Annotated in this window: 51 protein-coding genes (1 of these 51 running past the window's edge); 33 read left to right on the forward strand and 18 right to left on the reverse strand. The window is 32.9% G+C overall.

Annotated elements, in window-relative coordinates; genetic code table 11:
* The 3 genes from B0A81_RS16705 to B0A81_RS16715 form a co-directional block, all read left to right on the forward strand.
* Positions 1 to 2,228 (forward strand): gliding motility-associated C-terminal domain-containing protein (locus tag B0A81_RS16705; RefSeq protein ID WP_123922203.1); only part of this gene is annotated, 2,228 nt, incomplete at its 5' end.
* Positions 2,229 to 2,280: 52 nt separating this feature from the next.
* Positions 2,281 to 3,186 (forward strand): PorP/SprF family type IX secretion system membrane protein, encoded by a 906-nt coding sequence (locus B0A81_RS16710; protein ID WP_089059082.1) that lies wholly within the window; start codon positions 2,281 to 2,283, stop codon positions 3,184 to 3,186.
* 13 nt (positions 3,187 to 3,199) lie between these two features.
* Complete coding sequence (locus B0A81_RS16715; protein ID WP_089059083.1) at positions 3,200 to 5,137, forward strand: OmpA family protein; 1,938 nt, start codon at positions 3,200 to 3,202, stop codon at positions 5,135 to 5,137.
* Positions 5,138 to 5,176: 39 nt separating this feature from the next.
* Here the strand turns inward: B0A81_RS16715 and B0A81_RS16720 are convergent, their stop codons facing one another.
* Entirely contained in the window at positions 5,177 to 5,515 is a 339-nt protein-coding gene (locus tag B0A81_RS16720) for a hypothetical protein (RefSeq protein WP_089059084.1), read from the reverse strand.
* Positions 5,516 to 5,633: 118 nt separating this feature from the next.
* Here B0A81_RS16720 and B0A81_RS16725 point away from each other — a divergent pair, with 118 nt between their 5' ends.
* From B0A81_RS16725 to B0A81_RS16805, 17 genes are all read left to right on the forward strand, one after another.
* Positions 5,634 to 5,849, forward strand: a complete 216-nt coding sequence (locus B0A81_RS16725; protein ID WP_089059085.1) for a helix-turn-helix domain-containing protein — start codon at positions 5,634 to 5,636, stop codon at positions 5,847 to 5,849.
* Positions 5,850 to 6,113: 264 nt separating this feature from the next.
* Entirely contained in the window at positions 6,114 to 6,539 is a 426-nt protein-coding gene (locus B0A81_RS16730; RefSeq protein ID WP_089059086.1) for a CBS domain-containing protein, read from the forward strand.
* Positions 6,540 to 6,698: 159 nt separating this feature from the next.
* A complete protein-coding gene (locus B0A81_RS16735; protein WP_089059087.1) occupies positions 6,699 to 8,990 on the forward strand; it encodes an NADP-dependent malic enzyme in 2,292 nt (763 codons plus the stop codon).
* Between the two features lie 78 nt (positions 8,991 to 9,068).
* Positions 9,069 to 9,650 carry a Holliday junction branch migration protein RuvA gene (gene ruvA, locus B0A81_RS16740; RefSeq protein WP_089059088.1) on the forward strand — a complete coding sequence of 194 codons (582 nt, stop codon included), beginning with the start codon at positions 9,069 to 9,071 and terminating at the stop codon, positions 9,648 to 9,650.
* Between the two features lie 24 nt (positions 9,651 to 9,674).
* A complete protein-coding gene (gene sov / locus B0A81_RS16745) occupies positions 9,675 to 16,877 on the forward strand; it encodes a T9SS outer membrane translocon Sov/SprA (RefSeq protein ID WP_089059089.1) in 7,203 nt (2,400 codons plus the stop codon).
* Between the two features lie 85 nt (positions 16,878 to 16,962).
* Positions 16,963 to 17,343 carry a glycine cleavage system protein GcvH gene (gene gcvH / locus B0A81_RS16750; RefSeq protein ID WP_089054433.1) on the forward strand — a complete coding sequence of 127 codons (381 nt, stop codon included), beginning with the start codon at positions 16,963 to 16,965 and terminating at the stop codon, positions 17,341 to 17,343.
* Positions 17,336 to 17,719, forward strand: coding sequence for a VanZ family protein (locus B0A81_RS16755; RefSeq protein WP_089059090.1), 384 nt, complete (start codon positions 17,336 to 17,338; stop codon positions 17,717 to 17,719). Before gcvH ends, B0A81_RS16755 begins: the two co-directional genes overlap by 8 nt.
* A gap of 115 nt (positions 17,720 to 17,834) precedes the next feature.
* Complete coding sequence (gene deoC / locus B0A81_RS16760; protein ID WP_089059091.1) at positions 17,835 to 18,578, forward strand: deoxyribose-phosphate aldolase; 744 nt, start codon at positions 17,835 to 17,837, stop codon at positions 18,576 to 18,578.
* A gap of 18 nt (positions 18,579 to 18,596) precedes the next feature.
* The gene (locus B0A81_RS16765) at positions 18,597 to 20,711 is read left to right on the forward strand and encodes a gliding motility protein RemB (protein WP_089059092.1); all 2,115 of its coding nucleotides are present in this window, start codon (positions 18,597 to 18,599) and stop codon (positions 20,709 to 20,711) included.
* Positions 20,712 to 20,868: 157 nt separating this feature from the next.
* On the forward strand, positions 20,869 to 21,771 hold the full coding sequence (gene cyoE, locus B0A81_RS16770) for a heme o synthase (protein ID WP_089059093.1): 903 nt from the start codon (positions 20,869 to 20,871) through the stop codon (positions 21,769 to 21,771).
* Between the two features lie 6 nt (positions 21,772 to 21,777).
* Positions 21,778 to 22,365 carry a cytochrome c oxidase subunit 3 gene (locus tag B0A81_RS16775; RefSeq protein WP_089059094.1) on the forward strand — a complete coding sequence of 196 codons (588 nt, stop codon included), beginning with the start codon at positions 21,778 to 21,780 and terminating at the stop codon, positions 22,363 to 22,365.
* A 42-nt stretch (positions 22,366 to 22,407) separates the two neighbouring features.
* Positions 22,408 to 23,394, forward strand: a complete 987-nt coding sequence (locus B0A81_RS16780) for a cytochrome c oxidase subunit 3 (RefSeq protein WP_089059095.1) — start codon at positions 22,408 to 22,410, stop codon at positions 23,392 to 23,394.
* Positions 23,395 to 23,412: 18 nt separating this feature from the next.
* Positions 23,413 to 23,763, forward strand: a complete 351-nt coding sequence (locus B0A81_RS16785; RefSeq protein WP_089054440.1) for a cytochrome C oxidase subunit IV family protein — start codon at positions 23,413 to 23,415, stop codon at positions 23,761 to 23,763.
* Positions 23,764 to 23,841: 78 nt separating this feature from the next.
* A complete protein-coding gene (locus B0A81_RS16790; RefSeq protein WP_089054441.1) occupies positions 23,842 to 24,498 on the forward strand; it encodes a hypothetical protein in 657 nt (218 codons plus the stop codon).
* 12 nt (positions 24,499 to 24,510) lie between these two features.
* Positions 24,511 to 25,200 (forward strand): SCO family protein, encoded by a 690-nt coding sequence (locus tag B0A81_RS16795; RefSeq protein WP_089059096.1) that lies wholly within the window; start codon positions 24,511 to 24,513, stop codon positions 25,198 to 25,200.
* A gap of 2 nt (positions 25,201 to 25,202) precedes the next feature.
* Entirely contained in the window at positions 25,203 to 25,745 is a 543-nt protein-coding gene (locus B0A81_RS16800; RefSeq protein WP_089054443.1) for a DUF420 domain-containing protein, read from the forward strand.
* Between the two features lie 34 nt (positions 25,746 to 25,779).
* Entirely contained in the window at positions 25,780 to 26,004 is a 225-nt protein-coding gene (locus B0A81_RS16805; RefSeq protein ID WP_233207133.1) for a hypothetical protein, read from the forward strand.
* 16 nt (positions 26,005 to 26,020) lie between these two features.
* Here the strand turns inward: B0A81_RS16805 and B0A81_RS16810 are convergent, their stop codons facing one another.
* A complete protein-coding gene (locus B0A81_RS16810; RefSeq protein WP_089059098.1) occupies positions 26,021 to 27,427 on the reverse strand; it encodes a DUF4403 family protein in 1,407 nt (468 codons plus the stop codon).
* A gap of 177 nt (positions 27,428 to 27,604) precedes the next feature.
* On the opposite strand from B0A81_RS16810, the gene B0A81_RS16815 reads away from it, so the two are divergent.
* From B0A81_RS16815 to tsaB, 7 genes are all read left to right on the forward strand, one after another.
* A complete protein-coding gene (locus B0A81_RS16815; protein WP_089059099.1) occupies positions 27,605 to 28,306 on the forward strand; it encodes an ABC transporter ATP-binding protein in 702 nt (233 codons plus the stop codon).
* Positions 28,299 to 29,543 (forward strand): ABC transporter permease, encoded by a 1,245-nt coding sequence (locus B0A81_RS16820; protein WP_089059100.1) that lies wholly within the window; start codon positions 28,299 to 28,301, stop codon positions 29,541 to 29,543. The genes B0A81_RS16815 and B0A81_RS16820 overlap by 8 nt, the downstream gene beginning before the upstream one ends.
* Positions 29,544 to 29,545: 2 nt before the next feature.
* Complete coding sequence (locus B0A81_RS16825; RefSeq protein WP_089059101.1) at positions 29,546 to 30,811, forward strand: ABC transporter permease; 1,266 nt, start codon at positions 29,546 to 29,548, stop codon at positions 30,809 to 30,811.
* 39 nt (positions 30,812 to 30,850) lie between these two features.
* Positions 30,851 to 31,966, forward strand: a complete 1,116-nt coding sequence (locus B0A81_RS16830; RefSeq protein WP_089059102.1) for an efflux RND transporter periplasmic adaptor subunit — start codon at positions 30,851 to 30,853, stop codon at positions 31,964 to 31,966.
* Positions 31,967 to 32,046: 80 nt separating this feature from the next.
* Positions 32,047 to 33,429: a TolC family protein gene (locus B0A81_RS16835; RefSeq protein ID WP_089059103.1), complete on the forward strand. Its 1,383-nt coding sequence runs from the start codon at positions 32,047 to 32,049 to the stop codon at positions 33,427 to 33,429.
* A gap of 6 nt (positions 33,430 to 33,435) precedes the next feature.
* Complete coding sequence (locus B0A81_RS16840; RefSeq protein ID WP_089059104.1) at positions 33,436 to 34,728, forward strand: efflux RND transporter periplasmic adaptor subunit; 1,293 nt, start codon at positions 33,436 to 33,438, stop codon at positions 34,726 to 34,728.
* Positions 34,729 to 34,762: 34 nt separating this feature from the next.
* Positions 34,763 to 35,434, forward strand: coding sequence for a tRNA (adenosine(37)-N6)-threonylcarbamoyltransferase complex dimerization subunit type 1 TsaB (gene tsaB, locus B0A81_RS16845; protein WP_089059105.1), 672 nt, complete (start codon positions 34,763 to 34,765; stop codon positions 35,432 to 35,434).
* 8 nt (positions 35,435 to 35,442) lie between these two features.
* Here the strand turns inward: tsaB and B0A81_RS16850 are convergent, their stop codons facing one another.
* The 3 genes from B0A81_RS16850 to B0A81_RS16860 all read right to left on the reverse strand — a co-directional run bounded on the left by B0A81_RS16850 (position 35,443) and on the right by B0A81_RS16860 (position 37,804).
* Positions 35,443 to 36,255 (reverse strand): mechanosensitive ion channel family protein, encoded by an 813-nt coding sequence (locus B0A81_RS16850; protein ID WP_089059106.1) that lies wholly within the window; start codon positions 36,253 to 36,255, stop codon positions 35,443 to 35,445.
* A gap of 92 nt (positions 36,256 to 36,347) precedes the next feature.
* Entirely contained in the window at positions 36,348 to 36,752 is a 405-nt protein-coding gene (locus tag B0A81_RS16855) for a hypothetical protein (protein WP_089059107.1), read from the reverse strand.
* A gap of 152 nt (positions 36,753 to 36,904) precedes the next feature.
* Positions 36,905 to 37,804, reverse strand: a complete 900-nt coding sequence (locus tag B0A81_RS16860; protein WP_089059108.1) for a NifU family protein — start codon at positions 37,802 to 37,804, stop codon at positions 36,905 to 36,907.
* 143 nt (positions 37,805 to 37,947) lie between these two features.
* Between B0A81_RS16860 and B0A81_RS16865 the strand changes: the two genes are divergently transcribed.
* Both B0A81_RS16865 and B0A81_RS16870 read left to right on the forward strand, forming a co-directional pair.
* The gene (locus B0A81_RS16865; protein WP_089059109.1) at positions 37,948 to 38,937 is read left to right on the forward strand and encodes a PorP/SprF family type IX secretion system membrane protein; all 990 of its coding nucleotides are present in this window, start codon (positions 37,948 to 37,950) and stop codon (positions 38,935 to 38,937) included.
* Between the two features lie 9 nt (positions 38,938 to 38,946).
* Positions 38,947 to 39,465, forward strand: a complete 519-nt coding sequence (locus B0A81_RS16870; protein ID WP_089059110.1) for a gamma carbonic anhydrase family protein — start codon at positions 38,947 to 38,949, stop codon at positions 39,463 to 39,465.
* A gap of 91 nt (positions 39,466 to 39,556) precedes the next feature.
* Here B0A81_RS16870 and B0A81_RS16875 read toward each other — a convergent pair whose 3' ends face one another.
* The 5 genes from B0A81_RS16875 to B0A81_RS16895 form a co-directional block, all read right to left on the reverse strand.
* Complete coding sequence (locus B0A81_RS16875; protein ID WP_089059111.1) at positions 39,557 to 40,273, reverse strand: LytR/AlgR family response regulator transcription factor; 717 nt, start codon at positions 40,271 to 40,273, stop codon at positions 39,557 to 39,559.
* 98 nt (positions 40,274 to 40,371) lie between these two features.
* Positions 40,372 to 41,082: a dioxygenase family protein gene (locus B0A81_RS16880; RefSeq protein WP_089059112.1), complete on the reverse strand. Its 711-nt coding sequence runs from the start codon at positions 41,080 to 41,082 to the stop codon at positions 40,372 to 40,374.
* An 11-nt stretch (positions 41,083 to 41,093) separates the two neighbouring features.
* The gene (locus B0A81_RS16885) at positions 41,094 to 42,203 is read right to left on the reverse strand and encodes a sensor histidine kinase (protein ID WP_089059113.1); all 1,110 of its coding nucleotides are present in this window, start codon (positions 42,201 to 42,203) and stop codon (positions 41,094 to 41,096) included.
* The gene (locus tag B0A81_RS16890) at positions 42,204 to 42,533 is read right to left on the reverse strand and encodes a DUF4907 domain-containing protein (protein WP_244281437.1); all 330 of its coding nucleotides are present in this window, start codon (positions 42,531 to 42,533) and stop codon (positions 42,204 to 42,206) included.
* Positions 42,523 to 43,530 carry a Kelch repeat-containing protein gene (locus B0A81_RS16895; RefSeq protein WP_089059115.1) on the reverse strand — a complete coding sequence of 336 codons (1,008 nt, stop codon included), beginning with the start codon at positions 43,528 to 43,530 and terminating at the stop codon, positions 42,523 to 42,525. Before B0A81_RS16895 ends, B0A81_RS16890 begins: the two co-directional genes overlap by 11 nt.
* Before the next feature lie 240 nt (positions 43,531 to 43,770).
* Between B0A81_RS16895 and B0A81_RS16900 the strand changes: the two genes are divergently transcribed.
* On the forward strand, positions 43,771 to 45,099 hold the full coding sequence (locus B0A81_RS16900; RefSeq protein ID WP_089059116.1) for a DUF4270 family protein: 1,329 nt from the start codon (positions 43,771 to 43,773) through the stop codon (positions 45,097 to 45,099).
* Complete coding sequence (locus B0A81_RS16905; RefSeq protein ID WP_089059117.1) at positions 45,100 to 46,338, forward strand: aromatic hydrocarbon degradation protein; 1,239 nt, start codon at positions 45,100 to 45,102, stop codon at positions 46,336 to 46,338.
* Between the two features lie 2 nt (positions 46,339 to 46,340).
* Here B0A81_RS16905 and murI read toward each other — a convergent pair whose 3' ends face one another.
* The 8 genes from murI to B0A81_RS16945 form a co-directional block, all read right to left on the reverse strand.
* Entirely contained in the window at positions 46,341 to 47,117 is a 777-nt protein-coding gene (gene murI / locus B0A81_RS16910; protein WP_089059118.1) for a glutamate racemase, read from the reverse strand.
* Positions 47,118 to 47,269: 152 nt separating this feature from the next.
* On the reverse strand, positions 47,270 to 47,773 hold the full coding sequence (locus B0A81_RS16915) for an OmpH family outer membrane protein (protein WP_199170255.1): 504 nt from the start codon (positions 47,771 to 47,773) through the stop codon (positions 47,270 to 47,272).
* 14 nt (positions 47,774 to 47,787) lie between these two features.
* A complete protein-coding gene (locus B0A81_RS16920; protein WP_089059119.1) occupies positions 47,788 to 48,807 on the reverse strand; it encodes an OmpH family outer membrane protein in 1,020 nt (339 codons plus the stop codon).
* 42 nt (positions 48,808 to 48,849) lie between these two features.
* On the reverse strand, positions 48,850 to 51,624 hold the full coding sequence (locus B0A81_RS16925) for a BamA/OMP85 family outer membrane protein (protein WP_165768083.1): 2,775 nt from the start codon (positions 51,622 to 51,624) through the stop codon (positions 48,850 to 48,852).
* On the reverse strand, positions 51,557 to 52,297 hold the full coding sequence (locus tag B0A81_RS16930) for an isoprenyl transferase (protein WP_089054504.1): 741 nt from the start codon (positions 52,295 to 52,297) through the stop codon (positions 51,557 to 51,559). The genes B0A81_RS16925 and B0A81_RS16930 overlap by 68 nt, the downstream gene beginning before the upstream one ends.
* Before the next feature lie 4 nt (positions 52,298 to 52,301).
* Complete coding sequence (gene porG / locus B0A81_RS16935; RefSeq protein WP_089059120.1) at positions 52,302 to 52,991, reverse strand: type IX secretion system protein PorG; 690 nt, start codon at positions 52,989 to 52,991, stop codon at positions 52,302 to 52,304.
* 173 nt (positions 52,992 to 53,164) lie between these two features.
* Positions 53,165 to 54,049, reverse strand: a complete 885-nt coding sequence (locus B0A81_RS16940; RefSeq protein WP_089059121.1) for an NAD kinase — start codon at positions 54,047 to 54,049, stop codon at positions 53,165 to 53,167.
* Positions 54,050 to 54,107: 58 nt separating this feature from the next.
* Entirely contained in the window at positions 54,108 to 54,767 is a 660-nt protein-coding gene (locus B0A81_RS16945) for a CBS domain-containing protein (RefSeq protein WP_089059122.1), read from the reverse strand.
* 116 nt (positions 54,768 to 54,883) lie between these two features.
* On the opposite strand from B0A81_RS16945, the gene B0A81_RS16950 reads away from it, so the two are divergent.
* Both B0A81_RS16950 and B0A81_RS16955 read left to right on the forward strand, forming a co-directional pair.
* Positions 54,884 to 55,597, forward strand: coding sequence for a pyridoxine 5'-phosphate synthase (locus B0A81_RS16950; RefSeq protein ID WP_089059123.1), 714 nt, complete (start codon positions 54,884 to 54,886; stop codon positions 55,595 to 55,597).
* 79 nt (positions 55,598 to 55,676) lie between these two features.
* Positions 55,677 to 57,671, forward strand: partial view of a TonB-dependent receptor plug domain-containing protein gene (locus B0A81_RS16955; RefSeq protein ID WP_089059124.1) — the 5' portion only. 282 nt of this gene lie beyond the right edge of the window; only the first 1,995 of its 2,277 coding nucleotides appear in the window; it begins with the start codon at positions 55,677 to 55,679; its stop codon lies off the right edge, out of view.

The raw sequence follows: 57,671 nt of genomic DNA on the forward strand, positions 1-57,671 counted from the left end.
ACGCTGCAGGCTGTACTTCAGGATATTCTGACAATATTGTTGTGTCGAATTTTATTTGTGCCGTTACAGAAACAACAGCTTCAATCAATGGATTTACAGGCGGAACAACTCCAGCCTTAACATCAAACGATAAATTAAACGGAGCTGCTGTTGTAATAGGTACAAACCCTGGAGAAGTAAAACTGACTCCAGTAGATGTTCCAACCGGATTAACGCTGAATGCAGACGGTACTGTAACAGTTGCGGCGAACACTCCTGCAAAAAATTATGATGTAATCTACAAAATCTGTGAAGTAAACAATCCGACAAACTGTGATGAAGTAACTTCAATTGTAGTGGTAGGACAGCCTGTAATTGATGCCGTTACAGAAACAACAGCTTCAATCAATGGATTTACAGGCGGAACAACTCCAGCCTTAACATCAAACGATAAATTAAACGGAGCTGCTGTTGTAATAGGTACAAACCCTGGAGAAGTAAAACTGACTCCAGTAGATGTTCCAACCGGATTAACGCTGAATGCAGACGGAACGGTAACAGTTGCACCGAACACTCCGGCAGGAAATTATAATTTGACCTACAAAATATGCGAAGTAACCAATCCAGACAATTGTGATGAAGTAACTTCAATTGTAGTAGTAGGCAAACCAGCAATTGACGCCATAACTGAGAGAACTATTGAGATTAATGGCAGCACGGGTGGAACAACTCCATCGTTAATATTAAATGATATACTAAACGGAGTTCCAGTTGTTATTAAAAATAGTAATGGCGGAGTAATCTTGACAAGTGTAAATGTTACTGCAGGATTGACATTAAATGCAGACGGAACTGTGAAAGTGAATGCAGGAACGCCAATAGGAATCTATGAGATTGAATATACAATTTGCGAATATTTAAATCCAACAAACTGCGCTACTATCAAAAGTTATATTCCGGTAGTTGGAGGAGTTTTAAAAGCAAATGATGATAATGGAGGAACCATCGATACTAATAAAGGAGAAAAACCAAACGTAAACATCTTTAAGAATGATATGCTTAATGGTTTAGCAGTAACTCCTTCAGCTGTTATTTTGACTACAGTAGTTTCAAATCCTAATTTAATTTTAAAAGCGGATGGATCGATAGAAGTAAAAGATGGAACTCCAGTTGGAGATTATGAATTAACTTACCAAATTTGTGAAGTCTTAAATCCAACTAATTGCAGTCAGGCAAAAGTGAAAGTTTCAGTTGAAAATAGCGTTGATCCAGATCCTCCAGTTTCAAAAATTGTACTTGGAAACGATCAAGGTATTGCAGATGGAATAAATGGCTCACTTGAATTTGTTAACGTTTTAGACAATGATTTCTTGAATGATAAGCTAATAAGTTCTTTAGATATTGTAATTACTAATATATCAAAAAGTCCATATTTTGAATTTAATTCGGATGGAACTGTAAATATGAAACCAAATACACCTGGTGGAAATTATACAATTGCGTACCAAGTTTGCGAAAAAGCAGATTCATCTAATTGCAGTACAGGAATGTTAAATGTTTTTGTTGAAGTTCCAGAAATTGCACTTGTTAAAACAGCTGTATTCAACGATGAAAATGGTAATGGAGTTGCTAATGCAGGAGAAACAATTACCTATAGATTTGTAGTAACAAATACAGGAAATGTTCCATTGAAAGGAGTTATGATTAATGATCCTTTAGTTGGTGTTAAAGTTTTTGGTCAAGCAATTGATTTAAATGTAAACGAATCTAATGACACCAATTTTACAGCGGAATACAAGATAACACAAGCCGACATAAATCGCGGAAGTGTAAGTAACCAAGCAACTGTAAAAGGTAGCAGTGCAAAAGGAGTTGTAGTTGAAGATGCTTCTGACGATGCAAGTCTTACAGGAGATAAACCAACTGTTTTAGGACTAACAGGATGTGTGATAAAAGTCTTTAATGCTTTCTCTCCAAATGGAGACGCTAAAAATTCAAGATTCTACATCCAAGGATTAGAGTGTTACCCTAATAATACAGTAGAGATCTACAACAGATGGGGAGTATTAGTTTTCGATATTGATCGTTACAATAATGAAGATCGAGTATTTACAGGATTTTCACAAGGACGTACAACGATTAAAGAATCTAATGGATTGCCAGTAGGAACTTATTTTTATATTATTAAATATAATGATAGCGATTCTACTCCTCATGAACTTTCAGGTTATTTATATCTTAATAAATAAAAAATACAAACGGCTTAGTCTTGAGCTAAGCCGTTTTTAAAACTCTTTTTAAATGAAAAAATTAAGCTTAATTTTTATATTTTTTTCTGCTGTAGGGTTTGCACAGCAAGATGCACAGTATACACAATACATGTATAACACCATTAATATAAATCCAGCATATGCCGGTTCACGCGGAGCAATGAGTGTCTTCGGCTTGTATCGTACACAATGGGTTGGACTTGATGGTGCACCAGAAACCAGCAGTTTTTCATTAAATACACCATTAAACAATAGCAATTTAGGAATAGGTGTTTCGCTTGTAAATGATAAAATTGGACCTACAAACGAGAATACTTTATCGGCAGATATGTCTTATACAGTACCAACATCAAATACCTTCAAACTTTCATTTGGAATTAAAGCTACAGCCAATTTATTCAACCTAGATATAAACAAACTTAATCCCGAAGATCAAGGAGATCCTCAGTTTCAAGATTTAAATAGTAAATTTTCGCCTAATATTGGAGCAGGAGTTTATTGGCACTCAGACAAAGCTTATGTTGGATTGTCGATTCCTAATTTCATAGAGACAAACAGATATAATGATAACGACGTAGCAATTTTCAAAGAAAAGATCAACTACTATTTCATGGCAGGTTATGTTTTCGATCTTAATTATTATGTCAAGTTTAAGCCGGCTGTCCTTACCAAGATGGTTGAAGGTGCTCCATTACAAATTGATTTATCAGGAAATTTTATGTTCAACGATAAATTCGTTGCCGGAATAGCTTATAGATGGAGTGCTTCCATTAGTGCAATGGCAGGTTTTCAGGTTACCGATGGAATGTATATAGGTTATGCTTATGATCGTGAAACCACTAAATTAAATAATTATAACTCAGGTTCTCACGAGATATTCCTGCGTTTCGAATTCTTTAATAATTACAGTCGTATAACCTCACCAAGATTCTTTTAAATCCCCTCCAAAGATGAGCATTAAACAAATAATTTGTATCCTTTTTTTAGGACTTACAGTTCTAAAAATAAGTGCGCAAAACTCAAACCAAAATAAAGCAGACAAAGATTATATCCAATATGCTTATGTAGACGCGATCGCGACTTATGAAAAAGTGGCCGAAAAAGGATATAAAGATGAAAAAATGTTTCAGAGACTTGGTAATTCCTATTATTTTAATGGTGAATTGACCAAAGCTGTTAAATGGTACGATGAACTTTTTGCTATGAATACAGAGCAAGAACCAGAATATTATTACCGTTACGCTCAAGCCTTAAAAGCAAAAGGAGATTACACAGCAGCGGATAAAATTCTTGAAGCATTTACTGAAAAAGTAAAAACAGATAAAAGAGGAATATTATTCGAAAACAACAAAAATTACCTCGAAAAAATAAAAAGTAATTCAGGACGATTTGAAATTGCCGATGCAGGAATCAATTCGACTCAAACCGATTACGGAACTTCTTTTTTAGGCAATAAAATTGTTTTTGCATCAGCAAGAGATACAGGCGGAGTTGTAAAAAAAACATTTAAATGGACCAATAAAACCTTTACCAATTTATATGAAGCTGAGTTGAAAGCCGATGGAACAATTGGAAAGCCTGAACGATTTGAAAAAAAGATAAACTCTAAGTTTAACGAATCGACACCTGTCTTTACAAAAGATGGTAAAACAATGTATTTTACAAGAAATAATTTTCTTGATGGTAAAAGAGGGAGAAACGGACAAAAAGTTACATTGTTAAAACTGTATAAAGCGGATTTTGTAAATGGGAAATGGCAGAATATTACCGAACTTCCATTTAATAGTGATCAATACAGCACGGCGCATCCAGCCTTAAGCAATGATGAAACCATATTGTATTTTGCATCAGATATGCCAGGTACATTAGGTCAGTCAGATTTGTATAAAGTAGCGATCAATAGTGACGGCAGTTTTGCAAAACCAGAAAATTTAGGTAAAACAATCAATACAGAAGGACGAGAAACTTTTCCATTTATCTCAGGAGATAATGAGTTGTATTTTGCCAGTGATGGTCAGCCCGGTTTAGGCGGACTTGATGTTTATGTTTCTAAAATTAATAACGATGGAACTTTTTCGGAAGCACAAAACATTGGCGCTCCAATAAACGGAAAGCAAGATGATTTTGCTTTTGTTATCGATAGTAAAAACAGAAACGGTTTTTTCTCTTCTAATCGAGAAGGCGGAATTGGAAATGATGATATTTACAGATTTACAGAAATTAAAAAAATACTTTGCCAGCAAATTTTAAAAGGCACAACAGCCGACTTAGAAACTGGTAAAACGATCGAAAATGCAAAAGTGACTTTACTTGATGCAAACTTTAATATAAAAGATCAAGTAGTTTCAGACGCAAATGGAATTTACAAATTTGCTGTAGATTGTGCTAAAAACTATTATGTAAAAGCAGAAAAACAAGATTACGAAACTAAAGAAGCCGCAGTTACTATAAAAGAGCAAACAGGTGAAACAAATCTTGATATAATGTTAGAAAAGCGAAACAAGCCTATTAATGTAGGAACTGATTTAGCTAAAACACTCGACATTCCAATTATCTATTTTGATTTAGACAAATCAGTTATTCGTAAAGATGCAGCATTCGAATTAGAAAAAATTCTTGTCGTAATGCAGCAATATCCTAAAATGAAAATAGACGTTCGATCTCATACAGATAGCCGTCAAACGGTAAAATATAATATGGCCTTATCAGATAAAAGAGCTAAATCGACTGTACAATGGCTTATAAAAAATGGTATTGCATCAGATCGATTAACCGGAAAAGGTTTTGGTGAAAGCCAATTAGTGAACAAATGTTCAGATGGTGTGCCATGTACCGAAAAAGAACATCAGCAAAACAGACGAAGTGAGTTTATAATCACAAGTATGTAATTTTATAAAAGACCTTTCTAAATTTTAGTAAGGTCTTTTTTATTGGCAGACATTATTAGGATGTTCAATGAACAGCTCACTAATTTCGCTTAAAAATTCAAACTCATGCAAAGGAAACATTTCCAATACCTGTTCTAAAATTAAAGACACATTTATTTGATCTCGGTTGGTCGTCGAAATTTTATGAGCATCATGATCCAGTGCCAAAACACACATTTTAATCATATTGGTTATAACACAGCCTAGTTCATAATAATTGGCAAATTTAATTTGAGCTACATTAGTTTCTGTTTTGTCCTCAGATGGTTTTAGAGTGCGAAAGTATGACGTAATTAATTTTTTAAGGCGTTCTAAATTCTTAATTTCTGTTGTCTCCATGATAGTATTTTGTTTTTTTTTAGATAAAAATCAAATGTACGAAAAACTTTAAATAACATACTATAGTATGTTAAAAAGAATAAATAGAAAACGCAAATTGTCTGAAATTAAAAGATAGGTGGATAAGTCAGAAGATTTAAAGCGTTTAGGAGTTCGGATTAGAGAACTGAGGATTGCTAGAGGATTGTCACAAGCTAAGTTGGGATTATTGATATTTAAAGATCAGCAATCGATACATAAAGTTGAAGCGGGTAAATTCAATCCTACATATCTTTATTTGCTTGCATTGTCAAAAGGTTTAGAAGTATCTATAAAAGAATTACTTGATTTTTAATAACTGAAACTAATTCGAAGTAAAAATAAAAGCCTTTTTCTAAATTTAGAAAAAGGCTTTTTTATATAAAGAAGTAAACGTTAAAAAAGCGGATTATTCCTAAAAAAGCATCAAAAAAAGAATCCTTTCTTAATGGATCATTTTAGAAATTTAAAATTTGATGTATAATGTTTAAAATGAATGTGTTGTGTTTTTAAAATGTAACGTTAGAAGTAAATAGTGTGCGATTTTTTTTTAACTTTATAAATCTAAAATTTTTCAGATATGACTGTAGATCAAATACTAAACGCAAAAGGTAAAAATGTTTATTCGGTACATTCAACAACAACAGTTTATGAAGCTTTGAAAGTAATGGGCGAAAAAAACATAGGAGCAATCCTTGTTATTGACGAAAATGACTTAAAAGGAATTTTATCTGAAAGGGATTATGCTCGAAAAATTGTTTTAAAAGATAAATCTTCCAAAGAAACCCTTGTACATGAAATCATGGAAAGCAATGTTTTTTCGGTAAAATTATCTAATAATATCGAGGATTGTATGGAGTTAATGAGTTCAAAAAGAATTAGACATCTCCCAGTTTTAGAAAACGAAATTGTAGTAGGAATAATTTCGATCAGCGATGTGGTAAAAGCTGTTATCGAAATTCAAAAAGATACCATCAATCACTTAAATTCCTATATCTCACAGTAAACTAATTTTATTTAATATACCTTCTTAGATAGTCCATTTTTCTATGGGCTATTTTTTTGTCTTTCTTATATTTAACAATTTAACAAAAGAAAGTGGTAAAAACATACCTTTTTAAGCTAAGACTTATATCTTTGTAAGCTAGAATAAAAGCTAAAAAAAATGAACAAAGAGAGTAAAAAGAGAGAGGCATTACTGTACCACGCAGAGCCAACTCCAGGAAAAATTCAGGTAGTTCCAACAAAAAAATATGCAACCCAAAGAGACTTATCACTGGCTTATTCGCCGGGAGTTGCTGAGCCATGTTTAGAAATTGAAAAAAACATTGAAGACGTTTATAAGTATACAGCAAAAGGAAATTTAGTTGCTGTAATTTCAAACGGGACAGCTGTTTTAGGACTTGGTGATATTGGTCCAGAGGCATCAAAGCCAGTAATGGAAGGAAAAGGGTTGTTGTTTAAAATATTCTCTGATATAGACGTTTTTGATATCGAAGTAGATACTAAAAATGTTGAAGAATTTATTCAAACAGTAAAAAATATTGCTCCAACCTTTGGAGGAATCAATCTTGAAGATATTAAAGCGCCGGAGTCTTTCGAAATTGAAAGAAGATTAATAGAAGAATTAGACATTCCGGTAATGCATGATGATCAGCACGGAACTGCAATTATTTCTTCTGCAGCTTTAATCAATGCTCTTGAAATAGCAGGAAAAAAAGCCGAAGATGTAAAAATGGTTGTTTCTGGTGCAGGATCTGCTGCAATTGCTTGTACTGACCTATATGTTTTATTAGGAGTAAAAGTCGAAAACATTTTAATGTACAATAGTAAAGGGCTTTTAACAAAAGATAATCCTGCACTTTCAGAGCTACAATTAAAATATGCAGTTAACGGTCCTAAAATTGAATTAGCTGAAGCTGTAAAAGGAGCAGACGTTTTCATTGGATTATCTTCAGGAGATATTCTATCGCCAGAAATGTTATTGACAATGAAAGAAAATCCGATTGTTTTTGCAATGGCAAATCCAAATCCGGAAATCGATTATAATTTAGCTGTTCAAACGCGAAAGGACGTTATTATGGCTACAGGACGTTCAGACTTTCCTAACCAAGTAAATAATGTTTTAGGTTTCCCATATATTTTTAGAGGAGCATTAGATGTTCGTGCTACTAAAATTAATGAAGAAATGAAAATGGCGGCTGTAAAAGCCTTAGCTATTTTAGCAAAAGAACCAGTTCCAGAACAAGTTAACGTAGCTTATGGAGCAACAAAACTTGGTTTTGGTCAAGAATACATCATCCCTAAACCTTTTGATCCTAGATTAATTACTATTGTAGCGCCTGCTGTTGCTAAGGCTGCAATGGAATCTGGAGTAGCAAAAAATCCTATTACAGATTGGGCAGCTTATGAAGATGTACTTCGTGAGCGTATGGGGAACGATAATAAAATGGTACGTTTGATTACCAATCGTGCTAAATTAAATCCTAAACGAATTGTTTTTGCAGAAGCAGATCATTTAAATGTTCTAAAAGCAGCTCAAATTGTTTACGAAGATGGTATTGGTTCACCAGTATTATTAGGAAATAGGGAAGTAATTTTAGAATTGAAAGCTGAATTAGGTTTTGATGCTGATCTTGAAATTATTGATCCTAAAACCAGTGAAGAAGAAGCAAGAAGAAATAGATTTGCAAATTCTTATTGGGAAACTAGAGAGCGAAGAGGTGTTTCATTGCTTGACGCTCAGAAATTTATGCGCGAAAGAAATTATTTTGCAGCAATGATGGTTAATGAAGGAGAAGCTGACGCAGTTGTTACAGGTTATTCAAGAAGTTATCCAAGTGTTGTAAAACCAATGCTTCAGTTGATAGAAAAAGCGCAAGGAGCATCACTAGTTGCCACTGCAAATATGATGCTTACATCTCGCGGACCAATGTTCTTGTCAGATACAGCAATAAATATCAATCCAAGTTCAGAAGATTTAGTGAACATTGCTATTATGACAGCAAAAACAGCAAAAATGTTTGGTGTTGAGCCTGTTATCGCAATGGTTTCTTATTCAAACTTTGGGTCATCTACAAGTCAAAGCGCTTCAAAAGTAAGAGAAGCAGTTGCTTATTTGCATAAAAATCATCCAGAAATGATTATTGATGGAGAAATTCAAGCAGATTTTGCTTTAAACCCAGATATGCTTAAAGAAAAATTTCCTTTCTCTAAGTTAGCAGGTAAAAAAGTTAATACACTTATTTTTCCTAATTTAGAGTCAGCAAATATTACATACAAATTGTTGAAAGAATTATATAAAGTTAATTCTATTGGGCCAATTATGATGGGAATGGGTAAACCAGTTCACATTTTTCAATTAGGAGCAAGTGTTGAAGAAATGGTCAACATGGCAGCAATTGCGGTAATTGACGCACAACAAAAAGAAAGTAAAAAAAACAAATTAGCAGAGTAGTACAATAAAGTAAGGATCAAATAATATTGTCTTAATTTTATTGCATTTTTGTTATATTTGATACTTATAAATAATACTATGATAGCACATTTGCAAGGGAAATTAGTTGAAAAAAATCCCACAGAAGTTGTAATTGATTGTGGTGGAGTGGGATACCATGTAAACATATCGTTACATACCTTTTCATTAATTCCTAATGCTGATTTTGTAAAATTGTATACGCATCTTCAAATCAAAGAAGATGCGCATACTTTATTTGGTTTTGTCGAAAAATCAGAGCGAGAAATATTTAGAATGCTTTTGTCTGTTTCAGGAATTGGAGCCAATATTGCAAGAACAATGTTGTCTTCTATTGAACCAAGACAAATTATTAATGCCATAGCATCAGGAGACGTTGGTGTTATTCAGTCTATAAAAGGAATTGGAAACAAAACTGCACAGCGCGTAATACTTGATTTAAAAGAAAAAGTGTTAAAGTTGTACGATTTAGATGAAGTTTCCGTTGTTCAAAACAATACAAATAGAGATGAAGCGTTATCTGCTTTGGAAGTTTTAGGATTTGTTAGAAAAACTTCAGAAAAAGTAGTCGAAAAGATTGTAAAAGAAGATCCGGAAGCTACCGTAGAAACGATTATTAAAAAAGCATTAAAAAGCTTATAAACCCAATCTTGATAAACGAATTGTATGCGTAAAATTTGTATTTTTTTGCTGGTTTTATTATGTGGTAACGTTTTGCGATCACAAGTAAATCCGGCGGCTCAAGATACAACCAAAACTCAGTTTTCTGTTGGAAAATTAGAGTTAGAAAATCCGCCTAGTATACTTTCAGCTTATCGATATGATCCAATTACAGATCGTTACATTTATACAAAATCAGTGGATGGTTTTTCCATTGATTATCCTCTTATTTTAACACCTAAAGAATACGAAGATTTAGTTTTAAAAGAATCTAGAAGAGATTATTTTAGAAAAAAATCCGATGCAATCGATGGGAAAAAGACAAATAGCGAAGCTGCCAAAAAAGATTTACTTCCTCGTTATTACATTAATTCAAGCCTTTTTGAAAGTGTATTCGGAAGTAACACTATCGATGTAAAACCTACCGGATCTGTCGAGATGGATTTGGGTATGCGTTACACAAAACAAGACAATCCTTCTTTCTCACCTCGTAATAGATCAAGTCTTACATTCGATTTTGATCAACGAATCAGTATGAGTTTAATGGGTAAAGTAGGAACAAGATTAGAAGTAAATGCAAATTACGATACACAGTCAACATTTGCTTTTCAGAACTTGTTTAAACTGGCATACACACCATCAGAAGATGATATCATCCAAAAAGTAGAAGTTGGTAACGTCAGCATGCCGCTTAATAGTACTTTAATTCGTGGAGCCCAAAGTTTGTTCGGGGTTAAAACACAGCTGCAGTTTGGAAAAACAACTATTACAGGTGTTTTTTCAGAGCAAAAATCACAAACAAAAAGCGTTGTTGCCGAAAACGGAGGAACAGTTCAAAACTTTGATTTGTATGCTTTAGATTACGATAACGATCGACATTTTTTCTTATCTCAATACTTTAGAAATAAATACGATGGATCTTTAAGGAATTATCCAATTATTGATAGTCGTGTACAGATAACGAGATTAGAAGTTTGGGTAACCAACAAGCAAAACCGTGTAAGCACAAACAATAATAACTTAAGAAATATCATAGCACTTCAAGATTTAGGTGAAGGTCAAATAAGTGGTATTCCAGATAATGAAGTTGTTGTAATAAGTTCTAGTACAGGATTCTTTAATAATCCTATAGATACACCAACAAATAACACCAATAATAAATATGATCCTGCAACCATTGGTCAAGCGGGAGCATATTTAAACTCTAACATTAGAGAAATAGTAACAGCAAAATCAGGATTTAATAATACCAATGTAAGTGAAGCCACTGATTATTCGGTATTAGAAAATGCTCGAAAATTAACAGCAGCAGAGTATACATTTAATCCTCAATTAGGATATTTATCGTTACAGCAGCGTTTAGCCAACGATGAAATTTTAGCAGTAGCTTTCGAATATACAGTTGGTGGAAAAGTGTACCAAGTTGGAGAATTTGGAAGTGATGGTATTGACGGAACAGTGGTTACAGGAAACAATAATGGTAATCAGGCAATTATTACACAAAGTTTAGTTTTAAAAATGCTGAAAAGTAATTTGACAAACGTTAAGAATCCAGTTTGGAACTTAATGATGAAAAACGTTTATCAAATTCCACAGGCATATCAAATTAAACAAGATGATTTTAGGTTGAATATCCTTTACACAGACCCATCGCCTATAAACTACATTACACCAGTTCAAGGAACTACTTTTCCTCCAAATCCAGCACCAGATAATAAAGTGGAGCAAACGCCATTATTAAATGTTTTCAACTTAGATCGCTTAAACTACAATAATGATCCGCAAACAGGTGGAGATGGATTTTTTGATTACATTCCAGGGATAACAGTCGATGTTCAGAATGGGCGAGTAATTTTTACAACAAAAGAGCCTTTTGGAGAACTTATCTTTAAGAAATTACAAAACAGCACAGGAGAAACATATAACGATCCAACAACTTATAATGCCAATCAGCAAAAGTATGTTTTTAGAAATATGTATAAAAACACTCAGGCAGGAGCATTGCAAGACAGTGATAAAAATAAATTCTTATTAAGAGGAAAATATAAATCATCAGGAAGCAACGGAATACCTATTGGAGCGTTTAATGTGCCTCAAGGATCTGTCGTTGTTACTGCAGCAGGACGAAGACTGGTTGAAGGGATCGATTATAGTGTCGATTACCAATTAGGAAGAGTGCAAATTTTGGATCCTTCACTTCAGGCATCAAACACACCAATAGAAGTTTCATTAGAAAATAATTCAATCTTCGGACAACAGACGAGAAGATTTATGGGATTCAATGTCGAGCATAAAATTTCAGATAAATTTGTAGTTGGAGGAACTTATTTAAAAATGACAGAAAGACCTTTTACTCAAAAATCAAGTTATGGTCAAGAGTCAGTAAATAATACCATTTTTGGTTTTAATGGAAATTACTCAACAGAAGTTCCGTTTTTGACAAGGTTAGCAAACAAGCTGCCTAATATTGATACCGATGTGCCGTCGAATTTGTCTATACGAGGAGAAGTTGCATTTTTAAGACCAGATGCTCCAAAAGCAAGTGATTTTGAAGGAGAAGCAACTATCTACATTGATGATTTTGAAGGTTCGCAGACTACAATCGATATGCGATCTGCTTATGCATGGAGTTTAGCATCAACACCATTTGTTAATTCTATAAACGATAATACATTTAATGCCAATTCTAATACTTTAGAATACGGTTATAAAAGAGCAAAATTATCTTGGTATACTATTGATCCAATTTTTTATTCCTCAAAACCATCTGGAATTTCAAATGATGATTTGTCTTTAAATACAACAAGAAGAATTTACAGCCGAGAATTATATCCAAATACCGATATTGCTCAAGGACAGATTCAGGTAGTTAACACACTTGATTTAACGTATTATCCATCAGATAGAGGACCTTATAATAATAATCCAAATTTTAGTTCAAGTAATCCATCATCAAATTTTGGAGGAATTATGCGAGCTTTAAACTCAACAAATTTTGAGCAAGGAAACGTTGAGTATATTCAGTTTTGGGTTCTAGATCCTTATGTTGGAAATGGAGAATCACCAGGAACTAATACAGGTAAAATATATTTCAACTTAGGAGAAATCTCTGAAGACGTTTTAAAAGACGGAAGAAAACAATATGAAAACGGATTAGGACCAGATCAGATAATGGTTAACCCTCAGCCGCTTTGGGGAGATGTTCCTGCGTCGCAATCTTTGATTTATGCTTTTGACACCAATCCAGATAACCGAAAAAATCAAGATGTTGGTTTAGATGGTCTGCCAAGTTCAAAAGAAGGTGCGATTTATACAAATTATGCAGGAGAAGCTGATCCAGCTGCAGATGATTATACCTATTACTTAAATACTGATGGCGGTGTTCTTGAACGTTACAAAAATTACAATGGAGTTGAAGGAAATTCAGCAGTAAGTATTAATGATCCAAATCGTGGTTCAACAACTCTTCCAGATGTTGAAGATATTAATCGTGATAATACCATGAGTACGATTAATGCTTATTATGAATATAGTATTGATGTTAAGCCAGGAATGCAGGTAGGACAAAATTATGTTACAGATATTAGAGAAGTAAGTAATGTCGAGCTGCCAAACGGAGGGACAACTACAGCAAGATGGATTCAATTTAAAATTCCAGTTTCACAGCCGCAAAACACAATTGGAAATATTACAGATTTTAGATCTATTCGTTTCATGCGTATGTTCATGACCGGATTTAATAATCAGACAACTGTTCGTTTTGGAGCCTTAGATTTAGTAAGAGGTGAATGGAGAAGATATACAGGAACCCTTGATGCAAATGATCCAAATCCAGACGACGATGGAGTAGAGTTTGATGTAGCGGCAGTAAATATTCAAGAAAACGGAACCAAGTGTCCAGTAAATTATGTAATTCCACCGGGAGTTCGAAGAGAGCAGTTGTATAATAACAATACTGTTATCAATCAAAACGAGCAATCTTTGGCGGTACGAATTGGCGGTGTAGGTTTACAGTATCAAGATTCAAGAGCGGTTTTTAAAAACGTAAGTGTTGATATGCGTCAATACAAAAAACTTAAAATGTTTTTACATGCCGAATCTCTGCCAAATGAAAATACACTTGAAGATGATGAAATGGTTGGTTTCATTCGTTTTGGAAATGACTTTACACAAAACTTCTATCAAGTAGAAATTCCATTAAAAGTTACCAGAACTGGAGGTTCTTGTACGATAAGTCCAGACTTGGTTTGGATGGAAGAGAATAACATAGATTTAGCTCTTGATTTATTGACCAGTATGAAGATTAAAGCCATGTCTATTGATATCAATTCTGATAAGCGTGATATTAACGGAATCTATTATCCTGATGATGATTTATCAAGCGGAGGAGATGGTGATGGTAGATTGAAATTAGGTATAAAAGGAAATCCTAATTTTGGTTTGGTTCGAAATTTAATGGTTGGAGTAAAAAGCAGGGCCGATCATAAAGATATTAAAGGAGAAGTTTGGTTTAATGAACTTCGACTAGCAGATTTAGAGAACAAAGGCGGAATGGCAGCTATATTAAATGTTGATACTAATATGGCCGATTTTGCAACTGTATCTGCAACCGGTAGAAAAAGTACAATAGGTTTTGGATCTTTAGAACAAGGAGCAAACGAACGCAGCCGTGAAGACATACAGCAATATAATATTGTAACAAATTTAAATTTAGGAAAATTATTGCCTCCAAAATGGGGAATCAATCTGCCGTTTAATTATGCAATCGGTGAAGAAGTGATTACGCCTGAATATGATCCTTTTAATCAGGATATTAAGTTGGATCAGTTAATAAGAGAAACAACTAATGAGGCTGAAAAAGACAATATTAGAACTCGTGCTGTAGATTATACAAAACGTAAAAGTATCAACTTTATTGGCGTTAGAAAAGATAGAGCTCCAGAGCAGAAACCTCATGTTTATGATGTAGAGAATTTTACATTTTCTCAATCATACAATCAGGTTGAACGACACGATTATGAAGTTGAAAGTTATGAAGACGAACAGTCTAATACGGCAGTAAATTATGCCTATACATTTCAACCCAAAGAAGTAGTTCCGTTTAAGACTACAAAGTTCATGAAGAAAAGCGATTATTGGAAAATGTTAAGCGACATCAATTTTAATTATCTGCCGTCAAACATATCTTTTAATACTAATATTCTAAGACAAAGCAACCGCCAGCAGTATAGATTAGTTGAAGTTGAAGGTATTGGACTTGATCCTTTATACAGAAGAAATTTTGCCTTTAATTATCAATATGGTTTTGGTTTTAACCTAACAAAATCATTAAAACTAAATTATTCAGCAGCATCAAACAATATCGTTCGAAACTTCTTAAACGATGATAATTCTCCAAAAGAAGATTTTAATATTTGGGATGATTATTGGGATATTGGTACGCCAAATCAACACGTTCAGCAGTTAATATTGAACTATGATATTCCAATCAATAAAATACCAATTTTTAGTTTTGTAAAAGCGAGTTATTCTTATACAGCAGATTACAGTTGGAATCGTGCTTCAACAGCATTTACGCAATACGAAGATTCTAGTGGTAATATATACGACTTAGGAAACACGATTCAAAACGCAAATTCTAATACACTTACTACAACCTTAAACATGAATATGTTGTATAAGTATTTAGGATTAACGCCAGGGGCAAAATCTCCTGCAAAACCTAAAACAGCAGTTCCGCCAAAACCAGGTGAGAAAATTGTGAATACAGCCAAACCAGTTGTAAGCAGTAATCCTTTTTATGATGGTTTAATTGGTGTGTTGACTAGTGTGAAAAATGTTCAAATTAATTACACCAAAAACAGCGGTACCGTTTTACCTGGATATACACCAAGTATTGGTTTCTTAGGAACATCTAAACCAAGTTTAGGATTTGTATTTGGAAGCCAAGATGATGTTCGTTATGAGGCCGCAAAAAATGGATGGCTTACAACTTATCAAGATTTCAATCAAAGCTTTACACAAGTTACAAATAAGCTTTTAAAAGTTACAGCCAATATTGATTTGCTTCCTGACTTAAAAATTGATTTGTCTATGGATCGTGCCTATTCTGAAAATTCATCAGAGCAATTTAGTGTTGATCCAGCGACAAGAGAATATATGCCGTTGTCGCCTTACACTTACGGAATGTTTTCTATTTCGACAGTTTTGATAAAAACAGCTTTTTCGACTAGTAATGAAACACAGTCAGCAGCATTTGATGATTTTAGAAACAATCGTTTGATAATTGCAAACCGTTTGGCAGAAGAACACTATGGTGCAGGAGTTGAAATTCCGAGATATGGAGACGCAAATAATCCAATTCCAGCAGAAACAGATCCTAACTATAAAATATATCTTTCTAATCAAGGGTATCCTATTGGGTATACAAAAAGTAATCAAGCCGTTCTGTTGCCATCATTCTTAGCAGCATATACAGGCGGAGACGCTTCTGGTTCATCTACAGATATTTTTAGAAGTTTTCCAATTCCAAACTGGAGTATTAAATATAATGGATTAATGCGCTATAAATATTTTAAAGATAAATTCAAGCGTTTCTCATTACAGCATAATTACAGAGCATCTTATACTGTGAATCAGTTTAGATCTAATTTTGATTATAATGATCCTGCTAAGATACAAGACGTTAATACTAATTTCTATAATCAAATTATTATGTCTAATGTTAACTTAGTAGAGCAATTTAGTCCATTAATTCGAATGGATTTTGAATTGAAGAGTTCTTTACGTGTGCTTTCTGAGATTAAAAAAGACAGAGCATTATCAATGAGTTTTGATAATAACTTATTGACAGAAGTTAGAGGTGTAGAATATATAGTTGGATTGGGGTATCGTTTTAAAGATGTTATTTTCTCGTCAAGATTAGCAGATTCTCCAACAGGAATTATTAAGAGTGATATAAATATTAAGGCCGATTTCTCATTTAGAAATAATGAAACATTAGTACGATATTTAGATTACGATAATAATCAACTTGCAGCAGGACAAAATATCTGGTCGTTAAAATTAACAGCAGATTATTCTTTTAGTAAAAACTTGACCGCAATATTTTATTACGATCATTCATTTTCAAAAGCTGTTATTTCAACATCATTTCCTTTAACAAATATTAGATCAGGGTTCACGCTTCGATATAATTTCGGAAATTAAATTTGAGTTTCTAAACAGGAATTTATTAGAAGATTATTACATTTGTTGCAGAATTATTAAATTATCAATTTTCAAACACACAATTATGAGCATACCAGCAAATTTAAAGTACACAAAAGATCACGAATGGGTTAGCATCGAAGGAGATGTTGCAACAGTAGGAATTACTCATTTCGCACAAAAAGAGTTAGGAGATATTGTGTATGTTGAAGTAGAAACTTTAGATCAAACACTTGATAAAGATGAGGTTTTTGGAACAGTTGAAGCTGTAAAAACAGTTTCAGATTTGTTTTTGCCTTTAACAGGAGAAATTATTGCTTTTAATGATAGTTTAGAAAGCGCTCCAGAAACAGTAAATTCTGATCCTTACGGAGCAGGATGGATGATTAAGATAAAAATTGCAGATGCTTCAGAAATAGAATCATTATTGTCTGATGAAGCATACAAACAATTAATAGGTGCCTAAACAAATCCTTTTAATCTGGGCGATTATTTGCTCGGGAATCATTGCGTACTTTTGTTTGATAGATTCGAGCAAAATACCAGTAGTCAATTTTCCGAGTATAGATAAAATCGTGCACTTTTGTTTTCATTTTGGTTTTACGATTTCGTGGATCTTTTTTTTCAAAAAGGAACTCAAAGGCAAAGAAGCAGATGATTACAAAGCCTATTTGATTTCGTTTATATTTTCCGTTTTTTTCGGAATTACAATCGAAATTTTGCAAAGTGTTCTAACAGTTACAAGAGCTTCGGATGTAACAGATATTTTAGCAAATGCATTAGGTGCAGTTGTGGCAGTTTTTTCAGCCATGATTTTCAAGAAACAGATTGACAAAATATAAGAATTTACTAACCCACTTCGGTGGGTTTTTTATTGCTCAAAAATCAAGCTTTATAAAAGAGTATTTTTTGTGAATTTAAGTGTACTTTTGCGCCATTCTATTTAGCTTTAAAATTATGAATATCAAGCAATACCTAGATTCAACTTATTTAAAAACAGCTTCTCAAGCCGGACTTACGGAAGAAGAGAATACTATTGTCGTAAAAAAAGCAATTGAAGAAGCAATTCAAGAGAAGTTTAAACTAATTATGATTCGGCCGGATTTTGTAGCTATGGCCAAAGAAATGATCGTAAAAGCAAATTCAGCTTTGCTTGTTGGTACCGTAATAGATTTTCCTGAAGGGAAATCAAGTTTAGAGGTTAAAATAAAAGAAGCCAATGAAGCAATTGAAAATGGAGCCGATGATTTAGATTTTGTCTGTAACTACGAAGCTTTTAAAAATGGTGATACTGATTTAGTAAAAAAAGAAGTTTTAATAGGAACTCAAATTGGGCTGGCAAACAATAAAACAGTAAAATGGATTATAGAAGTTGCAGCTTTAAATGAAAAAGAAATTATTCAGCTTTCTTCACTTATAAAAAATGTAGTTGTATCCAATTTTAATGAAGAAGATTATGCATCAGTTTTTGTAAAATCTTCGACAGGGTTTTATAAAACGGAAAACGATCTGCCAAACGGCGCAACAGTTCCTACCGTAATTATAATGTTAGAAAACGCATCTCCATTGTCTGTAAAAGCTGCAGGCGGCGTTCGTTCTTATGAAGAAGCATTAGAAATGATTCGTTTAGGAGTTAAACGCATCGGAACTTCAGCAGCAAAAGTAATTGCAGACGGAGAAAGCACTACAAATCAGTATTAATTATAAGCCTAAATTTACGTGAACAAGATTTTTTCACTTGTTGTTATCTTTTTATATCCTTATTTTCTCTTCTCTCAAGAAACAAAAATAAAAACAGGTTTTTCCACAGAACAATTTCCAGTTTTTCCAAATTGTGAAAATCTTCAGTCTAAGAATCTTGAAAACTGCTTCTATAAAGAAGTACAGGATTTTGTATTTCATAATTTTAAAGTTCCTGAAAATCTTCAACAAAATAATTATAAAGGAGAAGTTAAAGTGCTTTTTGAAGTTGATGCTAATGGCAATTTTAAAGTAATTTATGTAAATGCGGCAAACGACTTATTGTCTGATGAAGTTAAGCGCGTTTTTGGTAAATTTCCTAAAATAAAACCTTCTACTTATAGTGGGAATCCAACTTATTCTAAATATACGATCTCTATTGATATACCTTTAAAAAGCGCAGATCAAATAGCTCAAGAAGCTTTGGCTGCAGCCGAGATTTTAAGGCCGGTTGAAAAACCCATGACAGAATTAGATAGTATTGTCTATAAAAAGTACAATATGCCTGAGTTTGAAAGTCATTTGAATGTGCCTTTTTCACACAGTTATTACGCGCAGTTTGATGGTGCTTTGAATCAAGTTGGGACTAATAATCATACAGCTTCAAAACCTTATACGTATACCGAAGTATCTAAATATTATAATCTGAAAGCAGTAAATCAATCCCTTCAAAAAAACGTTTCAACGTGGTTAGGAAGAAAGTTTTGGAACGAAAATATGGTTCAAATTCAAGGAGAAGATTATTGGCTGGCACTAAATCCAATTGTTGATTTGCAGATGGGGAAAGCCTCAGATATTGATGCTTCATATACTTATGTGAATACTCGTGCACTGAATTTTAGAGGAGGATTGGGAAAGCAAATTAACTTTACTACAACAGTTTTTGAAAGTCAAGGCCGATTTGCAGGTTATTTTAATGATTATGCCGAATCGATAAAACCATCAGGAGGGAATCCTGCAATCATTCCGGGAGTTGGAATTGCTAAAAGATTTAAAACCGATGCTTACGATTTTCCTTTAGCAGAAGCTAATATAACTTTTACACCAAGTAAGGTTTTTGATTTTCAGTTAGGTTATGGAAGAAATTTTATTGGAGATGGATATCGTTCTCTACTTGAAAGTGATGGAGCCAGCCCATATCCGTATTTTAAAATCAATACCACTTTTTGGAAGATAAAATACACCAATACTTATATGTGGCTTAAAGATGTTCGTCCAGATGTGACAGTCGAGAAAACGTATGCATCAAAATTTATGGCAAATCATTATTTAAGCTGGAATGTTTCAAACAAATTAAATTTAGGCTTTTTTGAGTCTGTGGTTTGGACAGATTCTAATAATAGAGGATTTGATGTTAACTTCGTAAATCCAATTATTTTTTATCGTACCGTTGAATTTACATCTTCTTCAAGAAGCGGAAATGCACTTTTAGGCATAACTTCAAAGTACAAATGGAATAATCAGATCAATTTATACGGGCAGTTTTTAATAGATGAATTTTCGGTGTCAGATGTAAAAGCGGCTAATAAAAGCTGGAAGAATAAATTTGGATATCAGATTGGAGCGAAATATTATGATGCATTTAAAGTAAAAGATTTGCTTTTACAGTTAGAATATAATCATGTTCGACCTTACGTGTACTCACACAGCGCTGTAATTACAAACTACGGACACAATAATCAAAGTGTTGGACATCAATGGGGAGGTAATTTTGAAGAACTTGTGGCAATTGCACGTTATCATAAAGGACGTATTTTTGCAGATGCAAAAATCACAACCGGTACAAGAGGTTTAGATTTTGATACGGCACAAGACAGTTACAATTATGGCGGAAATATTTATAAAAGCTATGATGAAAAAAGACCATATAATACGGGCGTAAAAGTGGGACAGGGAAATAAAACAAGTGTTTTTATTACCGATATTCAAGGTGGTTATTTAATAAATCCAATTACTAATCTAAAGCTTTTTGGAAATTTTATTTATAGAAACTTTGATCCAACAAAAGAGACTGCGTCAACTTTTAAGCAAAGTACTACTTGGTTTACGATAGGATTACGCTCTGATATTTTTAATTGGTACTTCGATTATTAGAATTTTTAATAAGATTTTTCGAAGTAATTGTGTTAAAGAATTGAAACTTCTCGATTTGGGACAGTTTTATTGAAAAAAATCTAAATTTATAGTTCCAAATTCTACAATCAAATTTGTACATTTGCACCACTCAAAAAAAAATACAAACACTACGGTATTGAACGCTTCAAAAAAAACATTTTCAATAAAAGCAATATTTCAGGATTTCAAAGAGATTACTAAAGCAGGTTTGGCTATTAGTGTTTTGTTCTCTTCAATTGCTGGATATTTATTAGGTGTAAATGATGAGCACCCTTTTGAATGGAGTGTTTTGGCGGTTTTGGCAATTGGTGGTTATTGTATGGTTGGAGCATCAAATGCTTTTAATCAAGTAATCGAAAAAGATATCGATTCTTTAATGGATCGTACAAAAAATCGTCCAGTTTCTTCAGGACGTATGTCGCCAACAACAGCGTTGGTTGTTGCCAGTTTACTTACTATAATTGGTATTTCATTGCTTTATACAATAAATGCTAAGTCGGCAATGTTTGCTGCAATTTCAATATTTCTATACACAAGTATTTATACACCATTAAAAACAGTAACTTCACTGTCTGTATTTGTAGGTGCATTTCCTGGAGCAATTCCTTTTATGTTAGGCTGGGTTGCTGCGACAGGAGAATTTGGTATAGAAGCAGGTACATTGTTTTTAATTCAGTTTTTCTGGCAGTTTCCTCATTTTTGGGCAATTGGCTGGTTTTTATATGAAGATTACGAAAAAGCAGGAATCTTTATGCTTCCAACCGGAAAAAAGGATAAAGGAACAGCTCTACAGGTTATTTTGTATACAGTTTGGCTTATTATTGCTTCATTATTACCAGTTTTAGGATATACAGGGCAATTGTTTATTTCGCCAATTGCTGCAGTTCTAGTGTTTTTATTAGGCTTATGGATGTTATTCTTTGCTGTTCGTTTGTATCAGCTTCGAACTGCAAAAGCGGCAAGAACATTAATGTTAGTTAGTGTGTCTTATATTTCGCTGTTGCAGATAGTATATATAGTAGATAAATTTTTAAGATAGTTATTTATGGAAATGACAATGACAAAAGGAGAAGAGCAAGTAAGAAAAGCAAAATCAGCTAAGTTGATTTTGTTGTTCGCAATGGTTAGTATGACCATGATGTTTGCAGGACTTACAAGTGCATTTGTAGTGAGTAAGTCAAGAGCTGACTGGTTGAAGAATTTTGAATTGCCAACAGCTTTTTATTATAGTACAGTAGTTATTATTGGTTGTAGTGTTACTTTTTATTTGGCTAAAAAAGCCATTCAAAAAGGAAATAGAAGCGCAACTACTGCTTTTTTATTAGGAACATTAGCTTTAGGAATCTTGTTTGTTGTGCTGCAGTTTGCTGGTTTTGGACAAATCGTTCAAAACGGGTATTATTTTACTGGAGAAGGTAGCTCAATTACTACAACTTTTTTGTATGTAGTAACCGTTACACACTTATTACACTTGGCAGGAGGGCTAATTTCACTTTTAATTATAATTTATAATCATTTTAAACAAAAATACAATTCGACTCAAACTCTTGGAATAGAACTAGGTGCGATGTATTGGCACTTTTTGGATTTATTATGGTTGTATTTATTTTTATTTTTATATTTCTTTAAATAAGAAAAAAACGTAAATTTGGGAACTTTTTAACGAATATCTTTTATGGGAGCGACAGTTACTACTGCAAACAACGACGAAAAAACTTGGGGAGGCGGTCATGAGATTCAGCCACTAGGAGCAAGTTATGGTAAAATGATGATGTGGTTTTTTATCGTATCAGATGCCTTGACATTTTCTGGATTTTTAGGAGCCTATGGTTTTTCTAGATTTAAATTTATTGAAACTTGGCCATTGGCTGATGATGTGTTTACTCACTTTCCTTTTATGCATGGTGTTTCGGCTCCAATGTATTATGTAGCCTTAATGACTTTTATTTTGATTTTTTCATCTGTAACAATGGTTTTGGCTGTTGATGCAGGTCATCAATTAAAGAAAACAAAAGTTGCAATTTACATGTTCTTAACAATTATTGGAGGTTTAATCTTCGTGGGCTCACAAGCTTGGGAGTGGAAAAACTTCATTAAAGGTGAGTACGGTGCAGTTGAAACAGTAGGTGGAAGTTTGTTACAGTTTGTTGATAAAGATGGTAAAAGAGTTGCTCTTGCAGATTTTGCTGTAAAACTACCAGAACAAAGAGAAGCTTTGACAAGAAATAAAACAACTTGGTTTATGGAAGATGCTCATGCATTGCCATCTTACACAGTTGCCGAAGTTCAAGCAGGATTTAAAGCACATCCTGAATTATTGATCAGAACAGAAAAGCTTACTGAGAAAAAGAAGAAAACTGTTCTAGATAGAGCAGAATCTGAAGCTCATTTAGCAAATGCAAAATATGTAGTAGAAGGTGCAAACTTGATTAGAAACGAGTACGGAAACAAATTGTTTGCTGATTTCTTCTTCTTTATTACAGGTTTTCACGGATTCCACGTATTTTCTGGAGTAATTATTAATATCATTATTTTCTTTAATGTATTATTAGGAACTTACGAGAAAAGAAGAAGCTACGAAATGGTAGAGAAAGTTGGTTTATACTGGCACTTTGTAGATTTAGTTTGGGTATTCGTATTTACAGTTTTCTACTTAGTTTAATTTTAGATTTTAATTATTATGTCACACGAGCACGTATCAAATACAAAGAGAATCTGGTTTGTTTTCGCATTACTATCAGTAGTAACTACAGTAGAAGTTATTCTAGGTATTTTAAAACCAGAATCATTAGAACTTACTCATTTTGTTGGTTTGAATTTATTAAACTGGATATTTTATATCTTAACTATTTTCAAAGCATATTATATAGTATGGGCATTTATGCACATGGAAGGTGAAAAAAGCAACCTTAGATGGTCTGTTGTGTCGCCGGTTATATTCCTAGTTTTATATTTATTGTTTATTCTATTAACAGAAGGACATTATATTTATGGGGTTTTTAAAGATTCTACTATTAAATGGAATTTTTAACATGATATTAATTCGAAAAGAAGCTCCGTTTTGCGGAGCTTTTTTTATTTTTGTACCTCAATAACTTCTGTTAATACAATGAAAAAAAATATAGTTCTTTTTGTACTTTTTGTTTTGCCGATTGTAGCCTATTTGTTTTTTGCTTCAGGCGTAAATAGTTTTACAACACTTCCGGTAATTACACCAAAGATTGCTGATTTTGGAGATTGGAAATCTTTAGACGGCAAAAAAGTTTCTCTCGATAAAAAAATTACAGTTTTAGGATTTTCGGGTTCTGATATTTTAAGTAACAGAGGAAATTATTTTAATCTCAACGAAAAAATATACAAACGTTATTATGGCTTTGAAGATCTTCAATTCGTAGTAGTCTGTCCAGAAGGTACAGAAGAAGAAGCTCAAAAAGTACTTGACGCACTTAAGCCTTTTACAGATGTTAAAGGGTGGAATTTTATTTTTGCTCCACCTGCTGAAATTGAAACTTTTTACAATCAGTTGCATTTAAAAGGAAAACTAGATAAAAACCTTGGAACTCCAAATGTTTACATTATAGATAAAGAGAGAAATCTAAGAGGACGTAAAGGCGGTGACAAAGATAAAAAGGACGAGTACAAGGAAGGCTATAATACTTTTCATCCATCAGAATTGAGTAATGAAATGTTGGATGATTTTAAAATTATTTTGTACGAATACCGTGCAGCATTAAAAAAGAATCATAACGCTACTAAACAACTTTAAATTCATTATATAATGTTCAAAAATAAATCATACATAGGAATTTCATTTATTATTCTAATTTTTGGAATTTATGCAGTTCCTAAAATAGTAGAGAGAATTAAGAATGGTGAAGTTGTAAAAGGAAACCGTTTGGATAATGTTGGGTTGAAAAATTCTAAAGCAGATGGAAAATTATTAACCATTGGCCCAGCACCAAAATTCGAATTGACTAATCAAGACAATGTTAAAATATCTAACGCTGATTACAAAGGGAAAGTTTATGTATTAGAATTTTTCTTTACAACCTGCCCGTCAATCTGTCCAAAAATGAATTTAAGCATGTTGGAGATTGAGAAAACATTCTTTGGTAATCCAAACTTCGGAATTGTTTCCATTACTATCGATCCAGCTCATGATACACCAAAAGTTTTAAAAGATCATGCAAAACTATTGGGAGTGAAATCATCAACTTGGAATTTTTTAACTGGAGATAAAAATACAATTATGGATTTATCTAATAAGGGATTTAATCTTTATGCAGGAGAAAATGAAAAAGTAAGCGGTGGTTTTGAGCATTCAGGTTTATTTGCTTTAATAGATAAAGACGGAAACATTCGCTGCAGAAAAGACGAATATGGTAACCCTAGTATTTATTATGACGGGTTAGATAAAAAAGGAGTTAGAGAAATTCAACAAGATATTAAAATATTATTAGAAGAGTAAAAATGGAAGATCAGTCTTTAGAAAAAAAGTTTAGCAAATTTATTATTGCCGTTTCGATTGTGATACCAGTGGTTGTTGCGATTTTGTTCGGAATCAAATTGAAAGATTTTGGAATTAATGTAGAGCCGCTTTCTTTTTTGCCTCCTATATATGCTACCACAAATGGTATTACAGCAATTGTTTTAGTTTGGGCAGTAATTGCCGTTAAAAACGGAAAACGAAAGCTGCACGAAAGATTAATGACTCTTGCGATTGGATTGTCAGTTGCTTTTTTAGTGATGTATGTGGCGTATCATATGACGGCAGATTCCACTAAGTTTGGAGGGGAAGGGATTGTACGTTATGTATACTTCTTTATTTTGTTAACTCATATTTTATTGTCAATCGCAATAATTCCATTGGTATTAATTACTTATGTAAGAGCACTTGCAAAACGATTTGATAAACACAAAAAAATAGCTAAAATTACTTTTCCGCTTTGGTTGTATGTTGCGGTTACAGGTGTTGTAGTTTACTTAATGATTTCTCCTTACTATGCTAATTAAAAACAAAAATAAGTTTCAAGTTTCAAGTTTCAGGATGCAGAGAATATCTTTTATAATCTTGTTATTCTTTGTTGGAGTTGTTGCAAATGCGCAATGCGCAATGTGTCGAGCGGCACTTGGCGGTGATTCAAATGTAAAAAAAGCGGAAGCAGTAAATGATGGAATCGTTTATTTAATGGTTATTCCATATTTACTTGTAGGTATAATTGGGTATCTTATTTATAGGATGTACCAATCTAAAAAGAAAAAGGCAGAATAGTTATTCTGCCTTTTTTTTATTTCAATCCGTTAACCGATACATTAACCGTTCCGTTGATTTTTATAAAAGCAATGATGGCTTGATTCGTCAGCTGTATTTTATCAAACTGAATATCTTCCATTTTTCCATTTACAAAAACGCCTGGCATTGGTGAATAGTTTTTAAGATAAGCTGCCATGTTTTTTTTGCCTTCTTCTAAATTTGGCTGTATAGAATATCGACAGCTTTGTTCCATTTTTTTAATTATATATCCTTGTGCGAGCCAGCTTGCAGTTCTCATTAACTTGCTTTTGGTGTCTAGAACGTAATCAAGTTTGTCGAAATAGATTTCTTTAGTCTGAGGATTGTATTGTGGAAATCCATTCAAATAAAGCGTTCCATTTATAGAACCTAAAACATCTAGAGCGATTACCATTTTTCCGTCTTTATGCCAGATAGTAACATTTTTAACCGTTATTTTTTTGCTTCCAGAACCAAACTCTTGTCCGGCAAAATTCTTAGTCATAATTTTTGAAGCATCTACATAACTCGAAATTGCAGCAATGTTTGCAGAAATCTGATTCGGAATTTTTGTAACTGGCTTTAAAACAATTTTATTGGCATTGAATTTAGATTCTGGTTGTTTGCCTACAATAGTTTCCATATTGCATTTCATTCCCATATCCATTAAAAAAGAGTCATTTTTAAGCTTTGCATTAGTCGAGTAAATTTCGACAGGAACGATTCTCAACCAGCTTTCATAAGTGTCACTCATTTGAAATGGTGTACAGATTTTTTCTAAAGCAGATAAAACATTAGGTTTAAAATCCATAGACTTTTCAATTGCGTCATCTATTTTGCGTTCCAATTTAGATTTGAAGATGGAGATTGCCGGATTTATTAAATAAGTAATAGGCATATTTTTCCCAAAAACACTCATTGTAGGACTTTCGTTCCAATCAAGTGATTTGAATTCTGTTTTGGTGTTTAACTTCCAATTTGTCAAAGCAGCTTCACTAGATAGAGTAATTACGCCATTTAAATTGAACTCACGTGTATCATAAAGATCAACTCCTAGTTTCTTGGTTCCAATTCGGTATTTTATATTAGCTTTTAATGGCAGAATTGTTTTAATTTTTTTATCTGGATTAGCCGGATCATTTTGAATTTTTATGGGTGCCAGTTTCCAAATTTTCATTTCAATATCATCATCTTCGATGTTGTTGTCCTCATAAATTAATCCCGTTAAGAGAGCATTTGTCTGACTTTCAATATCAGTAAGTTTTACCGTTATTGGTAAGTTTATAAAAGATGGGTTTGCATCATAAACCAATGGGCTTGCGTCATCTGGCTCAGGTTTTAGCGTTTCAAGTTTTTGAGTCGTTGAACAGCTGAAAATTACTGTAAATGCTGTAAATAGTGATAACCTTAAAAGAAATTTCATTTGTATTAAATTTTTAAAGTGCAACAAAATTAAGAAAACAATTAAATTATCTTAAAAAAGTGTAACAATTGGTTAAGATCGCCGTCTTATTTAGATATGGAAACGAAATTATTAACGTTTTGTTATCATAAATTACTTATAAAAAATATTATTATTGTTTAAAAATTTAACAATACCATGATCGAGATCAAAGATTTACACAAATCCTATAAAATGGGAAGTTCGGAATTGCATGTGTTAAAAGGGATAAATTTTAATATAGCCGAAGGAGAATTAGTTGCGATTATGGGATCATCAGGATCTGGTAAATCTACTCTTCTTAATATTTTAGGAATTCTAGATGAAGCTGATTCTGGCAGTTATATTTTAGACAATACTCCAATTAAGAAGTTAAATGAAACTTTAGCTTCAAAATATCGCAATAAGTTTTTAGGTTTTGTATTTCAATCCTTTAATTTAATAAACTACAAATCAGCTCTTGATAATGTTGCAATGCCTTTATACTACCAAGGTGTAAAAAGAAAAGAGCGTTATGATATTGCTTTAAAATATCTTGAGAAAGTGGGTCTGGGCTCGCATTCACATCATTTACCTAATGAACTTTCGGGAGGACAAAAACAACGTGTTGCAATTGCAAGAGCATTGGCCTCAAATCCTAAAGTTTTATTGGCCGATGAACCTACAGGTGCGCTGGATACTAAAACTTCGTATGAGGTTATGGAGCTTATTCAGGGAATTAACGACGAAGGAAAAACTATTTTGATCGTTACGCACGAACCAGATATTGCCGCTATGTGCAAAAGAAACGTTGTCCTGAAAGACGGATTAATTATCGATGATAAATTAGTAGAACAAGTTAGAGCTTCATCTTATGTTTAATATTGAGCGTTGGCAAGAAATATTTGAGGCAATTTCCAAGAATCGGCTGCGAACATTCTTAACAGGAGTTTCAGTTGCTTCGGGAATATTTATTTTGGTGATTTTGCTAGGTGCTGGTAAAGGTCTCCAAAATGGTATTGAAAAACAATTTGAGCGCGATGCTGCTGGTATTGTTGAAGTTTGGTCTGGTACAACAACAAAGGAGTATAAAGGACTTAATCCAGGAAGACAAATTCAGTTTCGGAATAGTGATTTTAATCAATCCGTTCAAAAGTTTGAAGATAAATTAGATTTGAGAGCCTCAACACAGAACTATTGGGGAGCACCTTTTTCTTACGGGAAAGAATCAGGAAATTATCAATATAGAGGAGTGGATCCAGATTATGGAGGAATTGAAAATCTTACGATAGTTCAGGGGCGATATGTAAATGCTAAAGATTTACAGAACAATGAAAAAGTCGCTGTTATCGGAATGAAATTAAAAACAGATTTGTTTAAAGACAAAGAGGCTCTTGGAAAAGAAATTTCTATTAATAAAATTAATTTTAAAGTAGTTGGAATCTTTACTGATCCAGGAGGAGAAAGAGAAGAGACAAGAGCTTATCTGCCATTGAGTACCGTACAAAGGACTTTTGGAGCCGGAGATAAAATCAGTAATTTGTTTTTTACTTTAAAAAAGACAAGTGATTATGATGAAGCCTTAGCGCAGTCTGAAAAATTTACTCAGGATTTAAAAGATTTATTGAAGAGTAAAAATATAGTTGCACCAGATGATGACGGTGGAGTTGGAGTTTATAATTCTGTTAAAGATGCAAAACAGTTTTATGATTTAAATTTATACATCAGATTGTTTTTCTGGTGGGTTGGTATCTGTACTATTATTGCCGGTGTTGTTGGTGTTAGTAATATTATGCTGATTATTGTAAAAGAAAGAACAAAAGAAATTGGAATTAGAAAAGCGTTAGGTGCATCTCCATTTTCTATTATTACAATGATTCTTCACGAATCTATATTTATTACCACAATTGCTGGTTTTGTAGGGCTGCTTGCAAGTTTGTTATTGTTGGAGTTTGTTGGGCCGATGGTGCAGAGTGAATATTTTCAGAATCCTGAGGTAGATTTCAGTGTGGCATTAACGACACTTGCACTGCTTGTATTTGCAGGAGCACTTGCTGGATTTTTTCCAGCATACAGAGCAGCCAAAATTAAACCTATTGTAGCACTTAGAGACGAATAATTATGTTTAAGAAAGATAATTGGGACGAGATTTTACAGGCCTTAACGGCGAATCCTTTCAGAACGATTCTGACGGCTTTTGGTGTTTTTTGGGGAATTTTTATTCTAGTAATTCTACTTGCGGCAGGTAATGGCTTGGAGAATGGAATTAAAAAAGGATTTGACGGAATTGCTACTAATACCATGTTTATGTGGAGTCAGACGACCTCAAAAGCATATAAAGGACTTCCGAAGATACGTCGTTATGATTTTAGAAATAGTGATGTGACAGCCTTAAAAGCGGCATTACCTGACTTATTGTATGTTTCTCCAAGGAATCAATTAGGAGACTTTAACGGAACAAATAATGTAGTTCGCGGTACAAAAACGTCAGCATTTACAGTATATGGAGATTATCCAGAGCTGATTAAACAGCAGCCGATGGATATTATAAAAGGAAGATTTGTAAATCAGCAGGATATTCAGGAAAGAAGAAAAGTTGCGGTAATTGGTAAAGGAGTTATCAGCGAACTTTATGGTAAAGAAGAGGAATGCATTGGAACTTATGTGAAAATTAATGGCATAAACTTTATGGTTGTCGGCGTTTATAATTCTAAACAGCAAGGAGGAAATGCAGAACAGGAACAAAAAAATATTTTTATTCCTTTTACCACTTTTCAGCAAGCTTTTAATTTTGGAGATAAAGTAGGTTGGATGGCTATTACTGCAAAGGATGAAACCTCGATTACGTCATTGAAGCCAAAAATTCTAGAATTAATTAAAGCGCTTCATTCTGTAAATCCAGCTGATGATAGAGCTGTTGGGAATTTTGATTTGTACGAACAATTTAATAAAGTACAGAGTTTGTTTAATATTTTAAAAATCATTGCCTATTTCGTTGGAACTTTGGTTTTGATTTCTGGTGTTATCGGAATTTCAAATATTATGCTAATTGTGGTTAAAGAACGAACGAAAGAAATTGGAATTAGAAGAGCGTTGGGAGCGACACCAGCCGCTATTCGTGGTCAAATTTTAGCTGAATCTATATTTTTAACTATTATTTCAGGTATGTTGGGCATAGCCGTCGCAACTGGAATTATTGCGATTTTAAATATGGTTTTAGATTCTATGCCTCCGGGCAGTAATACTATGTTTGCAAATCCAAGTGTCGATCTAGGAGTTGTGTTTGTTGCCCTGCTGATACTAGTAGGTTCAGGTTTGCTTGCGGGTTTTATTCCTGCGCAAACAGCTATTAATGTGAAGCCGGTGGATGCTTTACGAACAGAATAAAATTATCAATCAAAAATAATCGATTAAACCAAAAACAAAATGAAAAAAGGATTTACCGTAACAATTTTAATTTTAATTGCCGTAGTTTTTTTTGGTGCACTTTACTATTTGTACGCAAAGAATCAAGAGCCGCCTATAGTATTTAAAACGGAGAAGGCAGAAATTAAAACAATTGTAAAAAATACAATTGCGACTGGGAATATTCAACCTGATGAAGAAGTCTTAATCAAACCAAACATTTCAGGTATTATTGAAGAAGTTTATATCAAAGCAGGAGAAAAAATCAAAGCAGGCGACATGATTGCAAAAATTAGAGTCGTTGCCAATGTGTCTAATGTAAGCAGTACTCAAAATCAAGTGCAAACAGCAAAAATCGCATTAGATAATCAAGAGAAAATTTATCAAAGACAAAAAACACTTTTTGCTAAAGATGTAATTTCTGCTAATGATTTTGATGCAGCGCAATTGGCTTATAAACAAGCGAAGCAAAACTATTTAGCTGCAAAACAAAGCTTAGATATTGTTAAAACAGGAACAACAACATCATTAGGAAACTATGCAAATACCTTAATTCGTTCAACTGTAAACGGAATGGTTTTAGCAGTTCCTGTAAAAGTAGGAAATCAGGTTATTGAAAGTAATAACTTTAACGAAGGTACTACGATTGCGAGCGTTGCAGATGTTGGAAGAATGATTTTTATTGGAAAAATTGATGAATCTGAAGTAGGTAAAATTAAAGAGAAAATGCCTATCGAAATTACAGTTGGAGCAATTGAAAACAAAAAATTTGAAGCAGTTCTTACTGATATAGCGCCAAAAGGAGTAACAGAAAATGGAGCAATTCAGTTTGAAATTAAAGCCAAATTAGAAAACAATGAAGGTACTTTTATCAGAGCTGGTTTAAGTGCTAATGCGTCTATTATTCTTGAAAAAGCTGATAAAGTTATGGCTATAAAAGAGTCATTGGTTCAGTTTGACAAAAAAACACAAAAACCATATGTTGAAGTTGAAACAGCTCCTAAAAAATTTGAAAGAAGAGATTTAGTTTTAGGAGTAAGCGATGGAATTTATGTTCAGGTTAAAAGCGGAATTAAAAACACCGATAATATTAAAATCTGGAACCAAGGTTTAATCAGCGAAGGCGAGAAAAAATAGATTGAAATTATAAGAAGTTTTTTGGTTTTAAAAAATGTTAAATATGCGCAGCTTGGCTGCTGTGCTTTCACTCAAAGTATATGAAAATAAATAAATATAATAGTCTTGTTTTCGCTATGTTATTCGGTTTAGGATTATCGGGGCATGCTCAAACAAAACAATGGACATTAGAGGAATGCGTGAGATATGCATTAGACAATAATATAACTATTAAGCTGTCAGAACTAGATGTTAAAACAGCAGATATTGATAAAAAAGGAGCATTTGGTAACTATTTGCCATCTGTAAACGGAAATGCTTCGCACTCTTGGAATATTGGTTTGAACCAGGACGTTACAACAGGACTTTTGCGTAATCAAACTACGCAATATTCTTCTGTAGGACTTAACGCTGGTGTTGATATTTACAAAGGTCTGCAAAATCAAAATGCATATCGAAAAGCTAAACTATCGATTGTCGCTTCAAAATATCAATTGTTAAAAATGCAGGAAGATATTTCGCTGAATGTAGCAAATGCTTTTCTTCAAATTTTATCGAATAAGGAAGATTTGAAAATTAAGAAAGAGCAACTTATTATTGATGAAAAGCGTTTAAAACGTTCTGAAGAGATGGTAAATGCAGGAACAATTCCTCGTGGTGATTTATATGATTTAAAAGCGACAGTTGCTACAGATCAGCAAAACATAACCGTTTCAGAGAATAATTTATTGATCTCAAAATTGAGTTTAGCGCAGCTTTTGCAGCTTAAAGAATTTACAGATTTTGATGTTGTTGATGATACTAATGCAAAAGATGAAAATAATATCATGGAGCAAAATCCTATTGATATTTACAATAAAGCAAAAGAGACTAGAACAGAGCTGAAACTGGCTCAGACTAATCTTGAAATTGCCGAAAAAAATGTAGCAATTGCAAAGGGAGCTTATCAGCCGACACTTACAGGTTTTTATGGTTTTAATACGAGAGCAAGTTACAGCGATCAGATTAAACTAGACGCAAATGATAAACCTTATACAGTTGGACCTGATCCTATTTTTGATCAGTTTAGTAAGAATAAAGGACATAACTTTGGTTTTCAATTGAATGTTCCTATATTTAATGGTTTCGCTACTAGAAATAATGTTGAAAGAAACAAAGTAACTTTAGAGAAATCTAAAATAGATTTAGAGCAAAAAAGTTTAGATTTGCAACGTAACGTTTATACTGCTTTTACAGATGCAAAAGGAGCTTTAAATACTTATGAGTCAACAGTGGTAACGTTAGAAGCAAGACAGCAGGCGTATAATTATGCTAAAGAAAAGTATGATGTTGGTTTAATGAATTCATTCGATTTTACACAAGCACAAACTTTGTTGACAAATGCACAGTCAAACGTTATTAGATCGAAATATGATTATATGTTTAAGATTAAAATAATCGAATTCTATTTCGGAATTCCAATTGTTCCAATTATTTCAAAATAATTTATTATGTCAAAAAAAACAATTTACTTCTTACTCGGCGGAGCTGTAGTGCTTATCTCCGCATTAGTAGGTCTTTCCAAAGCAGGAGTAATAGGAAGTAAAGATGAAGGAAAAGAAGTTGAAATTTCTAAAGTAGCATCATCAACAATTGTTGAAACAGTTTCAGCAACTGGTAAAATTCAGCCTGAAATAGAAGTAAAATTATCATCAATGGTTTCGGGCGAAATTATTGCTTTAAATGTAAAAGAAGGTCAAGTTGTAAAAAAAGGCGATTTATTAGTTAAGATAAATCCTGATTTATACACTTCTGGTTTAGAGCGTTCGGTTGCAAATTTATCCGGAACTAAAGCTGGTTTAACGCAATCTGAAGCAAGTTTTAAAGAAGCCAAAGCAAGTTACGAACGTAATAAAACGTTGTACGATAAAGGTGTGATTTCAAAATCAGATTGGGATAAAGCTATTTCAACCTACGAAGTTGCAAAAGCGACAAAGCAAAATGCTTATTACAATGTTCAAAGTGCATCAGCTTCTGTAACAGAAGCGCGTGATAACTTAGGCCGTACAACAATTTATGCTCCTGCAGATGGAACAATTTCAGTTTTAAATGTTGAGTTAGGAGAACGTGTTTTAGGAACGCAGCAAATGGCTGGTACAGAACTTTTGAGAGTTGCAAACCTAAATAACATGGAAGTTGAAGTTGACGTAAACGAAAATGATATTGTAAAAGTAAAAATTGGCGACGAAGCTAATGTTGAAGTAGATGCTTACTTGAAAAAGAAATTTAAAGGTATTGTAACTAGTATTTCAAACTCAGCAAGTACAACTTTGACCTCAGATCAAGTAACAAATTTTAAAGTTAAGGTTCGTATCTTAAAAGAATCTTACCAAGATTTATTAGAAGGAAAACCTAGTACTTATTCTCCTTTTAGACCTGGAATGACTGCTACAGTTGATATTATTACCACAACTAAGACAAATGTTTTAGCAGTACCAATAAGCTCTGTAGTTGTAAAATCAGATACTACTGCTGTAAAAGACTTTAAAGTTGAAGATCCAAACGAAGACAAAAAAGCAACTCCAAAAAGCGATAAAAAGTTTGAGTGTGTTTTTGTAAAAGTTGGCGATAAAGCTAAAATCAGAATCATTAAAACCGGAATTCAGGACGATACTAATATCGAAGTAATGTCTGGTTTAAAAGCAGGCGATGTTGTAATTACAGGTCCTTACACAACAGTATCTAAAGATTTAAATTCTGGAGATAAAGTGAAGCTTAAAAAAGAAGAAACACCTAAAAAGTAGTTTCTAAATAATACAAATTTTTAAAAATAATATTTTGTCTTTTATTTTAAATATCGAAACAGCAACCAAAAATTGTTCAGTATCCATTGCGAAAAATGGTGAAACTATTTTATGTAAAGAAATCGCTGAAGAAGGTTATTCACACGCTGAAAAACTGCACGTTTTCATTGAAGAGGTTATTGCTGAATCTGGAGTTTCAGTTCAAGATTTAAAAGCAGTTGCAGTAAGTCAAGGGCCAGGATCTTATACCGGTTTGAGAATTGGAGTTTCGGCAGCAAAAGGATTGTGTTTTGCTTTAAATATTCCGTTAATTGCTGTTGATACTTTGCAAACTTTAGCTTCGCAGGTTTCTATTTCTGAAGGAAAAATAGTTCCAATGCTTGATGCTAGAAGAATGGAAGTATACAGCGCTGTTTTTAATGCCAAAATTGAAATTGAAAGACCAATTCAAGCGGAGATTATAAACGAAGATTCATTTGCTGAGTATACAGATACTATTTATTTTGTTGGAGATTGTGCTGATAAATGCAAAGCTGTTTTAACAAAAGAAAATTTTATCTTTTTAGAAGAAATTAAATATCCGTCAGCTAGAGAAATGAGTAAAATCAGTTATGATAAATATCAAAAAAGCGACATTGTAGATGTCGCTTATTTTGAACCGTATTATCTAAAAGATTTTATGATGACGCTGCCATCAAAAAAATAACACTTATTTTATTTTTGAATTGTAAACGGCTGAATAGAAATTCCTGCTTCATCTAGAGCTGTTTTACAATTCTCTAATGTTTCAGAAAAGACAGTGCCATAATTCACGTTTTTTGCCCACGGGCGTACTGCAAAATCAATAGAGCTGGCAGACAGATTTTTTACAAAAACTTCTGGAGCCGGCGTTTTAAGTACATTTGGATTTTTGTTTAAAACATCCAAAAGGATATCTTTTGTCTTTTTAATGTCAGAATCATACGAAATTGAAAATGTCAAATCGGCTCTTCTTTCTCCCTGCATGGAGTAGTTAATAATTGTTCCGTTTGATAACGCCCCATTTGGAACAAAAACCGTTTGGTTATTTCCTGTAAGCATTTTGGTAACGAAAATCTGAATTTCTAAAACGGTTGCAATAACCCCTTGAGCTTCGATAGTATCGCCTACTTTAAAAGGTTTGAAAACAATAATCAACATACCGCCTGCAAAATTAGAAAGAGATCCTTGCAATGATAAACCAACAGCAAGTCCCATTGCTCCTAAAATAGCAACAAAGGAAGAAGTCTCAATTCCTAGTTTTGAAATAAAAGTTACAAATAATAAAATTCTAAGTGCCCACAATAAAATGTCGGCAAGAAATTTAGTTAAAGTAGGATCAAGATTTCTCTTAACCATTATTTTTCGAATAACTCTATTGATTAATCGTATTGCATATAAACCTACAAATAAGATTAAAAGGGCTGAGATTAGCTTTGGAGAATAATCAATTAGAATATCAATGAATTTTGTTGCGTAATTACTCAGTTGTTCTGGACTCATGTTCATCTTTTTTTAAATAAAAAAAACCTTCTCTTAGAGAAGGTGTATTAGTGGTGCAAATATAAAAAGATTTCTTTTTATAGAAAAGCGATGCATTCTTAATCTTTATCCGTTTTATCAGAAATTTTGTCTATTTCTGCAGCGCTGGCTTCACTTGCGTCCGCAACGGTTTCTGATGCAATTGTTTTAGTATTGTTAGTAAATTCGTTTGTTTTTTCTTTTACAGATTCAACTACATTGTCTAATGCGTCAGATGCTTTATCGGCATATTCGCTCACAATGTCTTTTGCCTGATGCGCATAATCAGCTGCATTCGCGATTATAGGTTCAGAAGCTTCTTTGACTTTCGAAATAGTTTCATCGGCAAAGGTTTCTGCCTTATCGATATAAGGAGCTGCAGCTTCTTTAGCTTGTTCAAAAGTACTTTCGGCTTGGTCAGCCAGATCAACCACAGTTTCTTTGGCAGAGCCAAATAAATTTTTAAAGAATGAATTTAATCCCATAATTTTCTAATTGATTGGTTTATAATACAATATTAACGAATTTTTCGTGAAATAGTAATTCGATATCGTAATAATTTGTTGAAAAACAATGAGATATAAAAAAAGCGTCCGAGATTATCGAACGCTTTTAGTTATTTAAAGCAAAAGTATTGTTATGCGTTTACTGCTTCAACTTTGATAGCTTCATCATTCAACATACTTTTCAGCATGTTTTCGATACCACTTTTTAAAGTAAAAGTAGATGATGGACATCCGCTGCAAGCTCCTTGTAAAATTACTTTTACCGTTTTGTCATCTTCATTATAAGAATCAAAAGCGATGTTTCCACCATCTGCAGCAACTGCTGGTTTTACGTATTCTTCAAGAATATTAATAATCTGCTGAGAAGTAACATCTAGTTTGTCAAACGCTTCATCTTTAGTAACGTCGTTTTTAGTCGCTGTTTGAACTAAACTTTCATCTAAAACAGTTCCTCCGTTTTCAATGAATTGTTTTATGAAAGTTCTTAGTTCCAAAGTGATTTCTGCCCAGTCGTTGATTTCATACTTAGTAACAGAAATATAGTTCTCATCAATAAAAACCTCTTTTACGTAAGGGAATTTAAATAATTCCTGTGCTAACGGAGACGAAGCCGTTTGATCGATGTTTTTATACTCAATTGCGTTTCTAGTCAGCATTCTGCTTACAACAAATTTTAAAGCGGCTGGATTTGGAGTTGTTTCTCCGTAAACCGTAATAGGCTGCTTTTTAGTCTTATTTTCATCGATTGTTATAATAACACCGCCTTTGTCTACAAATGCTGCGATTTGTTCGGCAACAGCATCTTTTACATCATCCCATTCAACAATACTGTATCTTTCGATAGCAATAAAATTTCCTGAGATATAAACCGTTTTTACAAATGGTAAATAAAACAATTGCTGCGCTAAAGGAGAAGCTTGTGCTTCGTCGATATTTTTGAACTCAAAGTTTTGATTTTGAGTAATGAAGTCTTCAAATTCGAACTTTAATATAGTAGGATTTTGTGTTTCTTTTATAGTGATTTTTGTCATGGTAGTAATTTTTTGCAAATTTACTAAAGTTATTTTCTACTAATACCTATATTTGATTTTTTAATAAAATAATTATGACTCTTTTCAAGAAATTCGTACTTAATTATTAAGAGTATAAAATATTTGTAAACTCATCGGTTATTATGATGTTAAGAATCAGGTTTTTATTTATTTTTTTAATCACTACTTTTTTTTCTTATTCTCAAGAAGGAATTCCGGTTTATTCAGATTATTTATCAGATAATTATTACTTGATTCATCCATCAATGGCAGGAGCAGCAAATTGTGCAAAAATCAGATTGACAGCTAGAAAGCAATGGTTTGGTCAGGAAGATGCGCCTTCACTTCAAACTTTAAGTTTTAATGGCAGAGTAGGTGAGCGATCAGGGGCAGGGATTATTGTTTTTAATGATAAAAACGGGTATCATTCTCAAAAAGGTGTAAAAGTTACATATGCACATCATCTTATGTTTTCAAGAGATGAAATCGACTTAAATCAGCTTTCATTTGGTATCAGCGGCGGATTGATTCAAAGTCAGTTAGATGAAACTAAATTTGGCGGAACTTTTGATCCTATTGTTTTTGGTTCAATTCAAAAAGACTCCTATTTTAATGTAGACATTGGTGCTTCTTATAATTTTCTTGATTTTTATGCACACGCTACAATTCAAGGTCTACTTGAAACACGACGAGAGCTGTACACAGATTACGAAAGTAATAATTTACGAAAGTTTCTTTTAAGTGCTGGATACGTTTTTGGTAAAAGAGAAAAGATTACTTGGGAGCCTTCAATTTTGTTTCAATTGTTTGATCAAACGAAAGAAAAGTCAATAGATTTAAACATGAAAGCCTACAAAAACATGGATTTTGGAAGTTTATGGGCAGCTTTGTCTTATAGAAGAAGTTTTGATGGTGCGCAATTTACTTCTGGCGGTGGTGTTTCCTCCCAAAAACTGCAATATTTCACTCCTATTATAGGTGTAAATTATAAAAATTTTATGTTTGCTTATACGTATTCTCAAGTTATGGGAGATGTAAAATTTGATACCGGAGGATATCATCAAATAACTTTAGGGATTAATTTATTTTGTAAAAAGGAACGTTACGATTGTAATTGTCCAGCAATCAATTAAAAAAATATTATGCTTATTAAATCCGTAAATGGGAAATCGCCTTTGATTCCAGAAGATTGTTATGTTGCTGAAAATGCCACCATTATTGGAGATGTTACATTTGGCGACTCTTGCAGTGTTTGGTTCAACGCCGTTATTAGAGGAGATGTTCATTTTATTAAAATTGGAAATAAGGTAAACATTCAAGATGGCGCGATAATTCACTGTACTTATCAAAAACATCCAACAATTATTGGGAATAATGTTTCGATAGGGCATAATGCTATTGTTCACGGCTGTACAATACAGGATAATGTATTAATTGGAATGGGAGCAATTGTAATGGATAACTGTATTGTAGAAAGTAACTCGATTGTCGCTGCCGGAGCGGTTTTAACACAAAATACAGTTGTTCCTTCAGGAACTATTTTCGCTGGTGTTCCTGCGAAGAAAGTAAAAGATATCGACCAGTCTGATTTTGCAGGTGAAATCGAACGTATTTCAAACAATTATGTAATGTATTCTGGATGGTTTAAAAACGAAGAATAAATTATAAAAAATTCCAAAAAATATAAAATCCAAATTCCAAAAGAGTCAAGCCTTTGAAGTTGGATTTTTTTTATTTTTAAATTTAATAGAATTATAAATTGATTTTTTCAAAGAAAGCATTCTTGTAGCTTTCACTTATAGGAATCCGTTTATCACTAATCAAAACTTTATTTTTTTGTATTGATTTGACATGTTTTATATTAATGATATAAGATCTGTGAATTCTCGAAAAACCTTTGCTTGAAAGTAAATTTTCGAGTTTTATCAAGCTGATTAAAGTCAGTGTATATTTATTATCGGTAGTATAGATTTTTACATAATCTTTCAAACCTTCAATAAACAGGATATCAGCAAAATTCATTTTAACATTTTCGTATTCAGCTCTTACAAACATAAAATCCTGCTCAAGTTCTGGAGTAAGTGTGTTTTCAGAAATTGAAGAAACAGCTGTCGCAGGATTAACAATTTGCTGCGCACGCACTACTGATTTTAGAAAACGATGAAAGGGAATTGGTTTTACTAAATAATCAACAGCGCCAAGATTGAATCCTTCTACAGCATAATCAGAATAGGCAGTTGTAAAGATAACAAGAGGTTTTTTCTCGATCGTGTTTAAAAAATCTATCCCAGAAAAATGCGGCATTTGAATGTCTAAAAAAATCAAATCAACATTATTTTGATTGATAAATGAAACGGCATCAATAGCATTATTAAAAGTACTGATCAATTCAAGTGAATCGACTTTTTGCACAAAATCTTCCAATAATTCAACAGCTAATGGTTCGTCATCAATAATTACACATTTCATCTGCAGGAGTTTAAATTTATTCGGTTTGGAATTCAAAAGTAGTTTTAAACCAGTAAATTAAGTTTTAAAATTATCATAAAATACTGGTTTGATTTCAATTATCCGTTTACGGTAATTGTTTTGGTCAAAGTATAACCATCAGTCAAATTACCTGTTAAAACTGCCATTTCGCTGGCAAGGCTGTCTGCAAAAACATTATCTCTCGTATTAGAAGTGTCGGCTTGTCCGTGAGCAGCATAATTAGTACTGGAGTAAACAGTACTCGAAGTGCTTTCAGGAAAAGCAATTTGAGTAACTAATAATGAAGATCCGCTGCTCGACAAAACTTCAACATGTACATGCGGAGCTCTGCCTTGGTACCATCCTGGATAGATAGAAATAAATGAAACTTCTCCTTTAGCATTTGTTGTTTGTCTTCCTCTTAAAAAATGAACAGAAGTATAATCTGTCTGCTGCATTTGAGTTCCGCCGTATTCAGAATAATTACCGTCTTTGTCGCAGTGCCATACATCTACTAAAACATTCGACAGCGGCAGGCAGTTATTATTTTTATTTTCAATAATTAAATTGATCAATAGAGCAACTCCAACTCGGTCAGATTTTATATTTTCTAAAACTAATTGGCTTGGTGTTTTGATAGGAAAAGGACCTTTAGTTTCAGATGGTGAAACAGTACAGCTTCCGTCGACAGATGAGTTTGTGCCAGAATCATCATTATCACTTTTAGAGCACGATTCTAATATTTTTGAAGCACCAGCCAAAGCGGTGATGCCCAAAAGACCATTTCGGATGAATTTTTTTCTGTCCATAATCTCAAAATTTAATTTACTGTAGTTTTAATTTTATCTAACTTTAGATTTAAATGCACGCGGTAAAATTGGTTATCCTGGTTTATAGTTAGTTCATGAGCATTTGGATAAAGTAAATCCAGTCTGTTTTGAATATTTACTAGTCCAATACCTGAATTTTCAGGATCTTTTATGTAATTCTCAATTGTATTTTCAATCCAAAAATCAAGATTGTTTTCTGAAATGAAAATTTTAATTTTGATATGCGCTGCACCTTTATAATCTGTTCCGTACTTAAAAGCATTCTCAACAAACGATATTAGCAGCAAAGGTTCAATAAACTTGTTTTTAGTATCGCCATGAACATTAATTACAATATCTTCAATGTTGTTAAGTCGTAGTTTTTGCAGTTCGATATAATTCTGAATATAATTTATTTCCTTTTCTAAAGCCACCGTTTTATTATCTGTTTCGTACAGCATGTAACGCATTAACTCAGATAATGTCACGATGGCATCAGGGACCAAATCAGATTTTTTATGTGCTAGAGAATAAATACTGTTTAGTGAATTGAATAAAAAATGCGGATTGGTTTGTTTGCGCAAATAAGTCAATTCAGTATTTGTTCTATGGGTTTCTGCAATTAGTTTATTTTGTTCATTACTATAAAATTCTGTCAAGGTTCTAATAATTGCACTTATGGTAAGAATTAAAATATAGAAAAAGGAAGGGCCGATTTTAAAGAAAAGCGGACGTTTCATTTCAATTTTTAAGTTGTCAGCTTTTCGTAAAAGAATGGTTTCATTTGGCATGAAATGCGGGCGGGCAATATTTGAAGGCGGTAAATGTCTGAATTCAGGAATAAAATAATTAATTCTGATGATCATGAAAACAGCAATAATTATAAATGCAAATAGAAAATACTGCCAATACTTTTTTTGTAAAAGAAGAGACGGAACCATGTAATAATAGTTGAGGTAAAACAACATTATTCCTGATGCCCACTGAACATAAAAATCATTATTGATCCTAAACGGACTTTCATAAAACTGAATTAAGGAAGTCAGAATGAAGAAAACCCATATAATACAATGGAATAGAATTTTGTTTGAGTTAGTATTTTTGATGGCTCCGATTTTCATTTATAATTTTATTTTTAATAAAATTAATTCATTTTTGTTTACTGTTGGTGATAAGTTTTGGCTGAGTTTTTCAACTACTAAATGGGCAGTTTTTAATGCATCTTCTTCTGTAGAAAAACTTTTGTTGTCACTTATTACTGGTATAATCGATTGTTTAATAATGATTTTATCTTTATACGAAATCGAATATCCCCAGCCGGAATTGGTTTGAAATATCTCCGTTCTATAAATCTCTTTTTTTCCGCAAGAAGCCATTTGTAAAACAAGACACAAAAGCAATAAATTCTTCTGGATATTACTCCAGAAGAATAGTTTATTATTAATTATCATTGTCATTTTGTTCCTCCAAAGGTTTAAATTCCCAAGCATCATCAAAATAAGAAGAACCAATTCTTCCTAACATATAAAAACCACGATTATTTATCGCAAAGCCTACAGCATCAGTTCTTGTTGCTCCTTCAAGCGGAGTTCTTTCAACCCAAAGATCCGTCGTTGGATTGTACTCCCAAATTGTTTTTATGTTTTCGCCGCCTACTATATATCCTAGTCCATTTATCGAAAAACTTGATGCATTGGCACGTACAATTGCATATTCGTCATTATATGAATAATCATCATCAGTATCTTTGTCGATGTCTCTTTTTCTTGTCCAAGTATCAGTTGCAGGATCAAATTCCCAAAAATCTTCCTGATACACACTATTATTAATTCCGGTAGCGAGATATGCTTTATCAGCAATTACAAATACGGTCGCATTACGTCTTTTATTACCGCTAAAACCGTTTACAAGTGTCCAGCTGTTTGCTTGATCATCATATTGATAGAAATCTTTTAGATAATTTCCATCATAACCAGTTCCGAAATAAGCTTTACCGCCAGCCTGAAAACCTACTGCAGCATAACGAGCTGTTCCAGCAAAATCTGTTTTTTGAGTCCAGCTGTTGTTAGAAGGATCGTACTGATAAAAATCCTTCAGTTTATTAGTTCCATCATATCCAAGTCCAATGTAACCTTTATTGTTTAATGCAAAACTAGAGGCAGAGCTTCTTCCTGTGCCAATAAAATCTGCTTTTTGCTCCCAATAATCTCCATTTGAATTGTAAGCCCATAAATCTTTCAAGTATACATCGCCAGTATAACCAGCGGCAACATATGCATAATCACCAATTACGAAACTTGTGGCACTCGATCTTGCAGGTCCGTCAAAAGCGGATTTTTTCACCCAGTTTCCCATTAATTCATCATCCTCGTCGTCATTGCTGCAGCTTACAAAAAAGAGACTAGAAAGTAATGAAGCGAATAATATTCCTTTTTTAAAATTATTCATAGTGTATTAAAATTTATTTATTGGTTCAAAAGTAGGTTGGAGAAGAGTTTTAAAAAAAGAAGATATATGTATTGCCCTTTTTGATAGACTAAATCATGCTTTTTAAAGGCGAATGAATTATTGACAGCACTTTATCTATTATAGATGCTTTTTTACTGTTTATAGGATGAAAATGCAAGACTGTATATGTTATAGTGGTGTCTAGAGAGCGCCACTTTATATTTGCGCAAAAAATCGATTATGCGCAAGTTGTTATTTATGTTGTTTTTTGCCTTTACATTATTTTCATGCGGAACAGATACCGATGCTGGAGAATTTGTCGTAGGATCTGATTATTTAGCGTTGAATAATAAGGTTATTATGATCGATACTGTAACGGTCGAGATGTCTACAATAAATTTTGATTCGCTGGTGACTTCAAATCAAAGTCGAATCTTAGTTGGAAATTATGATGATCCTATTTTTGGTAAGGTAAAATCGAATAGTTATTTTCAGTTGTCATCAAATAATTATGCTTTAAATAATGGCGGTTCTGATACGGAGTATGTTAATTATGTTTTTGATTCCATTTCTATGGTTTTAAAGTATGATAACTATTTTTACGGTGATACAACTAAAATTCAAACATTTAATATTCATCGTTTAACGCAAAAAGTAAAGCCAAATACTGATACTGGAAGTTTTTATAATAATTCGAGTTTGAGTTACGATGAGGAAAGTTTGGGAACATTCTCATACAAGCCTCGTCCAGTTGGAAAAGATTCTATTAGTATAAAAATGAGTAATGCATTTGGTGAAGCTCTTTTTCAAAGAATAAAGAAAAGAGATATTTCTGATTTTGACACTTTTACAGAATATCTAAAGGGACTTGTAATTGTGCCGTCGACATCTAATTCGGCAAGTGTTATTGGGTTTAATACCTCTAAGAGTTTAGTACGTTTGTATTACTCCAGATATCAGGCAGGTGTCGATGAGGTTCCATTTGTTATCGATTTTTCTGTTTTGGATGCCACAAAACAGTTCAATTCTATTTCTTTAGATAAAACAGGAACATTAATTCAAAATCTTCCTGTTTCCAGCAGTAAACTTTCGAGTGCAGCAACTAACAAACAGGGATTTATTCAGTCTGGAACAGGAGTTGCCTGTCGTATCGATTTTCCAAATTTAAGACAGTTGAAATATATTTCAGATAACGGCGCCATTGTCGACGCACAATTGATTTTAAAACCAGTCAATAATTCTTATTCTGAAAAATATCCGTTGGCAGATTCCCTAAAAATATACGTAGGAGACAATTTGAATAGAATCAGCAGTTCATTGCTAAATTCTGCTGGAGCTGCAGTTTATGGTATTTTGAATAAGAAAAGTGATGAGTTCAATGAAAACATTGGATATACGATACCGCTAGGTAATTTTCTACAAAAAGAAATGCTTCGAACTTCTGATTCTAAATCTTCTTTAATCCTTACGCTTCCGGGTATTTCGAAAACTGTAAATAGAATTGTTTTAGGAGATCAGAAGCATTTAAACAATAAAATTCAACTTAAAATATATTACATCTCCTATTAAATGAAAAATAAGATAGTTTTTTTTTACTGCGCCATTTTAATATCGTTTGCATCATTTTCTCAAAGTATTTCAAGTTCGCCGTATTCATTGTATGGAGTAGGTAGTTTATACGATGCCGATTTTGGATCGCTTCCTTCAATTGGATCCGCAGGAATCGCACTGCCGTCAGATAGTTTTATTAATAATCTGAATCCAGCTTCATTGGGTTCGCTTCCGCTAAACCATTTTATGTTTGATATTGGCGGTAAAGCTATTGCTACAACTTATCAAAGCAGTTTAAAAACAGAGAATCGCAACAATTTTCAGTTCTCACATATTGCATTTGCTTTTCCAGTAACTAAAAATTCTGGTTTTAGCGTTGCATTGCGTCCGTATTCTAGCTCTGCATTTAAAATTTCTAATCTTATTCTGCCAATTGCAGATAGTCAGGAATCCTATAGTTTATCGGCTACAGGTTCGGGCGGATTGAACAATTTTGATTTTTCTTATGGGTATCGATTTGGTAAAAAACTTACAGTAGGAGCGTCTGCAGCTTTGTTGTTTGGAAACACTGTTGATGATAGAGTTTTTACAATTCTCAATTCGGTCACTACCATACATAAAAAAACAGATTACAACGGACTTCGTGCGACATTGGGAACTCAGTATAAAATTGATTCTACATTTACTATTGCTGCAACAGTCAAATTGCCAGCACAAATTAAAGGTTCAAAAGTGCAGTCGGTTGAGTCAATAAACGATAATGTGGTGAGTGATATTCAATCTGAAGCAGTTTCTGATGTAGATGATTATTATATGCCTTTAGAAATTGGAATTGGTATTAGTAAACGATTCAAAAAAGTTTTGAACATGACTTTCGATTATGAAAAAAGCTTATGGAAGGATACAAACCAATCTGATTTCTATGGAGATTATGTAAATCAAGATAGGTTTGCACTTGGTTTTACTTATTTTAACGAAAAACGAAATTACAGAAAGTATTGGGATAGAGTAAAATATTCTGCAGGTGCAAATTTTGATACGGGATATCTCGAAATAGACGGAAAAAGAATTAACAATGCTTCGATTTCAATTGGAGTTAATCTGCCTATCGAAAATACTTTTTCAGCCTTAAATATTTCATATTCATACGGGCAAAAAGGAAGTATTTCAAATAATTTAATTAAAGAAAACTATCATAAACTTTCTGTAAACTTATCCTTAGATGGTATTTGGTTTGTTAAAAGAAAGATAGAATAAAATTAAAAATCTTTTTGGACTACGTTGTATTTATGTTCTAAAATGGAATCTAAAACAACTGGATTTGAATTAACGTAAAATATAGGTTCGCTTTTTTGAGCTGTTGTAAAGCCTACTTTATCGCGTAAAATATTTTGAGTTTGTCTTGCTACTGCTTCTCCAGAATCTATAATCTGAATATGTTCAGGAAGAATCTTTTTAATCTGAGGAATTAAATAGGGGTAGTGGCTGCATCCTAGAACTAGATAGTCAATGTTTGCATCTATCATAGGCTGCAAGTATGATTCTAAAAGCTGCGTCATTTCGGGAGAATACAAATTTCCATCTTCAATTAACTGAACAAGCCCATAACCAACCTGTTCAATAATTGTTGTGTTTTGAAACATTTCTGCAGTCTTATTAAACAACTCGCTGTTTAATGTTCCTTTTGTAGCCAGGATACCAATGACTTGTGTTTTAGAGTTATTGGCTGCAGGTTTTATTGCAGGTTCAATTCCAATAAATGGAATATCATAATCATTTCGGAGTTCTCGAATAGCATTTGTTGTTGCTGTATTACATGCTACAACAATTAACTTGCATTTCATATCCAGTAAAAAGTCTACATTTTTTTTACTTAAGGCAACAATCTGCTCTTTGGTTTTTTGACCATAAGGAGCATTTTTACTATCGGCCAGATAAATTGTTTTTTCATTTGGAAGTAAGTTATGAATGGCGCTCCAAATTGAAGTTCCTCCAATTCCAGAATCAAAAACACCTATAGGATTATCGTTTGTCATAGTACAAATTTAGTATTTTTTGAAACAAAATGATAGTTGAAATTAATTGTAATCAGCGAATGGGATGTTTTTTTTATTTTAAATAAATGTAAAAAAAAACTGTTCAAATTTTTTAAAAATTTGAACAGTTTTAATTAGAGAATTCGTTTTTATTAGAATCCTAAATCTTTTTTTACATCAGCAGTAATGTTTGGACCATCAGCTAATAATAGAGTAGAACCATCTAAAACATATTGGAAACCTTTAGCTTTTCCAATTTTTTGGATAGAAGCTCTTACTTTTTCCATTAATGGTTTTACGATGTCAGTTTCTTTTTGTTGCAATTCTTTTTGAGCATTGTCTCTATAGTCAACAATTCTTTTTTGCATGTCTTGAACTTCTTTAGAACGATCTCCATTAACAGCTTCTGTTACAGTTGCAGCTTCAGCTTCGTACTTTTTGATTTTAGTTTGATACTCATCAACCATTTTTTTGTATTCAGCATCATACGTACCACTTAATTTTTGCAGTTGATTTTGAGCATCAAGCATAGCAGGCATTTTCGACATAATGTCGCTTACATCAACATGGGCAACCTTCGCCTGTGCGTTCATTGTGTTACTTGCTCCTAAAATTAGTATTGCAGCAATTAGTAAAGTTTTGATTTGTTTCATCATTTTTAAAATATTAATTAATTATTGGTCGTATTAGTTTTTTGTGTTTCGGCCTCTCTTGCTTTTTTCGCCGCTTCTCTTTCTTCTAATATTTTTTTTCTTCTTTCTTCTAATTCTTTTTTACGCTGTTCGTAAAGTTTTTGTCTTTCGGCGGCTTTATCTACCGCAGGTTCAGCTGTTGTTGTGGCAGCAGCAGCAGGTTTTGCTGTTGTTCCATCCGTTTTAACTGCTTCGGTTGTTTTTGCTGCCTGAGTTGATTTTGCTGGTTCAGAAACCGTGCCATTTTTTTTAGCTTCTCTTTCTTCTAGTATCGCTTTTCTCCTGTCATCATACTCTTTTTTCTTAGCTTCTTGCTCCAGTCTTCTGTCTTCAATAAGCTTTTCTCTAGCCGCTTTTCTTTCATCTAGAACTTTTTGTCGATCAGCCATAGCAGGATTTTCATCGATAGCATTTTCTTTGCTTTCTTGTACTTCCTGATCTTTCAATTGTTTTTTAGTCAATTGTTCTCTTTTGTCAGTTCTGTTCAAGATACGTATAACCTGATCGCTGATATCAAATCTTTTGTTGCTGAAAAGCATTGTCAAATCTGATGATTTATCAAAAATAAAATCATAATTTTTAGCTTCTGCAATATCTTGAACGGCAGTAAATACCTGATCTTGAATTGGCTTTGCTAAAGCAGCTTTTTGTCGAATTAAATTTCCGTCAGCTCCAAATTGTTTTTGCTGATAATCCAGCATTTCGTTTTCTAAGAACTTAATTTCAGTTTCTTTTTCATCAATTAATTCTTTGGTTAACAAAGCTTTTTCTGCTTTAAGGTTTTCCTTAAGCGTATTGATGTTTGTTTTTTTTGTTTCTATTTCTTGTTTCCACTTTTGAGCTTTCAACTCTAATTGTGACTTTGCTTCTTTATAATCAGAAACATTTTCCAAGATATATTCCATATCAATATAGCCAATTCTAGTTGTCTTGCCTTGTGCCTGACTTGTATTAGCTACAATCAAGGCTAAAAATATAAATAAAAATTGTTTTCTCATAACATTACTTTATTCGATGATTTTTAACCAAACGTATTATTTCTAAAATTGTTGTCCAATAATAAAGTGAGTTTCCCAACCATTTGCTTTGTTTGTAACAGATCCTGGCAAAGCATCGAAACCATAACCAAAATCGATACCTAATAATCCAAATGCAGGCATGAATACACGTAAACCAGCTCCAGCAGAACGATATAAATCGAACGGGTTGTAATCCCTGAATGTTGGATATGACGAACCTGCTTCTAAAAACGTCAATGCATAGATCGATGCAGATGGTTTTAATGTTATTGGATAACGTAACTCCATTGAGAATTTGTTGTAAATAGTTGCTCCAATTTGCTGCCCGTATCTAGAACTTGTTTTGTCTTCAATAATTGGCGTCAATGAGTTGTTTGGATAACCTCTTAACTGTATAGTTTCTCTACCATCCATAGAGTAGTTAGCCATACCATCTCCTCCTAAATAAAAACGTTCAAATGGTACAACACCTCTAGATTGATCGTAAGCACCTAAGAAACCAAATTCTGTTAATGTTCTTAAAACTAATTTACCATATACCTTAGTATACCAGTCTGCTTTAAATTTAACTTTATAATACTCTAACCAATTGTATTTTTTCTGATCCACTTTAGCTTGATCTGTATCTGCATTTGCATAATCAGATCCCACACTTACCGTTTGATTACTGCCATTTATAGATTCACTTTTTGTGTAATCTCCAGGATTTATTGGTTGCCCATCAGCTCCTGTCATAGTGGTTGTGCCATTATATCTGGTTTTGTATTCTTTTTCATTAGCTAAATTTCCATAATCTACTCCATTAAATAAAGAATATGGAGGTGTTACTTTAGCAGAGATACTAAACTCAGAACCATAAGTTGGGAATATCGGGTTAACCCCTTTATTACTTCTTGAAATGCCTATTGTATAAGCAAGGTTTCGAGATGCTCCGTTACCAAAAGTAAACAAACCAGTATAGTAATTGTTCAAATCATAGTGCTGATAACTTACAGATTGTGATAATACAAAGTAATCATCAGGCACAGTAAGACGTTTCGCTAAACCAACTTGTACTGTAAAAATATTAAAACTTTGGCTTCTATCAACAGTTCTTGTAACATAATTATTATTAAACTGTTTACTGTACGAGATAGATGAGCTAAATTGTACTGGTTTTTTTCCTCCAAACCAAGGCTCAGAAAATGATAAACTGTAAGTCTGGAAATAAGTACTTCCTTGTAAACGAAGTGCTACTTTTTGTCCGTCTCCCATTGGAAGTGGTTTGTAAGCATCTTTGTTAAATAATTTTCTCGCCGAGAAGTTGTTGAAAGATAGACCTAGGGTTCCAATGAAACCACCTCCGCCGTAACCTCCTTGGAGCTCAACCTGGCTTGATCCTTTTTCTACTAATTGGTATTCAATATCAACTGTTCCTGCTCCTGGATCAACATTTCTAAATTCAGGTTTGATAGATTCAGGATCGAAGAATCCTAATTGTCCAATTTCACGAATTGTTCTAACTAGTTCTTCTTTGCTGTATTTGTTTCCTGGTTTTGTTCTTAACTCACGATAAATAACGTGGTCATTTGTTTTGTCGTTACCCGTAACATATATTTTGTTGAAATATGCAATTGGACCTTCAGTAATTCTAATTTCAAAATCAATAGTATCATTTACAGTTTTTACCTCTACAGCATTGATTTTTGAGAATAAATAACCATTGTTTTGGTATAAGTTTGTAATGTCTTCCCCGTCAGGTTTTGAATTATCTGCAATCCTTTTTTCAAGCATTACACCATTATAAACTTCTCCTTTTTTGATTCCTAAATAACGATTTAACTGCTGATCTGAGTAAACTGTGTTTCCTAAGAATTTTATGTTTCCAAAGTAATACTTGTTTCCTTCTTCAACATTGATTTTAATGCCAAGCATATTTTTCTCTTTGTTGTATTTAACAGAGTCATAAATAATACGTGCATCACGATATCCTTTTTCTTTGTATGCAGAAATAACTTTTTCTAAGTCAGTTTTGTATTTTTCTGGAATAAATTTAGAGGCTTTTAAAACACGGAAAACATTTTTCTGTTTTGTGTCTTTCATAGCTCCTCTTAATTGACTTTCTGTAAGTTGTTTATTTCCAATAAAGTCAATGTTGCTGATTTTTACTTTGTCACCTTTATCTATACGTACCAACATATTAACCTGATTACCGGCAATTGTATCTGGTGTTGTTGTAATAGTGACTTTAGTATTGTAAAAACCGTCTTTTTTGTATTTGTTTTCGATGTAGTTTTTTGTAGTAGTAATTAAGTTCTCGTTTACAATTTTGTTTTTGGTCAAATTGTTATCCTTAATTAAAGCTTCGATTTTGCTTTTCTTTACACCAGTGATTTTAACTTCATTAAGCTTTGGGAGCTCAACAATATTTAAATCTAAATAAATACTGTCATTTTGAACTTTATTGATGTAAAAAGCGATTTCGTCGAAAAGACCAAGCTTACCTAATTTCTTAATTGCGCTGGTAATTTCTTCTCCGGGTACAGTTATTTCCTGACCTGTTTGAAGTCCAGAAAATGTTACTACAGTTTGTTCGTTAAAGCTAATTTTACCAACTACAGAAACTTTGGCCAGTATATACTTTTTTCCTTGATCAAAAGGAACTCTTTCTTGTGCTTTAATTTGTGAAAAACTACCCAAAAGTAAAAGGGTAAAGACTATTTGTATTCTTTTTTGTAACACTAAAAAATTATTTAATTTGTTCACTGGTTTTTCCAAATCTACGTTCTCTTTTTTGATAACTAATAATAGCCTCATATAAATCTTGATCTTTAAAGTCTGGCCACAAGACATTAGTAAAATACAATTCTGCATAGGCGATCTGCCATAGCAAAAAATTACTTATTCTATGTTCTCCACTTGTTCGTATTAACAAATCTACATCAGGTAAATTTTGCGTGTAAAGATGCTCATTTATAATTGAATCGTCAATAGCGTCTATTGAAATTATATTATTTTTAACTTTATCACTGATGATTCTAACGGCATTTACCAATTCTTCTCTCGATCCGTAACTTAGAGCAAGAGTTAGCGTAAGACGAGTATTGTTTTTTGTTTTGTCAATTACATCAAGCAGTTCTCTTTGAGCAGATTTTGGTAATTTTTCAAGATTTCCAATTGCATTAAGTCGAATGTTGTTTTCTTGAAGCGTAACAAGCTCTTTTTTTAATGAATTGATTAAAATCTTCATTAATGCTTCAACCTCTAGTTTAGGACGATTCCAGTTTTCTGTAGAAAAAGCATATAAGGTTAAGTACTCGATACCAAGCTTAGCACAAGTTGTAATTGTTTTTTTAACGGATTTTGTGCCATTTTCATGTCCAAATGCTCTTAAAAAGCCTTGTTGTTTAGCCCAGCGTCCGTTTCCGTCCATAATAATGGCCAGATGTTTAGGTAAGTTTGATTGATCTATAGAGTCTATTAAATTCATTGTATTATTCTGCGCAATAGCAAGGTTTTTGTCCAAAGGTATACGTTAATGTTAAACCTGAGAAAACATACCAGTCATTGTTGTTTAAATTTCCAAATTTTAAAATGTTTGCATTGCTGGTTTTTGGATTGCTTCCATCAATGTTGTCTGTAAATGTATATCGTGCTCCAACTTCGGCTGCTAAGACAAAGCGAGGCGTTATATTTGATTTTATACCCAATGTCATTGGTATTGCAAACGAATTTGAGTTTACTTTCTGTGTAACATTTGGGCTTGTTGCATAGCGATACAATCCGTCGTAAATAAAAAAACTTAATCCAGAGTATATATAAGGAGTAATTTTTCTGTGATAATCATGCAAATTAAAATCAAAAAAATTGAACTCCAAACCTGCAGAGATTTCTTTTACATTATTTTCAAAACGATATCCTCTTCTGTTTCTTCCTGTTTCATCTGAATCTAAATCATTTCCTGCGACAGTTGACTGCGTGTAGGAAATTCGATAAGAGTGACGAGGGCTTTTATTCCATTTATACAAAACACCAAAAGCCAGTTTGTCAGGGTTTATGTAAGTTGTGCTTCCCACATCGCCTACAAAGTTGCTTCCGCCAAGAAAAACACCAATCTCATTGATTTGAGCATTTAGTGTAATAAAGGGAAAAAAACATAACAATAAATTAAAAATTTTCTTCATTTAATTCAGAATTGCGTGCAAATATAATAATTATCGATACGAATCAACGTTCCTTTACATAAATGTGCTTTTTTTTCAATTTACAATATGATTTCGAGACATTTAATGATGAGTCACTACAGGCAGAACGAGAAAATGTGCTGTTATCGTATAGTGTTGAGTAAGAAAAAGGGTTAATTTCTCTTGTCTTCTCCCCAAAGCAATTTGTTTCTTAATGTTTTTAAGAAAGTTTCGCCTGGTATCTCGACCATTTTTATTTTGTAATCTGTTTTTTTGATTTTTAGAATCGATTCATTTTTTACAGATGAAATTCTAGAATCTAATGAAACTAAATATTGATCTTCTCTGCCTGAAACACGCAATTTAATTTCTGTGTCATCTGGTATAACAAGTGGTCTTGCGGTTAAGTTATGTGGTGCAATAGGAGTAATGACTAAACTTTTTACGTCTGGCGTTAAAATTGGTCCGCCGCAGCTTAATGAATATCCTGTAGAACCTGTAGGAGTAGAAATGATTAAACCGTCTGCCCAATAAGAATTTAAATATTCATTGTTCAAATACGTTTCTACGGTTATCATCGAGGTAGTATCTTTTCTGCTGACTGTTACTTCGTTCATGGCGAAGTTAAGTTCCGCGAAAGCATCATTTTTTGGTTCGCAGGTTATACCAAGCAATGTTCTTTCGGAAGTAGTGTAATTTTGATCAATAACAAATTGCAATAAACTATCAATATTTTCTTTTTGCACTTTAGCTAAAAAGCCCAAACGTCCAGCGTTAATTCCTAAAAGTGGTACGCCCGAATTACGAACTAAAGCAGCGGCTCTTAAAATTGTTCCGTCACCGCCAATACTAATAAGCATTTCAAAACTATCATCTAAAGTAGTGCTTGGTGAAAAAGTTTTGTATTCCTTTTTTATAAGCTGCTTGTCGTAAAGCATATTTAGGAAGTTTTCTTCAATTACCATTTCCACATTATTGGAACTTAAAAACGTGAAAATGTCTTTTATGATAGGTTCGGTACTGTTTTGATAATATTGTCCGTAAATGGCTATTTTCATTCTTCTTAATTAGCTAATGAGGGAATGTGTTAATTTATTTAATTGAGAATTTTCTAATTTAAATATTAAGATACTTGTCTAAATAATCAGAGCGTTCTTTTAAGCTGTTAATATAGGTGTCTTCTTGGTGTTCTGAGATTATTTCATAACCATATCTTCTATAGGTTTGAATTATTTCATTCATTGCGCCCAATCCTATTTTTATGGTAATTTGAACGTTTTCTAAATCAGCTTCAGAAACAAAACAGCCTAGTATTTTTCCGTTATTGCTTTCAACGATTTGTGTTACCTCGCTCATTGAATAATCTAAAAGACCTTTTTGAACGATAATAATTCCACCTTGTTCCTTTATAAAAGGAGTTTCCTGAAAAAACTTCATTATATCTTCTATTTCATAATAACCGACATAGGAGTTGTTTTCGTCAAGAACGGGAATAGTATTAGTATGGTTTTTTGCAAAAACTTCTAAAACATCAAGCCAAATCATAGATTTTCTGGCAAAAAAACGTTCTAAAGTATATTTGTAATCAATTGTTTTTTTGTCTGAATCAAAAGTTTCAACATCATCAGAAGAAATACTTCCAATGAAAATTCCTTCCTCCAAAACAGGGAAATGAGAAAAATTTACCTCGGCAAAAAAGTCTTGAACCGATGCTATAGTTTCCTGACCATCAATTGGTCCGAAATCATTGGTGATATAGTTTGTAATTTCTGTCATAAATCAATTGGAGATATTTCATGCAAAATAATCAAAAAATACCAAAAACTGCTGCGTTTTACTTTGTATTTTTGTCGTAACAAATATAGTGTTACTAGAATTAATTATCTATTTATATGACAAAGTTAAGTGTAAATATCAATAAAATCGCAACGCTGAGAAATGCGCGCGGCGGAAATGTTCCTGATTTATTAAAAGTTGCTGTAGATATACAACGTTTTGGAGGACAGGGAATCACGATTCATCCGCGTCCAGATGAACGACATATTCGCTATCAAGATGCACGTGATTTAAAAGCAATCGTTACTACAGAATACAATATCGAAGGAAATCCACAGCATAATTTTATTGATTTAGTTCTCGAATGTAAGCCAGATCAGGTAACATTAGTTCCAGATGCAATTGGAGCAATTACTTCTTCAGCAGGTTGGGATACGATTGCAAATCAATCTTATTTAACAGAAGTTATTCAAGAGTTTCAACGCAACGGAATCAGGACTTCTATTTTTGTAGATCCAGTTTTGGAAGTTATTGAAGGGGCAAAAAAAACGGGAACAGATCGAATTGAATTGTATACTGAGGCTTTTGCACATCAATACGACTTAGGAAATAAAAATGGAATTGATCCTTATGTTAAAGCAGCAGAATTGGCAAATGAATTAGGTTTAGGAATAAATGCAGGACACGATTTGAGTTTAGATAATATTCAGTTTTTTAAACAAAACATTCCAGGATTATTAGAGGTTTCTATTGGTCACGCTTTGATTTCAGAAGCGCTTTATCTAGGCTTGGATAATGTTGTGAATATGTATTTGAATAAATTGAAATAAGTTTAAAAAATTAAACAATTATAACCTGACATAATTGGGTTATAATTGTTTATTTTCGCACTTTTCTTATTAAAATCAAGTGCGAAAATTCATTGTTCTCCTTTTTTTATTCTGTTTTTCCAATATAATTGCACAGACAAAAGTCATTGTTGGAAAGGTACAATCTTCTGAAAACGAAAATTTAGCTGGTGCAGCTATTACTTTCGATGCAAATAATCAACATTATCTTACTGCATCTGACTCGCTGGGCAATTTTTCTGCAAAGATCTCTTTAGGACAAGTCAAGATGATTGTTAATCAATTAGGTTATCTTGAAAAATCGATTAGCTTTAATTGTGTTAAAGACACTGTAATTTCAGTTGTTTTAGAAAAAGATGTTTCTCTTTTAAAAGAAGTAATCATATCTAATGATAAAAAAAATGGCATAACTACTTTGTCAGGAGGAAAGCTGTCTTTTAATTTAAAAGAATTGTCATCAGTCCCAACAGTTTTAGGAACGACCGATATTATTAAACTTCTGCAATTAACTCCCGGAGTTCAAAATTCTGGTGATGCAAATGGTTATTTATATGTACGCGGCGGCGATCCTGGGCATAATGCTATTTTGTACAATGGAACTTCAATATATGGAATGTCACATTTGTTAGGGATTTTTCCTTTTTATAATACAGATCATATCAAGGATGTTGAGTTTGATAAATCAAGTTCAAATGCAAAATATGGAGGACGCTTAAGTTCGACTACATTGTTGAATTCGAATAAAAAAGCACCATCAGATTTCTCTATTCAGGGGAATATTGGAATTCTGGCTTCACAATTAACTTTGGCTATTCCAGTTAGTAATGAGACAGGTTTTTATATTTCTGGAAGGAAAACATATATAGACGAAATTGTTGGACCGCTGCTTAAATCAGGTTCAGAAAACAATGATGTTCAAGATATGAAATATGGATTTTCAGATGGAAATTTTACGTTTGTGTCTCAAGTTTCAAAAAAGAATCTTTTTTTGATAGATGCTTTTGTAAGTGGTGATGAGCTGAAAGTAAAAGATGAAAATTTGGCGCTTAGAACCAGTTTAAAATGGAATAATTTTACAGTATCGCCATCTTTAATAACTACTTTTTCTCCAAAAACAAGCATGTCAAACGCTGTTTATTTTAGTCAATACTCTAATGATTTGAGTATGGAACAAGCAACAATTCAGTTTAGAGTTTCCTCATTTGTTAAAGATTTCGGATTTACAAATTCAGTTCGATACTCCATAAAAAATATCCCTTTCGAGTCAGGATTGCAATATGTTTATCATGATTTACAACCTCAAAAAGTCAATGTTGAGAATTTGACGACTAATAATAATGCCTCGCAGGATAATGCAATTGATTCAAATGAAGCTGCTGTGTTTATAACAGCAAAGCCAAAACTTTTTGAGAACGTAACCGCTGAATTAGGACTTCGAATTAATTACTATACTTCTGGATCTAGTGATTCTTATTTACATTTTCAGCCTCGTGCTGTTGTAAATTATTATGCAAACGATAAGTATTCTTTTTATGCTTCGTACAATAAACAATATCAGTATTTGAGTTTGATAACAACTTCAAGTGTTGGGATTCCTACGGATTTCTGGATTGCTAGTACTGATGGAATTAAACCACAATCATCTGACGAATTTGCAATTGGATCAAATCAGAATTTTTCAAAAAAAATCAGTTCATCATTCGGAGGATTTTATCGCTCGATGAAGGATTTATTAGAGTATCCGTATGGAATTACTCAGTTTAATGAAACCACAACTTTAAAGAATGATTTGCTGGTTGGAAAGGGAAAAGCGTACGGATTTGAAATGATGCTGCGAAAAAACAGTGGAAAATTTACAGGTTGGCTAAGTTATACCTTAAGCTGGTCAGATCGAAATTTTGATAAACTAAATAACGGAAATACTTATTTTGCGAAATACGACAGGCGGCATAATCTTTCGATTGTGGGAATGTACGATTTAAATGCAAGGTGGAATTTTGGTATTACGCAGATATTTAGTTCAGGTAACCGGTTCACAATGCCTACTTCGTGGTAT

This window comes from Flavobacterium plurextorum, assembly GCF_002217395.1.
GTDB classification, from domain to species: domain Bacteria; phylum Bacteroidota; class Bacteroidia; order Flavobacteriales; family Flavobacteriaceae; genus Flavobacterium; species Flavobacterium plurextorum.

Excerpts from the sequence above, each read along its gene's own strand:
- B0A81_RS16710 (WP_089059082.1), top strand. The coding sequence starts at position 2,281 with ATGAAAAAATTAAGCTTAATTTTTATATTTTTTTCTGCTGTAGGGTTT.
- B0A81_RS16715 (WP_089059083.1), top strand. The coding sequence starts at position 3,200 with ATGAGCATTAAACAAATAATTTGTATCCTTTTTTTAGGACTTACAGTT.
- B0A81_RS16720 (WP_089059084.1), bottom strand. The coding sequence starts at position 5,515 with ATGGAGACAACAGAAATTAAGAATTTAGAACGCCTTAAAAAATTAATT.
- B0A81_RS16730 (WP_089059086.1), top strand. The coding sequence starts at position 6,114 with ATGACTGTAGATCAAATACTAAACGCAAAAGGTAAAAATGTTTATTCG.
- B0A81_RS16735 (WP_089059087.1), top strand. The coding sequence starts at position 6,699 with ATGAACAAAGAGAGTAAAAAGAGAGAGGCATTACTGTACCACGCAGAG.
- ruvA (WP_089059088.1), top strand. The coding sequence starts at position 9,069 with ATGATAGCACATTTGCAAGGGAAATTAGTTGAAAAAAATCCCACAGAA.
- sov (WP_089059089.1), top strand. The coding sequence starts at position 9,675 with ATGCGTAAAATTTGTATTTTTTTGCTGGTTTTATTATGTGGTAACGTT.
- gcvH (WP_089054433.1), top strand. The coding sequence starts at position 16,963 with ATGAGCATACCAGCAAATTTAAAGTACACAAAAGATCACGAATGGGTT.
- deoC (WP_089059091.1), top strand. The coding sequence starts at position 17,835 with ATGAATATCAAGCAATACCTAGATTCAACTTATTTAAAAACAGCTTCT.
- B0A81_RS16775 (WP_089059094.1), top strand. The coding sequence starts at position 21,778 with ATGGAAATGACAATGACAAAAGGAGAAGAGCAAGTAAGAAAAGCAAAA.
- B0A81_RS16780 (WP_089059095.1), top strand. The coding sequence starts at position 22,408 with ATGGGAGCGACAGTTACTACTGCAAACAACGACGAAAAAACTTGGGGA.
- B0A81_RS16785 (WP_089054440.1), top strand. The coding sequence starts at position 23,413 with ATGTCACACGAGCACGTATCAAATACAAAGAGAATCTGGTTTGTTTTC.
- B0A81_RS16790 (WP_089054441.1), top strand. The coding sequence starts at position 23,842 with ATGAAAAAAAATATAGTTCTTTTTGTACTTTTTGTTTTGCCGATTGTA.
- B0A81_RS16795 (WP_089059096.1), top strand. The coding sequence starts at position 24,511 with ATGTTCAAAAATAAATCATACATAGGAATTTCATTTATTATTCTAATT.
- B0A81_RS16800 (WP_089054443.1), top strand. The coding sequence starts at position 25,203 with ATGGAAGATCAGTCTTTAGAAAAAAAGTTTAGCAAATTTATTATTGCC.
- B0A81_RS16805 (WP_233207133.1), top strand. The coding sequence starts at position 25,780 with ATGCAGAGAATATCTTTTATAATCTTGTTATTCTTTGTTGGAGTTGTT.
- B0A81_RS16810 (WP_089059098.1), bottom strand. The coding sequence starts at position 27,427 with ATGAAATTTCTTTTAAGGTTATCACTATTTACAGCATTTACAGTAATT.
- B0A81_RS16815 (WP_089059099.1), top strand. The coding sequence starts at position 27,605 with ATGATCGAGATCAAAGATTTACACAAATCCTATAAAATGGGAAGTTCG.
- B0A81_RS16820 (WP_089059100.1), top strand. The coding sequence starts at position 28,299 with ATGTTTAATATTGAGCGTTGGCAAGAAATATTTGAGGCAATTTCCAAG.
- B0A81_RS16825 (WP_089059101.1), top strand. The coding sequence starts at position 29,546 with ATGTTTAAGAAAGATAATTGGGACGAGATTTTACAGGCCTTAACGGCG.
- B0A81_RS16830 (WP_089059102.1), top strand. The coding sequence starts at position 30,851 with ATGAAAAAAGGATTTACCGTAACAATTTTAATTTTAATTGCCGTAGTT.
- B0A81_RS16835 (WP_089059103.1), top strand. The coding sequence starts at position 32,047 with ATGAAAATAAATAAATATAATAGTCTTGTTTTCGCTATGTTATTCGGT.
- B0A81_RS16840 (WP_089059104.1), top strand. The coding sequence starts at position 33,436 with ATGTCAAAAAAAACAATTTACTTCTTACTCGGCGGAGCTGTAGTGCTT.
- B0A81_RS16850 (WP_089059106.1), bottom strand. The coding sequence starts at position 36,255 with ATGAACATGAGTCCAGAACAACTGAGTAATTACGCAACAAAATTCATT.
- B0A81_RS16855 (WP_089059107.1), bottom strand. The coding sequence starts at position 36,752 with ATGGGATTAAATTCATTCTTTAAAAATTTATTTGGCTCTGCCAAAGAA.
- B0A81_RS16860 (WP_089059108.1), bottom strand. The coding sequence starts at position 37,804 with ATGACAAAAATCACTATAAAAGAAACACAAAATCCTACTATATTAAAG.
- B0A81_RS16865 (WP_089059109.1), top strand. The coding sequence starts at position 37,948 with ATGATGTTAAGAATCAGGTTTTTATTTATTTTTTTAATCACTACTTTT.
- B0A81_RS16870 (WP_089059110.1), top strand. The coding sequence starts at position 38,947 with ATGCTTATTAAATCCGTAAATGGGAAATCGCCTTTGATTCCAGAAGAT.
- B0A81_RS16875 (WP_089059111.1), bottom strand. The coding sequence starts at position 40,273 with ATGAAATGTGTAATTATTGATGACGAACCATTAGCTGTTGAATTATTG.
- B0A81_RS16880 (WP_089059112.1), bottom strand. The coding sequence starts at position 41,082 with ATGGACAGAAAAAAATTCATCCGAAATGGTCTTTTGGGCATCACCGCT.
- B0A81_RS16885 (WP_089059113.1), bottom strand. The coding sequence starts at position 42,203 with ATGAAAATCGGAGCCATCAAAAATACTAACTCAAACAAAATTCTATTC.
- B0A81_RS16890 (WP_244281437.1), bottom strand. The coding sequence starts at position 42,533 with ATGATAATTAATAATAAACTATTCTTCTGGAGTAATATCCAGAAGAAT.
- B0A81_RS16895 (WP_089059115.1), bottom strand. The coding sequence starts at position 43,530 with ATGAATAATTTTAAAAAAGGAATATTATTCGCTTCATTACTTTCTAGT.
- B0A81_RS16900 (WP_089059116.1), top strand. The coding sequence starts at position 43,771 with ATGCGCAAGTTGTTATTTATGTTGTTTTTTGCCTTTACATTATTTTCA.
- B0A81_RS16905 (WP_089059117.1), top strand. The coding sequence starts at position 45,100 with ATGAAAAATAAGATAGTTTTTTTTTACTGCGCCATTTTAATATCGTTT.
- murI (WP_089059118.1), bottom strand. The coding sequence starts at position 47,117 with ATGACAAACGATAATCCTATAGGTGTTTTTGATTCTGGAATTGGAGGA.
- B0A81_RS16915 (WP_199170255.1), bottom strand. The coding sequence starts at position 47,773 with ATGATGAAACAAATCAAAACTTTACTAATTGCTGCAATACTAATTTTA.
- B0A81_RS16920 (WP_089059119.1), bottom strand. The coding sequence starts at position 48,807 with ATGAGAAAACAATTTTTATTTATATTTTTAGCCTTGATTGTAGCTAAT.
- B0A81_RS16925 (WP_165768083.1), bottom strand. The coding sequence starts at position 51,624 with ATGAGGCTATTATTAGTTATCAAAAAAGAGAACGTAGATTTGGAAAAA.
- B0A81_RS16930 (WP_089054504.1), bottom strand. The coding sequence starts at position 52,297 with ATGAATTTAATAGACTCTATAGATCAATCAAACTTACCTAAACATCTG.
- porG (WP_089059120.1), bottom strand. The coding sequence starts at position 52,991 with ATGAAGAAAATTTTTAATTTATTGTTATGTTTTTTTCCCTTTATTACA.
- B0A81_RS16940 (WP_089059121.1), bottom strand. The coding sequence starts at position 54,049 with ATGAAAATAGCCATTTACGGACAATATTATCAAAACAGTACCGAACCT.
- B0A81_RS16945 (WP_089059122.1), bottom strand. The coding sequence starts at position 54,767 with ATGACAGAAATTACAAACTATATCACCAATGATTTCGGACCAATTGAT.
- B0A81_RS16950 (WP_089059123.1), top strand. The coding sequence starts at position 54,884 with ATGACAAAGTTAAGTGTAAATATCAATAAAATCGCAACGCTGAGAAAT.